Genomic DNA, 53288 nt, shown 5'->3' on the forward strand with positions numbered 1-53288 from the left:
CTGTCGCTCACTCTTTTCGCTGTACAGATATAGCTCAAAGGCTAGCAACTCCAAGCAGGAGCCTCTTTACACTCACCGTTCTTGTGCTTGTAGTTGCCGCCGATACTCGCCCGGTGTTCGCTTGGTCATCTCCCGAAACCAGCGGCTGAAGGAGGGCCCCTCCTTGAAATTGAGCCGCCGACTGATGGCGTCCACGGTCAGGTCGTTGTCTTGCAGTAGCGTTTTGGCCAGCTCGATGCGGATGTCGTCTACCAGCTCCCGATAGCTGCTGCCAGCCTTCTGCAATTGCCGGTGCAGGTGGCGGCTGCTGATGCCGAGCTCCTCTGCCAGGTGGTCGCGGGAAATGCTGCCCTCCATCAACAGTACCCGCAGGCGGGAGCGGATCTGACTGAGCAGCGACGGTGCGCTATCGCGCTCACTGAGCAGCAGGTGGGCATGCCGCTCCAGGGTCGCCTGCAGGCCGGGATTGGCACTGCGCAGGCGCAGGCTCATGACGGGCGCCGGCACCACCAGCGCCGACTCCGGCTGATTGAAGCGCACGGGGCAGGCAAAGATGGACTCGTACTCTTTCAGCAGTTGCGGGTCCTCGGGGGCGGCATGGCGGAAATGTACACGTAGCAGAAGGCCTTCCTTCTGCTCCCGGATCGAGTGGATATGGCGCAGCCACTGACCCAGCAGGAACTCGGTGGCGTGCCGTATGAAGACTGGATCACGGGCGCTGCAGTCCCAGCAGCAGAGGACTACACCGGGCTCCTGGCGTAGGGTGGTGGTGCCCATATCGCTCACTAGCCGCTCATAACGAGCCTTGGCGGTGAACACCTCCTGCAAGGTGGCGCAGGTCTGGGCGAGATAGCCCAGCACGCCAAAGGCGGCGTCGCGCTCCGACTGGGAGGCGTGCAAGCCCATCAGCGGATCGGGGAACAGCACCAGCGCCTGGCGCAGGATGGTCTCCAGCAGGCGGATCGGCACCCAGCCATTCGGGTCGGCCAGCAGGCTGTCCATGTCCAGGTTCAGGGCCCGTCCGATGGCTTGCGCGTTGATGCCCCGGGCACGCAGGGTTTCCAGTACATCCAGCAGGATGCTGGCCAGGAAATAGCCCTCGGATTCGGCCTCACCGGACATGCCGCCTGCGGGATTCGTGCTGTGGACGGAGTGCTTCATGCTTCGACTCTAGCGGCCTGTCGGCCGTCTTTTTGTGAGCCCATTTGTAGCGTGGCGATCTGGCGAGTGCAACGCCGGACATGAGCCGGCGCCTCCACGCGGGCCGCATGTCCCATACCGACAGCTCCGATGTCCGCTTTCCTCATTTCCCCCTGATGGGGGCTCCGTATGCTTTACAGGCCTGCGGGCCAACAACAAGAACTGCCAAGAGGACGCCCTGCGCGCTCCTGCTGATCGGCGACCCAAAGAACAAGCATAACGAGGTCCCTCATGAAGAAGCTTTCTGCTCCTTTGCTGCTGGCTGCTGCCGCGCTGGCCGCCGCCCCCGTACACGCTGCCTCCGACTACGCCAAGACCAAGTACCCCATCGTGCTCTCGCACGGACTCTTCGGCTTCGGCGAGATTGGCCCGGTCAACTACTGGCATGGCATTCCCGGCGATCTGCAGGCCAACGGCGCCAAGGTCTTCACCACCGCCCAGACACCGGCGCAGAGCCATGATGTACGCGGCGAACAACTGCTGGCTCAGGTCAAGGAGATCCAGGCCATCACTGGCGCCGCCAAGGTCAATCTGATCGGCCACAGCCAGGGCGGCATGACCATTCGCTACGTGGCCGGCGTAGCGCCGGAGCGCGTGGCCTCGGTGACCTCGGTGAGCACGCCGCACAAGGGCTCGCCAGTGGCGGACGCGGTGCAGGTCTTCTCCAATGTGGTCGGCCCGATCGGCACCGACATCCTTGCCTCCGTGGTGAATGCCGTCGCCTGGCTGATCGACCTGGGCGACGGCTCGACCAGCCAGCAGGATGCCCTGGCAGCCATGCAAAACCTGACTGCCGCCGGCGCTCTGGCCTACAACCAGCGCTTCCCGGGCGGTGTTCCCACAGCCTCCTGCGGTTCGGGCGCGGCCACGGCCAACGGCATCCGTTTCTACTCCTGGAGCGGTACGGGCCTCCTCACCAGCGGCCTGGACCCCTCCGACTGGTCGATGGCCACCACCTCTCTGCTGATCTCGGGGCCCAACGATGGCCTGGTGCCGCAGTGCTCCAGCCACCTGGGCACGGTGATTCGTGACAACTACAACATGAACCATCTGGACACGGTGAATCAGGTGCTCGGCCTGGTCAGCATCTTCGAGACCAACCCCAAGACCACTTATCGCCAGCATGCCAACCGCCTGAAGCTGGCCGGGCTCTAAGCACCCTCGCAGCAATGGTGGTACGCCAGGGCCGCGCGAGCCGGCCCTGGCTTATGCGCGCAGAGCAATAGTGGAGTCGATATGAATAAAACAGTGCTTATGCTGCTGGGCTGCTGCCTGCTGGTGGCAACGGCAACCGGGCTGCCGTGGTGGCTGCATGACGAAAGTAAAACCATGGAGGCAGTTGAAACCCCGGCCTTGCCATCCACATCAGAAGCGACGCTGGCGATGATGCCAGCCACCACCAACACCCAAGCCGACATGGCCACCGGGCTGGAAGGCCTGCCACGGTCGCTGGCCGGAACCGAGGTGAACTGTGCGCTGGAGACCGATGCCGAGGGCCGGTTACGGATCACCATCGGGCTTCGCCATTGCTTCGACTATTTCCTCGCGGCGGTGGGCGAAGAAAGCATCGATACCCTGACGGCGCGCATTCGCGCACAGCTGCGCCATCGCCTGCAGGAGCCGGCGCTAGGTGAGGCGAAGGGAGTGCTGGAGGGTTATCTCGCCTACCTGCGCGGGGTGGCAGATATTGAAAAGGCTCAGGTACCAACATCAGGACAGATGGACCTGGAACGGGTTCGCCAGCAGATGGAGCAGGTACGCTCGCTGCGCACGCAATATCTTTCGCCAGAGGTAATCGCCGTATTCTTTGGCGACGACGATGCCTACGACCTCTTCGCCTTGGCACGGCTAGAGCTGCTGCAGAACAAGACACTGTCGCCCCAGGCCCGCGCCCAGCAGTTGAAAGAGCTGGAGCAGCAGCTGCCGGAAGATATCCAGGCCTCGCTCGAAGTGACCCATCAGTATCTGGACCTGCGAACTCTGACGGATGACTGGAAGCAACGTGCCGGCTCGGCGGAAGAACTGCGCCAGATTCGTACAAGCCTGGTCGGAGAGGAAGCCACCGCACGGCTGGAAGCGTTGGACCAGGAAAACGCCGCCTGGGACAGACGGATGAACGCCTGGTATGCGCAGCGCGACGCAATCCTGAGCAACACCGGCCTGAGCCAGGAAGACCGCGAACGCCAGCTGGATGACCTGCGCGAGAGCCGCTTCAGCAACGAAGCCGAGCGCCTGCGTGCAGAAACACTGGAGCGCATCCACGACCAAGCGCAGCCGGTCTCCATGCGGCCTAGCGACTCCTAGCCAAAGGGCCTCTCAACATCACTGGCGGCAGTTGCTCGGCACTGCTGCGCCCGTGTTTGAGCCAGGGCCTTGCGCAGCCACCCGGCTGCGGGCCGATCCTTTGCGCCCACCCATCACGTCATAGCCGTGAATCTTGTACTGCCCGCTTCCGCACAGGCTAAGCTCCCTCCTCCCTACCTGATCGGGATACCGACCATGTTCTCCCACGTCTTCCTCGGCATCGGCGACTTCGAGCGGGCCCTGGCGTTCTATCGGCCACTGATGAGCGCGCTGGGCCATGAGCTGCGCTTCAGCGATGCATCGCGGCCTTGGGCCGGCTGGCAGCCGATGCAGGCCGAGCCGCGGCCGTTGTTTCTGATCGGCAGACCCTATGACGGGCAACCGCATGCAGGCGGCAACGGGCAGATGGTGGCCTTCGCGGCATCCAGCCGAGCCGTGGTCGACAGTACCTACGCCGTCGCTCTGGCCCATGGCGGCCAGGGCGAGGGCAAGCCAGGGTTGCGCCCCGAGTACCATGAGCACTACTACGGCGCCTATTTCCGCGACCCGGACGGCAACAAGCTGTGCGTGGTCTGCCACGACGCACAGGACTGAGCCATGGACATTCTCTGGTCCGACTCGCTCGACGGCCTCGACTGGGACGAGCTCTCTGCCCTGTACCTGGCCGCGCCGCTGGGCAACAAGAGCCCGGATTGGCTGCGCACCGCCTTCGGCAACAGCCTGTTGCGCTGCCTGGCGTATGTCGACGGCCGGCTGGTAGGTGCCGGCCGCGCGCTGGCCGATGGCGTCGATTGCTCCTACATTTGCGACGTTGCCGTGCTGCCCGAGCATCAGGGCAGCGGCCTCGGCCGCGAGATCGTGACACGGCTGGTGGCGGCCTCGCGCGGGCATCGCAAGATCATTCTCTATGCGGTGCCGGGCAAGGAGGGTTTCTATCGTCGCCTCGGCTTCCGCCGCATGAGCACAGCCATGGCGATTTTCGAGAACCCGGCGCAGGCGCTACGCCAGGACTACATCAGCGAAACCTAAGCCAGTTCAGCGAGGGATTCACATGTACAACGGAAGTTGCCTGTGCGGAGCGGTTCACTACGAGATTCGCGGCGAGCTCGGCGCGGGGTTCTTCTGTCACTGCTCGCGCTGCCGCAAGGCTAGCGGCTCGGCCTTCGCCTCCAACGTGCTGGTGGCCACCACGGATTTCGTCGTCACCACCGGCGCGGATGCGCTGAAAGACTTCTGCACCGCCGAGGGCAGCCACCGGGTGTTCTGCAGCCACTGCGGCTCGCCCATCTACAGCCGCCGCGAGCAGATGCCGGAGATCGTAAGAGTGCGCATGGGCAGCCTCGATACCCCGGTCGAACAGGGCCCCGGTGCGCATATCTTCGTCGCGTCCAAGGCGCCGTGGCTGGAGATCTGCGACCAGCTCCCGCAGTACCCGGAGCGTCCGCCGGTGGCCCCGGCCAAGCCCTGAGGATCGCCCCATGCTCTGCGACCACCTGCGCCCAGTGGAACTGGCCCTGCTGCACAGCGGCGCCGAGGAGACGTTTCGCGGCCAGGCCTGGTCGGAGAACTGCCGCGAGTGGGTGTACTTCGATGTGCGCCTGGACCTGAGCGCGCTGCAACGGCGCTTCGCCCTGCCCGCCTGCGTGCAGCCCCACGAGAACGCCGACCCGCGCTCGGGCCAGGAACGTGGCCTGGTCTGCACGCAATGCCACGACGCTGTAATGGGATTGTTTGCAGGCGGCAAGGTGTTCCGATGAAGGCCATGACCAGTGCGCGCGGTACTTCGAGCAGCTCCGCCCAGCCGGCCACCCCAGCGAGTGCCGAGCCATGACCGAACTGCTGATCAATCTGGACGTACCGGACCTGGAGCAGGCCTTGGCCTTCTATGAACAGGCCGCCGGCCTGCGCCTGCGCCGCTATCTGTTCGACGGCAGCGTGGCCGAACTGGAGGGCGCGCCGGTGCCGGTCTACCTGCTGCACAAGGCGCCCGGCAGCACTCCGGTCGCCAATAGCGCGCTGCGCCGCGACTACGCCCCACACTGGACGCCGCTGCACCTGGACCTGGTGGTCGCCGATCTGGATAGCGCGCTGGCCCGCGCCCTGGCCGCCGGCGCTCGCCTGGAACGCGGCCCGACGGACGAGAGCTGGGGTCGCCTGGCCGGCCTGCGCGATCCGTTCGGCCATGGCCTGTGCCTGCTGCAGTGGCGGGGCCGTGGCTACGATGAGGTGGCCGACTGAGGCGGGCGCTCGCTACCATGCACGGGTTTCCCGCCACGCGTGCCGCCATGTCTCACTCCGTCAGCCCCATAGGTTTCCTGCGCTCCTGCTTCAAGGAGAAGTTCGCCATTCCCCGTCAGCCGCAATTGGCCCCGGCCGCTCGCGGCGTGCTGGAGCTGGTGGCGCCGTTCGATCGCGCCGAAGCGGTCGAGGGGCTGGAGCAGGTCAGCCATGTATGGCTGCTGTTCCTCTTCCACCAGGCCCTGGAGGACAAGCCGCGGCTCAAGGTGCGCCCGCCGCGCCTGGGCGGCAATGCCTCTATGGGTGTGTTCGCCACCCGCGCCACGCACCGCCCCAACGGCATCGGCCAATCGGTGGTGAAGCTGGAGAAGGTCGAGCCGGGGCGGCTGTGGCTGTCCGGCATCGACCTGCTGGACGGCACGCCGGTGCTGGATATCAAACCCTATGTGCCCTATGCCGACGGCGTGCCCGGCGCGTTCAACCGCATCGCCGACGCGCCGCCGACACCGATCGACCTGGCCTGGAGTGACGAGGCCCTGCAACAGGCACGGCAGCATGCGCTACGCCTGGGCGAACCGCTGGTCGAGCTGATCGAGCAATGCCTGGCCCAGGACCCGCGCCCCGCCTACCAGGTGCCGGAGCCCGAGCGACGCTACGGCGTGCTGCTGTGGGATGTGCAGGTGCGCTGGCACTATCCCGCGCCGGGACGCATCTGCGTGCTGGAAGTGGCGTCGGGCTGATCGCACACCCTGCCCCGGATTGCATCAAGCTACGCCGGCCGAGTCCACGGCCCGCCAGAAACGACAAACCCGCCGATGGGCGGGTTTGTGTTGTAGCGATGGGCGCTCACTTCTCGACGAAGGCACGCTCGATCAGGTAGTCGCCCGGCTCGCGCATGCGCGGGGAGATCTTCAGGCCGAAGCTGTCGAGCACCGCGCTGGTCTCGTCGAGCATGCTCGGGCTGCCGCAGATCATCGCGCGGTCGTCCTGCGGGTTGATCGGCGGCAGGCCGATGTCTTCGAACAGCTTGCCGCTGCGCATCAGGTCGGTCAGGCGGCCCTGGTTCTCGAACGGCTCGCGGGTCACGGTCGGGTAGTAGATCAGCTTGTTCTTCAGGGCGTCGCCGAAGAACTCGTTCTTCGGCAGGTGCTCGGTGATGAACTCGCGGTAGGCGACTTCGTTCACGTAGCGCACGCCGTGGACCAGGATGACCTTCTCGAAGCGCTCGTAGGTTTCCGGGTCCTGGATCACGCTCATGAACGGCGCCAGGCCGGTGCCGGTGCTGAGCAGGTACAGGTGCTTGCCGGGGTTGAGGTCATCGAGCACCAGCGTGCCGGTGGGCTTCTTGCTGATGATGATCTCGTCGCCTTCCTTGAGATGCTGCAGCTGGGAGGTCAGCGGACCGTCCGGCACCTTGATGCTGAAGAACTCCAGGTGCTCTTCCCAGTTCGGGCTGGCGATGGAATATGCGCGCATCAGCGGGCGACCGTTGGGCTGCTGCAGGCCGATCATGACGAACTGGCCGTTCTCGAAGCGCAGGCCCGGGTCGCGGGTGCACTTGAAGCTGAACAGGGTGTCGTTCCAGTGGTGCACACTGACGACGCGTTCCGAGTTCATGTTGCTCATGCGGGGTGTCCTCAAAAGTCTCGGTTTTCAGATTGCCGGAAAACACCCTCGACCTCTTTGCGTCAGGTCAATGTCGGGTGATTACGCACACAATCGTCTGCCGGGGCCGGCAGCGTTGCGCGCCATTCTAGTGAGCGCCACAATATCTGTTAAGCGAATTATCAAGATATCGATTATTGGTTATATAGATATGCGATTTACTCTCAGGCAATTGGAAGTCTTCGTCGCCGTGGCCAAGCAGGAAAGCGTGTCGCGCGCGGCGGAATCCCTGGCTCTTTCCCAGTCCGCCGCCAGCACCTCGCTCAGCGAACTGGAGCGGCAGTCCGACTGCCAGCTGTTCGACCGGGCCGGCAAGCGCCTGTCGCTCAACGCCCTGGGGCGCCAGCTGCTGCCGCAGGCGGTGGCGCTGCTCGACCAGGCCAAGGAGATCGAGCGCCTGCTCAGCGGCAAGACCGGCTTCGGCCTGCTGGAGCTGGGAGCCACCCTCACCGTGGGCAACTACCTGGCCACCCTGCTGATCGGCAACTTCATGCAGCGCCATCCGGAATGCCGCCTCAAGCTGCACGTGCAGAACACCGCCAACGTGGTGCAGCGGGTGGCTCACTATGAGTTGGATCTGGGTCTGATCGAAGGCGATTGCCAGCACCCGGACATCGAGGTGCAGCCCTGGGTCGAGGACGAGCTGGTGGTGTTCTGCGCCCCGCGCCACCCGCTGGCCGAGCGCGGCGCGGCGACCCTGGAGGAGCTGAGCCGCGAGGCCTGGATTCTGCGAGAACAGGGCTCCGGCACCCGGCTGACCTTCGACCAGGCCATGCGCCATCACCCGGCGCAGCTGAATATTCGTCTGGAGCTGGAGCATACCGAGGCGATCAAGCGCGCCGTGGAGTCCGGTCTGGGCATCGGCTGCATCTCGCGCCTGGCCCTGCGCGACGCCTTTCGCCGCGGCAGCCTGGTGCCGGTGGAAACCCCGGAGCTGGACCTCACCCGCCAGTTCTACTTCATCTGGCATCGCCAGAAGTACCAGACCGCGGCGATGCGCGAGTTTCTCGAACTGTGCCGGGAGATGACCGCGGGCATTCGCCGCAGCGACGAGATAGTGCTGCAGCCGATCGCCTGAGCGGAGGCCCAGGCGATCAGTCAGATAGAGAGCGAGTCAGTCAGGCCGAGGCGGCCAGGGGATGAAAGCTGAAGTAGCTGCGCAGGGCATCGACCATCTCGACGTACTCGGCCGGCGGCGCGACCAGCGAGAAGCCCGAATCGTAGGTGCCGGGCGTGACGTCCTCGCGGCTCCACTGGCAGCAGGCGGCGAAGTCGATGTTGTGCACACGGCCATCGCGGCCGGGAATCTTCAGGCGCATGTCGAAGCGCGCGTTGACCAGCATGGGGTACTGGCTGATCAGCATCAGGCCATCCAGCGAGACATTGCCGATGTAGCCCATGGGTTTGTCGGTGATGCGGTTGAACACCTTCAAGTAGTACGGCAGCTGATGGCGTTCGATGTGGCGCTGAATGTGCATGGTGGCCAATCGCTATGGATGGAGTTCGAGTATGGCTGCTGCGCTGGTGCTCGACCAGACTCAGCCGCACCGCTCGGCGATACGAGACGACAGACGGCTGCGAGCAGCATCTATCTCATCTGCCTCGACATATGTCTTGTTGCCGTCCTTGTCGATAACAAAGTAGCGCTGGTCGCGCTGAATGCTTTCCAGGTTACTGCGGAGCTCCTGGCATTCCTTGCTGCGCTCGGCACGGGCCGCAGAGGCACGAGTCTCAGACTGGGCCTTCTCGTCGCGACGCGCATCGAAATACTGCTGGGTGCGCTGCTCGCGTTCACGCGTGGCATCGTCGCGCTCCACCACCTGGGGCTTCACCTCTACCTGCTCGGCGCCACTGCCGCCGGGCTTCTCGCTGAAATGCACACGCCCCTGGGCGTCCGTCCAACGATAGATTTCCGCGCTGGCGAGTGCCGGCACGAACAAGGCGATGAATACGAAATGACGCATGCGGGCTCCCTCCTTCGGCGCAGCTTAACGCCGCGCTTCGCTTCCTGCGGGCCAGCCGACTGGCGGCCGCATCAGAGGGATGCGGCGGATGCCTTGGCCGGCTCTCCCGCCTGATGATGCCCGAGCTGGCGCAATGTCTCCAGCCTGGCGCGAGCACGATAGGCGTATTCGCTGGCCGGGTAGCGGGTGACGATGAACTCATAGGTCTGCGCCGCGTCGACGAACAGGTTCTGCCGTTCCAGGCATTGGCCACGCAACAGGGAGATTTCCGGCTGCATGTAACTGCGCGAGCGACTGCTGCGCTCGGCACGCGACAGGTCGAGCAAGGCTTGGTCGCAATCGCCCTCGGTGTAATGCCGATAGGCTTCGTCCAGGTGACGGTCCAGGGACAGGCGATTGCAGCCGACCAGACTGGTCAGGGTGAGAATCAGGATCAGGGTTCGCATGGTCAATTCCTCCGCTGTGCAGTGTATCGGCGTTCGCGGCGATTTCTGCAGAGGCAAGGTAGTGCAGGCGAACAATGACTACAGTCAAAGGCCGTAGTAGCCTCGCCGCACGCAATGCAAACTGGAGTTACCGCATGACCCTGCGCCGCACCAAAATCGTCGCCACCCTCGGCCCCGCCAGCAATTCCCCGGAAGTTCTCGAACAGCTGATAGTCGCCGGCATCGACGTTGCCCGCCTGAACTTCTCCCACGGCAGCGCCGACGACCACAAGGCTCGCGCCGCCCTGGTCCGCGAACTGGCCGCCAAGCACGGCCGCCATGTGGCGCTGCTCGGCGACCTGCAGGGTCCGAAGATCCGCATCGCCAAGTTCACCAACAAACGCATCGAGCTCAAGGAAGGCGACCTGTTCCGCCTCTCCGCCAGCCACTCGCGCACCGAGGGCAACCAGGAAGTGGTCGGCATCGACTACCCGGCGCTGATCCAGGACTGCGACGTCGGCGACGACCTGCTGCTGGACGATGGCCGCGTGGTCATGCGCGTCGAACTCAAGGGCGCCGACGAGCTGCACTGCCGCGTGGTGATCGGTGGGCCGCTGTCCGACAACAAGGGCATCAATCGCCGCGGTGGCGGCCTGACCGCGCCGGCCCTGACCGAGAAAGACAAGGTCGACATCAAGCTGGCTGCCGAGATGGAGCTGGACTACGTCGCCGTGTCCTTCCCGCGTGACGCCGCCGACATGGACTATGCCCGCCGCCTGCTCACCGAGGCCGGCGGCAACGCCTGGCTGGTGGCCAAGATCGAGCGCGCCGAGGCGGTGGCCGACGACGCCGCGCTGGATGGCCTGATCCGCGCCAGTGACGCGGTGATGGTAGCCCGCGGCGACCTCGCCGTGGAGATCGGCGATGCCGAGCTGGTCGGCATCCAGAAGAAGATCATCGCCCACGCCCGTCGCTACAACAAAGCCGTGATCACCGCGACCCAGATGATGGAGTCGATGATCCACAGCCCGATGCCGACCCGCGCCGAGGTCTCCGACGTGGCCAACGCCGCGCTGGACTACACCGACGCTGTGATGCTGTCGGCCGAGAGCGCCGCCGGCGAGTATCCGGTGGAAGCCGTGGAGGCCATGGCCCGCGTGTGCCTGGGCGCAGAGAAGCACCCGACCAGCCAGAAATCCAGCCACCGCATCGGCCGCACCTTCGAGCGCTGCGACGAGAGCATCGCCCTGGCCACCATGTACACGGCCAACCACTTCCCGGGCGTCAAGGCCATCATCAGCCTGACCGAGAGCGGCTACAGCCCGCTGATCATGTCGCGCATCCGCTCGTCGATCCCGATCTTCGCCTTCACCCCGCACCGCGAGGCCCAGGCCCGGGTCGCCCTGTTCCGTGGCGTCTACACCGTGCCGTTCGACCCGACCTCCATGCCGGCCAACAAGGTCAGCCAGGCGGCGGTAGACGAACTGCTCAAGCGCGGCTTCGTCGAGCCCGGCGACTGGGTGATCCTGACCAAGGGCGACAGCTACCACGGCACCGGCGGCACCAACACCATGAAGATCCTCCATGTGGGTGATCCGCTGGTCTGAGTTTGCCGCCCATGAAAAAGGCCGCTCATTGAGCGGCCTTTTTCTTGCTCCCTCTCCCCCTGGGAGAGGGCTGGGGCGGCCCTCGTAGGGTGAGGGATTGGCAGCGAGTCGCCTACAGCCCCCTCACCCCCCGCCCCTCTCCCGAGAGGAGAGGGGTGATTCAGTCCTACGCGAACTTGGAGAAATCCGGTTTCCTGCGCTGCATAAAGGCTGACAACGCCTCGATGGCCTCCGGCGAACGCAGGCGCTGGCCGAACAGGGCGCCCTCTTCCTCGATCACCTTGCGCAGCTCCTCGCGTCCCGGTGCGTGCATAAGGCGCTTGCTGTCGGCCACCGCGGAAGGCGCCAGCTCGAGGAAACGCAGGGCCATCTCGCGGGCCTTGGCCACTGTATTCGGACCATCCTCAAGAGCACCGCTGGCGATGCCCCACTCGGCCGCCTGGGCACCGGTGAAGGCCTCACCCAGCAGCAGCACCTCGGCCGCCCTGGCCTGGCCGAGCAGGCGCGGCAGCAACAGGCTGGAGCCGAATTCCGGGCACAGGCCGAGATTGACGAAGGGGGTGCGCAGCTTGGCGTCGCGGCTGACATAGACCAGGTCGCAGTGCAGCAGCAGGGTGGTGCCGATGCCCACGGCCGGACCGGCCACGGCGGCCACCACCGGCTTGCCGAAGTCGAACAGCGCGCGCATGAACTGGAATACCGGGCTGTCCATGCCGGTGGGCGGCGCCTGCAGGAAATCGGCCACGTCGTTGCCGCTGGTGAAGCACTCGGCCCCGCCAGTGATCAGCACAGCACGCACCGCGCGATCCTCGTTGGCCGCATCCAGCACCTCGGCCATCTGGCTGTACATGGCGCGGGTCAGCGCGTTCATCTTGTCCGGGCGGTTCAGGCGCAGGGTCAGCAGACCGCCGTCGCGCTCGACCAGTACGTGTTCGCTCATGGCAACTCCAGGGCAGTGCCCCGGTTATGCATGGGGCAGAAAAAGATCGGCCAGCACCTGGTTGCGCGGCACGCCTATCAGATAGAGGCGGCGGGCGAAGGCTTCCACGCTGGCGGGAGAGCCGCAGAGTAAGGCGACGGTCTGTCGCGAAACAAGCCGCAGTTCCGCCAAAACCACTGCCAGCTCGGACGCGGTCACCAGCTGCAATTGCAGCTGTGGATGGCTCGCAGCCAGCGCCTGCAGCGGCTCGGCCAGGTAGTGGCCGGCCTCGTCATGGGCCAGGTGAATGACCCGCAGCGGGCCCTGGTGATGCTGGCGCAATGCCTCGCGCAATACACCCCAGAGTGGCGCCAGGCCGGTGCCGGCGGCCAGCAGCCAGAGCGGCCGTTCGCTCCAGGCCGGATCGTAATGCAGGGCGCCGCCGCGCAGCTCGCCCAGACGCAGCACGTCGCCCGCCTGCAACTGGCGGGCAACATCACTGAAGGCGCCGCCCTGTCGGCAGTCCAGATGGAACTCCAGCCAGGGCTCCTCGCCCGGCACGCTGGCCAGCGAATAGGGTCGCGCCAGGCCGTCAGCCGTCCACAACACCAGATGCTGACCGGCGGCGTAGCGCAGCGGCTTTTCCGGCAACAGACGCAGACGCGCTACCGATGGGCTCAGCCAGTCGAGTGAATGCACGCGTGCCGGAAGACCATCGCGGGACGGATCGAACAGCTGCACCTCCAGGTCGTCCACCACCCGGCACTGGCAGGCCAGCCGCCAGCCCTGTTCGCGGCGCGCCTCACTCAGAGCCTCGGGCTGCTGGTCCATGACCTCGCCGCGCACGCAACGCACCAGGCAGGCGTGGCAGCTGCCAGAGCGGCAGCTGTAGGGCACGCGCAGGCCGGCGCCGTTGAGGGCATCGAGCAGATTGCTTCCGGCGGCCACCGACCAGGCCTGGCCGGCAGCTTTCAGTTCAGGCACCGGCGCCCTCCCAGGCCGCGTCGCAGCGGTTGCGTCCGCCACGCTTGGCCCGGTACAGCGCCTGGTCGGCCCGCTGCAGTGCCTCGTCGAGATCATCGCCCTCGTTGAGCAGGGTCATGCCGGCGGACAGACTGAGGTTGCTCACCTGCACGCCGACCGGCTCGGCATTGGCGAACGCCTCGCGCAGGCGCTCGCAGCAGCTGGTGAACTGGTCGGCATCGGTATTGGGCAGCAGCAGCACGAACTCCTCGCCGCCGTAGCGGGCCAGCACGTCACCGTCGCGCAGGCAGGCGCGGGCCACGGCGGCGAAAGTCTGCAGCACGCGGTCGCCGGCGGCGTGGCCGTGCACGTCGTTGATGCGTTTGAAGTGGTCCAGGTCGATCAGCGCCAGGCCGTGCTGGCGGCCGTGGCCGAGGCTGTCCAGCTCGCGCAGGGCCAGGCGCAGGAAGTGGCGGCGGTTGAACAGCCCGGTCAGCTCGTCGGTGGCCACCAGGTCTTCGAGCTGGCGCATCATGCCGCGCAGGGTGTCCTGGTGCGCCTGCAGCGCATAGCGGCGTTGGCGCATGCGCTGGCGCAGGGCCTGCACGTAGCTGGCGAACAGGCTCTGCCAGGTCAGCCCGATAAACAGCGCACAGCATTGCAGCAGGGCCTGGCCCGGATCGTCCAGGCGCAGCTGGTAGCCTTCCAGCAGGTTGAGCCCGGCAAAGGAGAAGAAGGCAACGGCGGCGCAACGCACGAACACCCGTGGGCGCAGCTGGAACACGCCGAACATCAGGATGATCAGGTAGAACATCAGCAGGCTGCCGCGAGCGCTGTCGAGCTGGACCAGCAACACCGTGTGCAGGGCAAGGCCTACGAGGATCTGCGCCTCGGTCAGGCTGGGGTCGGCGAAGTGCAGGTTGCGGCCGCTGCGGAACAGGGCGTAGAAGGCCAGCTGGCTGAGCGCCACCAGGCCGGTGCAGAGCAGGGCGAAAGAGACAGTGCCGTTATAGATGCCCACCCACAGGGCTACCCACATCAGCAGAAGCACCAGGGCATAGCTCGCTACCGCCATGCCGAAGCGCTTCAGCAAGAGGCTTTGCAGACCGCGCTTTGTCACCCCTGGACTACTCGTACTCATGGGTTCCGTCCCGTACTGGCACCTTGCCCAACTCTACCCCCGTAATAGTGAAATTGATAGCGCGCCCGCGACCATCGGCCAGCCCGCGCGGCTGTGCCGGTCCCTGCCACCGCGCTATACTGCGCCGCCGTTTTTTTGTGGCCCGCCATCCCTGGCAGCCACCCTGCGGACCGTCGCGGAATGACGTCAAAAGTCGTTCCAGACCACTTTTTGCCGTTGCGCCGGGTCGTGGTCCGGCGTTTCCTTATAGATGTTCCCTGATAGAGGAGCGCCCCAATGACCGTGATCAAGCAGGACGACCTGATTCAGAGCGTCGCCGACGCCCTGCAGTTCATCTCCTATTACCACCCCGTCGACTTCATCCAGGCCATGCATGAGGCCTACCTGAAGGAAGAGTCGCCGGCCGCGCGCGACTCCATGGCGCAGATCCTGATCAACTCGCGCATGTGCGCTACCGGCCACCGCCCGATCTGCCAGGACACCGGCATCGTCACCGTATTCATCAAGGTTGGCATGGACGTGCGCTGGGACGACGCCACCATGAGCGTCGACGACATGATCAACGAGGGCGTGCGTCGCGCCTACAACCTGCCGGAGAACGTCCTGCGCGCCTCCATCCTGGCCGACCCGGCCGGCGCGCGTAAGAACACCAAGGACAACACCCCGGCGGTGATCCACTACTCCATCGTCCCCGGCGACAAGGTGGAAGTGGACGTAGCGGCCAAGGGCGGCGGCTCCGAGAACAAGTCGAAGATGGCCATGCTCAACCCGTCCGACTCGATCGTCGACTGGGTGCTGAAGACCGTGCCGACCATGGGCGCCGGCTGGTGCCCGCCAGGCATGCTCGGTATCGGCATCGGCGGTACCGCCGAGAAGGCCGCAGTAATGGCCAAGGAAGTGCTCATGGAGCACATCGACATCCACGAGCTGAAGGCTCGCGGTGCGCAGAACAAGATCGAGGAAATGCGCCTCGAGCTGTTCGACAAGGTCAACCAGCTGGGCATCGGCGCCCAGGGCCTGGGTGGCCTGACCACCGTGCTCGACGTGAAGATCATGGACTACCCGACCCACGCCGCCTCCCTGCCGGTGTGCATGATCCCCAACTGCGCCGCCACCCGTCACGCCCACTTCGTACTCGACGGCTCGGGCCCGGCCGAGCTGGAAGCGCCGGACCTGTCCGCCTACCCGGAAATCGTCTGGGAAGCCGGCCCGAGCGCGCGCCGCGTCAACCTCGACACCATCACCCCGGAAGAAGTGCAGAGCTGGAAGCCGGGCGAGACCGTGCTGCTCAACGGCAAGATGCTCACCGGCCGCGACGCCGCGCACAAGCGCATGGTCGACATGCTGAACAAGGGCGAAGAGCTGCCGGTGGACCTCAAGGGCCGCTTCATTTATTACGTCGGCCCGGTCGATCCGGTCGGTGACGAAGTGGTGGGCCCGGCCGGTCCGACCACCGCCACCCGCATGGACAAGTTCACCCGCCAGATCCTCGAAAGCACCGGCCTGCTGGGCATGATCGGCAAGTCCGAGCGCGGCCCGATCGCCATCGACGCAATCAAGGACAACAAGGCCGTGTACCTGATGGCCGTCGGCGGCGCCGCCTACCTGGTCGCGCAGGCGATCAAGAAGTCCAAGGTGCTGGCCTTCGCCGAGCTGGGCATGGAAGCGATCTACGAGTTCGAAGTGAAGGACATGCCGGTTACCGTGGCGGTCGACACCAACGGCGAGTCGGTGCACATCACCGGCCCGGCGATCTGGAACAAGAAGATCGCCGAAAGCCTGGCGGTGGAAGTGAAGTAAGCGCACTCGCGCTGCAAAGAAGCCCGGCCCTAGTGCCGGGCTTTTTCTTTTGCCCGCCCCATTGGCCGAATCCCCTTCTGCGCGCCTCTAGTCATTCGCCATAAATGGCAATAACATTGACCTAATTCTATGTCCCGCCATCACCCCGGTGGGCCATACCGCGCACCGCCCTATCCGGGCCGCGCCTGTCGCAGTGGAGATACACGATGTCTACCGATCCGGTCACCATGCTGGTGGCACGCCGCGTTCCGCGAGAGTGTTTCCAGGATTTCCGCGCCTGGCTGCACGAAGGCCAGCAACTCGCCGCCGACTTCCCCGGCTACCTCGGCTCCGGCGTCCTCGCCCCACCGCCCGAGGACGACGAGTTCCAGATCATCTTCCGCTTCGCCGATGCCGCCACCCTCGCCGCCTGGGAGCATTCCGCCTCGCGCCGCGCCTGGCTGCAGCGCGGCAGCGGCCTGTTCGCTCAACCCCACGAGCGCCGCGTCAGCGGCCTCGACGCCTGGTTCGGCAATGCCCTGCGCCGCCCGCCGCGCTGGAAACAGAGCGTGGCCATCTGGCTGGCGTTCTTCCCGGTGTCGCTGGCCTTCAACCTGCTGTTCGGCGGCTTCATGGCCGAGTGGCCGCTGGTGCTGCGCGTGCTGCTCAGCACCCTGGTGCTGACGCCACTGATGAGCTACTGGTTCATCCCCCTCTCCACCCACCTGCTGGAGCCCTGGCTGCAGGGCCGCCGCACACGTCAAACAGACGAAGTACTGCAGACGCCCTGAACCGGCGCTTTCCCTCACGCCGCGCATGGTTGTAGCGCAGCGGGGGCTGGGGTTTACTTGCTCGATCCAGCCCGATCGACGAGCCCCACAATGACTGCCCCCGCCCCCATCCTGATCACTGGCGCCGGCCAGCGCCTCGGCCTGCACTGCGCGCTGCGCCTGCTCGACGACGGCCAGCCGGTGATCTTCAGCTACCGCAGCGAGCGCGAAGGTGTGCAGCGCCTGCGTGAGCGCGGCGCCATCGCCCTGCAGGCGGACTTCTCCGGCGAAGCCGGCATCCTGGCCTTTATCGAGCAGTTGAAAGCGCACACCGACAGCCTGCGCGCCATCGTCCACAACGCCTCCGACTGGGAGACGGAAACCCCAGGCCACGAGGCCGAAGTGTTCCAGCGCATGGTCAGCGTGCACATGCTGGCGCCCTATCTGATCAACCTGCACTGCGAGCAGTTGCTGCGCCACGACGGCCCGGCAGACATCGTCCACCTGAGCGACGACGTCTCGCGCAAGGGCAGCGCCAAGCGCCCGGCCTACTGCGCCAGCAAGGCCGGGCTGGACAGCCTGACCCAGTCCTTCGCCGCGCGCTTCGCCCCCACGATCAAGGTCAACGGCATCGCCCCGGCGCTGATCCAGTTCAATGAAGGCGACAGTGCCGAGTACCGCGCCAAGCGCCTGGCCGAAACGCCCCTGGGCTTCGAGCCGGGTGCCGAGGTGATCTACCAGAGCCTGCGCTACCTGCTGGACAACCCCTACGTCACCGGCACCACGCTGACCGTCAACGGTGGTCGCCATCTGGTCTGAGGACCGCGCCATGAACCTGCCGCAGCACTACCGCGAGATCCTCCTCGGCCTGGGCGAAGACCCACAGCGCGAAGGCCTGCGCGATACCCCCGAGCGCGCCGCCAAGGCCATGCAGTACCTGTGTCACGGCTACGCCCAGTCGCTGGAGGAGATCGTCAACGGCGCGCTGTTCGCCTCCGCCAGCGACGAGCTGGTGATCGTCCGCGACATCGAGCTGTACTCGCTGTGCGAGCATCACCTGCTGCCCTTCATCGGCAAGGCTCATGTCGCCTACATCCCCACCGGCAAGGTGCTGGGCCTGTCCAAGGTGGCACGCATCGTCGACATGTACGCGCGCCGCTTGCAGATCCAGGAGAGCCTGACGAGGCAGATCGCCGAGGCCATCCAGAGCGTCACCAACGCCGCCGGCGTGGCCGTGGTGATCGAGGCTCAGCATATGTGCATGATGATGCGCGGGGTGGAAAAGCAGAACTCGCAGATGCTCACCTCGGTTATGCTGGGCGCCTTCCGCGAGTCCAGCAACACTCGCCAGGAATTCCTGCAACTGATCGGACGGAGCAAGTAAATGCCGCGACTGGAACCTGGGATGGCGCGCATCCGGGTCAAGGACCTGCGCCTGCGCACCTTCATCGGCATCAAGGAGGAGGAGATCAACAACAAGCAGGACGTGTTGATCAACCTGACCATCCTCTACCCGGCCGACGAGGCCGTGCGCGACAACGACATCGACCACGCGCTGAACTACCGCACCATCACCAAGGCGGTGATCCGCCACGTCGAGGAAAACCGCTTCGCCCTGCTCGAGCGCCTGACCCAGGAAATCCTCGACCTGGTGATGGCCAACACGGCCGTGCGCTACGCCGAGGTGGAAGTGGACAAGCTGCACGCCCTGCGCTTCGCCGAGTCGGTGTCTATCACCCTCGCCGCCCATCGTTGAGACCCTGTCATGACCGAACAACAACGCCTCGAACTGGAGGCCGCCGCCTTTCGCCGCCTGGTCCAGCACCTGCGTGAACGCAGCGATGTGCAGAACATCGACCTGATGAACCTCGCCGGCTTCTGCCGCAACTGCCTGTCCAAGTGGTACAAGGCCGCCGCCGATGAGCAAGGCGTGGCCGTCGACATGGAACAGGCCCGTGAAATCGTCTACGGCATGCCATATGCCGAGTGGAAAGCCCAGTACCAGAAGGAGGCCACTGCCGAGCAGCAGGCTGCCTTCGACAAAGGAAACCAGCATTGATGAGCCTGCAAGACTTCCGCGCCCGCCTGCACGGCGAGCAGTTCCAGTTCGCCGAGACCCTGGCCTTCATCGCCGAACACTACGATTACCAGCCCACCGCCTTCCGTAATGGCGCCGTGGAAAGCGCCGCCGGGCAGAACGAGGGCTCCTGCAAGACCCTCGGCCTGGCCCTGCTCGAAGGCCTCAGCCTGGAAGAGACCCTGCGCGCGTTCGGCGAGCACTATCGCTCCGTGCTGGCCACCCCCGAAGGCAACGACCACGCCAATATCCGCGCCCTGCAGGACACCGGCCTGGGCGGCGTGCAGTTCGCCCACCAACCGCTCAAGCGCAAGGGCTAGTTGCGCAACAAGCTGCGCATCTGTCGGCTTTGGCTGACAGACAGCGCGCGGCGGGCTGCCGTATTCTCGGCCCTATCTAGCGCGGCAGGATGCCGGCGCACCTTGAGCGGAGGAGTGCAAGGATGCAACAAAGCCTGGTCTGGAAGCCCTGGACCAACCCGGGCGTCGAACACCTCAACCTGGATATCGCCAGCGACGGGGTGAATGCCAGTAGCCATCTGATGCAGAGCATCCGTGGCAACAGCATCGTGGCCACCTATACCCTCAAATACGACGAACGCTGGCGCTTCCGCCGCCTGTGGCTGAAGGTGGACAACCACGGCCAGCGCAGCCTCGACCTGCATCGCGACATCCGCGGCAACTGGTTTCTCGATGGCCGCCTGCGCGAAGACCTCGCCGAGTGCCAGCAGGTGATGCTGTCCGCCTCGCCCTTCACCCACACGCCGTTGCTGCAACAAGGCGCCCTCGCCGTCGGCGACAGCGAGCGCGTGTCGGTGGCCCATGTCGACCTGCTCGGCCTGCGGGTCGAGGCGCGCCAGCAGCGCTACCAGTGCCTGCACCGCCAGGCCAGCCATGCCGTGTACCTGTGCGAAGCCGAGGGCCATGCGCCGTGCGAGCTGACCCTGGACGACGGCGACCTGCTGGTCCAGGCCATCGGCCAGTTCGTGCGCGTCAGCCAGAACATCCTGCGCCAGGCCGACTGCGCCTAGCGTCTCGCCGATATGAAAAAGCCCCGCCTAGGCGGGGCTTTTTACATCTGCAGCCCTCAGCGGCTGTTGAGCTGCTGCTGCAGGTTCTGCACCTGGGCCTGCAGGCCGTTGATGTTGCGGGTGACCTGGGCGCGGAAGGCGTCGAACTCGGCGGTGTTGTTGCTCGGCGCCGGGCGGTTTTCCAGCTCGCTGCGCAGCACCAGCAGATCCTGCTCCAGGCTACGCACGGCCTGGCTTTGATCGCCCCTCTTCTTCAGCGCCTCGATATCGGCGGCCTGACTCTTGAGCTGCTCCTGCAGCTTGCCTACACCGGCCAGGCCACTCTTCTGCTCGCTGACCAGCTTGTCCAGCTTGCTATCGAACTGAGCGGTAGAACCCTGCTGGGTCTTCAGATCGGCGGCCAGCTGGTCGATGCGCTTGCCCTGCCCGCTCTGCTGGCCAGCCACGTTCTGCTGCTGCTTGCTCAGCTCGGCCAGCTTGGCCTCCAGCTGCTTGACCCGCAGCTTGAGGGCCTCGCTGCCGCTGGTGACGTTGGACTCGGTGGCCACCACCTTGCCGGAGATATCCTGGATACGTCCGGCCGCTTCCTCGGTAATTCTGTCAAAGCTCTCCTGGGTCGCCACCAGTTGCGCCTGCATCTGCGCGAGCTGCTGATAGCTCCACCAGCTCAAGCCACCCAGGGCGATGACCAGCGCACCGATCAACGCCCACAGCGGCCCGGTGCCGAAACCACGGCGCCGCTCCACTTGCGGGTAGCTGGGCGCTTTGCTCCGCGGCGCATGGCTCTGGGCAGGGGCCTGGTAGCCGACCTGATAGTCGTCACGGTCGCGCGGGTCGGTGGTCAGGCTGGGCACGTGGTCCAGTTCGTCGTGGGCGTCGTTGCGCATAGAAACCTTCAGAAATACGGAAAGGCAGAACGGATGGCGGCCAGTATACCGGTTCGCTGGCTCAGCTTCAGCGGGCGCCAGACCAGTGCAGCCTGCACCAGCGCCGGGCAGCCGGCCGCCTATGGACCCGTGAAGGCCCGCACAGTTCGCCGCTCCGGCGTTCTGGTATGCGCCTTGCTATGGCCTGAATGTGAGTCGCGCCGAGCAACCGATTCGAGGTAGCCGCCATGGAACTGAACAAAGCCGTTCTCGATTGCATGCAGTCGCTGCGCCGCCGCCTGCGCGAGGAATTGGCCGTGGACATCCGCCTGAGCCAGACGGACGCGGTCGAGGCCATGCTCCTCGCCTGCCTGCGCTCCAGCGATCAGGACACCCGCAGGCTGGGCATCCGCCTGGCCGAGCTCAGCGACAACGCCGCGGCAGCCCCCGCACCGGCCCAGCCGGCGCGCCAGTATCGCGGCCACGAGCTGCCGGAGCAGCCGAACACGTCCCAGGGCAACGAGGCCGAGCAGCGCGGCCACTCGGTGCGCATGTATCGCGGTCAACGCGTCTACGCCTGAACAGTGCGCGGAAAGTGACTGGACGAGCCGAGCCGGACGGGCAATAGTCTGCTCACGCGTCTCGTCACGGAGAACCGCATGACCGCTCGCCCCGCCTGGCTGACCTGTGTGGAATCCGACCCGCCCGCCCTGCTGCAGGCGGCCCTGTACATCGCCGCCGAGCATGAGCCGACGCTGCAGCCGGAGCTGGTGCTGCGCGAATTCGCCAACCTGCGCCAGCAGGTAGCCGCCGGCCTGCCCAACCTGGCCGGCCCGGACCTGGCCCAGCCACTGTTGCGGCGCCTCGGCGAGCTGGACTTCCACGAAGACGACGACCTGCCACTGCGCCCGCGCGCCGCCCTGCTGCACCAGGTACTGCAACGCAGGCGCGGCCAGCCGCTGTCGCTGGCGCTGATCGCCCTGGAATTGGCCCAGCGTCTGGATATTCCGCTGCAGGCGGTGAACTTCCCCGGCCACCTGCTGCTGCGCGTACCCGGCGCCGAACACCTGCTCGACCCCTGCAACGGCCGCCGCCTGTATACCCGCGACTGCCGCGAACTGCTGGCGCGGGTCGCCGGTCCCGGTACCGAGCTGGGCGCCAGCCACTTCCAGGTCTGCGACGGGCGCGCGCTGCTGCTGCGCCTGTCGCGCAATCTCTGCCACCTACACGGTGCCGCCGGCGACCACATGGCCGCACTGAAGGACGCCGAGCGCATCATCCTGCTGGCGCCGCCGAACAGCAGCGACCATCTGCTGCGCGCCGCCATCTACCACGAACTGGAATGTCCCCAGGCCGAGCGCTTCGATCTGGAGCGCGCCCTGCTGCTGTGCGACGACGAGCACGACCGGCTGCGCCTGGGCCAGCGTCTCGACGAACTGGGGCGCGTGGGGCGCACGCCAGCCCTGCATTGACTGCAGCCCCTGCTCTCTGCTTAATTTGTCCCGCCCCAAAAACACAATAACAACATTCGGGACACCCACCATGCGCAAGCTATTCGTGCTTTGCCTGCTGTGCCTTTCCTCGCTTGTCCACGCCGCTCCCGGCGTTTTCCCCGACTCCACCTTCAACAACCTCGACTACGGCCTGTACTGGTTCGGCCATGGCGATACCTGGCAAAAGGCCGTGCCCGGGCAGAGCAACGCCTACTTCGGCGCCAGCAAACCCACGGTGATCTACATCCACGGCTGGCAGAACGGCGCCACCGCCCGCAAGGACCGCGAAACCTTCAACCGTGAAGGCGCCGGTGGCCCGAGCCTGGACCTCGCCTCGGCCTGGCTCAGCGCCGGCTACAACGTCGGCGTGCTGTACTGGAACCAGTTCGCCGACGAGGGCGAAGTCACCGATGCCGAGGCCAAGATCTGGAGCACCAGCGGCCCGCGGGCCATGCGTTGGCGCAACGCCAGCGGCGCCTACAGCACCGGCCCGGCGCAATCCGCCAGCGACCTGTTGTTCAAGAGTTACAAGGACAACATGAGCGGCTACACCGGCAGCAACATCCGCATCCTCGGCCACTCCCTGGGCAACCAGATGGCCATCGTGCTGACCAAGAAGATCAGCGATGCGGTCACCGCCGGCACCCTCAACAGCAAGCTGCTGCCCAAGCGCGTGGCCCTGCTCGACCCCTTCTATTCCAACAACGCCAAGAGCTGGCTCGGCAACCAGTGGACCGGCGCGGTGTGCCGCAGCTACGTCAGCACTCTGAAGGGCAAGGGCGTGATCTTCGAGGCCTACCGCACCTCGGCCGTGACCAGCACCATCTTCGTCGGCGACGAGAACAAGGGGCTGATGAACATGACCGCCTTCAGCGAGCTGAAGCCCTGGTACTTCAACGCCACGCAGATCACCGAGAAGCACAACGCGGCGGTGTGGCACTACCTGTGGTCATTCAGCTTCAACCCGCCCGTAGTGACCGGCACCAGCAACCAGGCCGCCTCGGCCAAGACTGCCGACAGCCGCATTGCCACCTTGATGAACGGCACGCAGAAACTGGTTCACGACCAGGGTGCCTACACCAAGGAACCTTCGGACGATAACTTCAAGCTGCAAGCGCGTTAAGCACGGGAGCAGGCCATCCCGGGGCAACCAGGCCTGCTACTCGGCGAAATCCCCGTGCCGTCCCGCTCCTGCCGTGAAACGCAGGGCGCCGGCACGGGTCTCCCCGCTCTGCACCACCGCCATGCCACCGCGAAACTCCGCCTGCAGGGCCTCGTCCAGCGACAGCTGCCATTGGCCATAGGCGCTGGCACGGTCGGCCAGCATGCAGCGCTGCGGGAAGCCGGCGATCTCCAGCGCCAGCGCCTCGGCCACCGCTCGCGCCTGCCCCGGCTGCGTCACCCGATTGACCAAGCCCATCTGCAATGCTTCCTCGGCATGCACCGGGCGACCGGTGAGGATCAGGTCCAGAGCCCGCCCCTGGCCAATGATGCGCGGCAGGCGCACGGTGCCGCCGTCGATCAGCGGCACACCGAAGCGCCGACAGAACACGCCGAGCACCGCATCGGCCGCCATCACCCGCAGGTCCGCCAGTAGTGCCAACTCCAGACCGCCGGCCACGGCATGGCCCTCGATGGCGGCGATCAGCGGCTTACTCAGCTGCATGCGGCTCGGCCCCATGGGAGCGTCGCCCTGCTCTTCCAGCCGATTGCTGCGCTCACCACCCTCGGCCACTGCGCCCAGGTCAGCGCCGGCGCAGAAGGTGCCACCATTGCCGGTGAGTACCGCCACCCGCGCCGAATCATCCGCCTCGAACGCCCGCAAAGCCGCCACCAGGGCATCGGCCGTGGGGCGATCCACGGCATTGCGCACCTGCGGTCGATCCAGGGTGAGGATGGTGACCGGGCCGTTTTGTTCGACGATCAGGCTCATGGCGGGCTCCAGAAGGCGGAAACGAAAAAGGCCGGCATCGCTGCCGGCCTTCAACTTAAACCTGCTCGGGGTCGATTGCAGCCTGCTGGCCGAATCCCCCGTGTGGCTGGCGGATCAGCCCGCGTGCTTCTGCAGGTTGGCCATCATCTCGCGCAGGGCGGTGACGTTGTCATCCGGGTGGGCCGCGCCTTCGAAGTCGCCGATCTGCTTCCAGCTGTCGGCCACGTCTTCCGGGCTGAAGCCGGTCTTCGGATCGAAGCCGGCGCCCAGGCTGCGCTCCCAGCGCACCTTGCCGACCCAACCGCCGCCAACTTCGTAGAGACCGCCGGTGTCCTTGCACTGGTCGCTGCCCAGATACACCACCAGCGGGCTGACCAGTTCGGGCTTGAGCTGCTCGAACACCTGCGGCGGAATCAGGCCCTCGGTCATGCGCGTGCCGCCGGTGGGGGCGATTGCGTTGACCAGCACGTTGTTCTTGCGGCCCTCGATGGCCAGGGTACGGGTCAGACCGTACAGGCCCAGCTTGGCCATGCCGTAGTTGGACTGGCCGAAGTTGCCATAGATGCCGGAGGTGGAGGCGGTGAAGATCACGCGGCCATATTGCTGCTCGCGCAGGTGTTCCCAGGCGGCGCGGGTGACCTTGTAGGCGCCCTCGACATGAACCTTGTAGACCAGGTCCCAGTCGGCGTCTTCCATCTTGTGGAACGACTTGTCGCGCAGGATGCCGGCGTTGTTCACCACCACGTCGATGCGGCCGAAGCTGTCCAGCGCGCACTGCACGATCTTGCCGCCATCGGTGACCGAATCATGGTTGGCCACGGCCTCGCCACCGGCGGCACGAATCTCGGCCACCACCTTGTCCGCCGCCGAGGCGTTGGCGCCCTCGCCGTGGGTGCTGCCACCGAGATCGTTGACCACCACCTTGGCGCCATGCTTGGCGAACAGCAGCGCATGGGCGCGGCCCAGGCCGCCGCCGGCACCGGTGACTATGACCACTTGATCTTGGAAACGGATGGCGTCGCTCATGAGGGCTCCTCGGCAGTCTGCGAAACCCCGAGTTTCAGGCAGATACCGCCCGCCTCACAAGGCGCGCGGCCTGCCTGAATGACGGCCGATAATGCGACCTTATGCGCGGTTACTGACCACCGCCGGCGGCGCCACCACCTGCAGCGCCGCCGCCAGCACTGCCACCACCCGCGGCACCGCCGCCAGTAGCACCACCACCGGTACTGCCGCCCGAAGTGCCGCCGCCGGTAGTTCCACCGCCCGTGGTGCCGCCAGTGCTGCTGCCGGTACCGGTGCCAGTACCAGTGCCAGTCCCGGTACCACCGCCAGTCGTGCCGGGCGCAGTGCTGCCCGAGCCAGTACCAGTACCAGTACCAGTACCGGTACCAGTGCCGATGCTATTACCGATTCCGCTGCCGCTATTGGTGCCGGTACCCACGCCACTGTCGTTGCCCAGGCCGGTGCCATTGCCAGTGCCGGTACCGTTGGTGCCAGGAGCATCGTTGCCCAGGCCACTGTCGTTGCCGACGCCATTGTCGGTACCGGTCGGCGAGCCGGGGGTGAAGGTGCCGGTATCGCTGCCGCTATTGGGTGAGGTAGCGCCCGGCACCTCCGCCGGGGTGGGCGAAGTCGAGCCGGGTACGGTCGGACCGGTGGAGTCGGTTTCGGCCAGTGCCGGCAGGGACAGGCCGGTCAGCATGGCGCCGAACAGCAGCGCGGAAAGCGGATTCTTGTTCATGGGTATCACCTCGAAGATGGAGTGCATACCCTGAAAACGACTGCGCCGCCTGCGCCGATGTTCGACTCGTTGGATCAACGGTCGTCAGGCGAGACGGCACATGCAGGCCTCTGAAACGTCGGAATCAGGCCGGCCGGATCAGACTCAGGTGGTTATACAGGTGCATCACATGAGCCTGGGCGTACTCAGCATGGTCGAGGGCGCCATAGGCGAAATGCGGCTTGAGCTCGCCCTGGTGGGCGGCGAAACGCTCGAAGGCCAGTTGCAGACGCTGCAGCGCCAGCTCCTGGCTGGCCGGCTCGGCCAGCGGCGCGGCGCCGGGAATGGCTTCGGTCAACGAATGACGCATAGCACCACGGGCGCTGAACACGGCGAAGGCGGCCGGACCGACGCTATGGCGGAACCAGGCCGGCTTCAGCTCGGGGTAGCCGTCCAGCGAATACTCGATGCTCTGCGCGCAGTGGTTGAACACCTCGGTCGGGGTCCAGCCCTGCATGCTGGTCAGTGCCTGGCCCTTGAGACCTTGCAGCACCTGACGCGCGCCATCCAGGCTCAGCGCGGCCGGTGCGGCGCCCGTGGGCAATGCCCAGAACCCCGCCCCCAGAATCGCTACGCCGCCTACCGCGGCTCCCTTCAAGACAGTACGTCGCTGCATGTTTTGGCCTCCAGCCGATCACGGAACCGCAGATAGTGTTCGAGCACCTCTGCGGGCGCCTCGGTCTGCGGATAGTGGCCTATGGCTTCCAGTAAAACCGTGTCCGGGTTGGCGATCAGCTCGCGATAGCGCGCCACCATGTGTGCGCCGGAGATAGGATCCAGCGCGCCGTCGATCACCCGCAGCGGCACCGCCGTTTCCTGCATCGCCGCCACCCAGCGCTCGCGGTTGACGCGGCGGTCGAGGATGTAGCGGATCAGCCGGTGCATCACCGCGGGACCGTCGTTGTGCGCGATCAGCGCCCAGAAGGCATCCACTTCGCTCTCGCTGGGCGGCGTGTGCGGGCCGAACACCTTGGTCAGGTTGGCCTTCAGCTTGCTGCGCGAGAACAGCTTGCCGAGCAGCGGCCCGAGCGGGCTGAGCAGCAGCTTCTGGGTCAGCACCGGGCGATGGGTCTCGGGGAACAACCCGCCGTTGAGGAACACACAACTGGCCAGCTGCAGGCGGCCTTCCTGATGTCGGGCGATCAGCTCCTGGGCCACGCTGTCGCCATAGTCATGGGCCAGCACATGCACCGGCCCGCTTATCCCCAGGTGCGCCAGCAGCGCCTGCTGCAGGTCGGCCTGCTCCAGCAGGCTGTAGACATGCCCGCGTGGCTTGGCCGAGTAGCCGAAGCCGAGCATGTCGCAGGCGATGACCCGGTACTTGGCCGCCAGCGGCTGCCACAGGTAGTGCCAGTCCCAGCTCGCGGTGGGGAAGCCGTGGATCAGCAGCAACGGCTCGCCCTCGCCTGCCGTCCAGTAGCGGATGGCCTGGCCGTTGAAGCTGAAGCCGCGACCGCGCGAGCGCCAGTCGTCCAGGCCGATGCCCGGCAAGGTACTCACTCGGCGTAGCCCGGCATCTGCGCATCGAGCTTGCGCAGCAGCGCCGGCCAGGGCAGCGCGCCGCCCATGCCCGTGGGGCTCTTCATCACGCCGGCGATCATCGCCCGGGCGCCATCGAGAATCTGCTGCGGGATATGGATCAGCTCCGTGCCGCCGCTCTGCGCCATGACCTGGATCTCGCAGGCGCGCTGCAGGGTGAACATGCCGAGGAAGGCGTCGGCGATGCTGCCGAAGGCGGTGAGCAGGCCATGGTTGGGCAGGATCATGAAGTTCTTGTCGCCCAGGTCATGCTGCAGGCGGCTCTTCTCGTCGTGGTTGAGCGCCACTCCTTCGTAGCCGTGGTAGGCCAGGCTGGCGAGAACGAACAGGGATTGTTGCGACAGCGGCAGCAGGCCCTGCTTCTGTGCGGAAACGGCAATGCCGGCGGCGGTATGGATGTGCAGCACGCAGGCCACGTCGTGGCGCACCTCGTGCACGGCGCTGTGGATGGTGTAGCCGGCCGGGTTGATGTCGTAGGGGCTGTCCATCAGCTTCTTGCCGGCCAGGTCGATCTTCACCAGGCTCGACGCGGTGATTTCGTGGAACATCAGGCCGTAGGGGTTGATCAGGAACTCTTCGCTGCCCGGGATCTTCGCCGAGATGTGGGTGAAGATCAGGTCGTCCCAGCCATACAGGGCGATCAGGCGGTAGCAGGCGGCCAGGTCGACGCGGGTCTGCCATTCGGCAGCGGAAACCTGACTCTTCACATCGGGGAGATTGAGCGGAGCGTTCACGGCGGGTACCTCGGCATTTGTCGTTGTGCCGAGGAGTCTAGCGAGCGATGGGCCGCCCACCAGTCGCCTTGCAGGCCAGCCTAGTGGCCGAGCGGGTCACAGCAGCTCGGGATAGTCGCCCGCCAGACGCGGCCAGAGCGCCAATGCCGCCGGGTCATCGGCCAGCAGACGAAAGCCGTCGAAGCGAAACTCCGGCGCCACCGTACAGCCCACCAGGGTGAAGTCGCCCAGGCTGCGCGCGGCCTGCCAGGCCTGGGCCGGCACCGCTCGCTGCGGCAGCTGGTCGATTGCCACCGGGCCGAGCCGCTCGCTGCGCACCTGGTCCGGCGTCTGCGCTACCAGCAGCTCCAGTGGCGCGCCCTCGTGGTAGTGCCACAGCTCGTCCGCATCGACCCGATGCCAGCGACTGACCACGCCACCCGGCAGCAGAAAAAAGATGGCGCTGGAGGCGGCGCGACCGTCGGCATCACGCAGATCGGAAGTGAACAGGCGCCGGTAATAGCCGCCTTCGGGATGCGCGGCCAACTGCAGCTGGCGGATCAGTTCGGCGGCGCGCGGGTGCATCAGCCTTTCAGCACCTGGGCCAGTTCGGCCAGCCAGGGCATGGCGTCCTCTTCCGGCGTCACCGACTCGCTGGAATCCAGGCGCAGCATCGGCAGCGCCTCGCGCATGCCCAGCTCCAGCAGCAGCTCGCGCATCTGCTCGCCACCGCCGCAGAACACGTCGTAGCTGGAGTCGCCCAGGGCGATCACCGCACCGGCCAGGCCGCTCCAGGCCGGAAAGCGGTCGCGGATGGCGTAATAGAGGTTTTGGATGTTGCCGGGCAGCTCGCCCATGCCGGTGGTGGACGTGACCACCAGAATCGCCTCGGGCGCGAAGGCCAGCACCTCATCGAGCGCCACACCGGGCTTGTGCCAGGCCTCGAAACCGGCACCTTCCAGCACCTGGACGGCGCGACGGGCGACTTCCTCGGCGGCCCCGTAGACCGAACCGGACAAAATGGCGACTTTCATGCAGCACTCCGCAGATTCCAGAAAAAACGCCGCGCATTATGCCGCATGTCGCCTGCCGGGGAACTCGCTCCTCATGCAGCCGTCCCACCCATGTGTTAGTCCGCCTCCAGAAGGCGCATTTCTTGCTTGCAGTATCGGCGAGCAGCCCTTGGAGGGGCCCCCATGTCCGAGCAACCTACTCTGTCCAGCGAAGAGCTGAGCTTCATCAGAGAAGTTTTCAACAGCCAGCTGATTGGCAAGCCTTTGCCCATTCCTGCCTTCAAGGTCGACGGCGGCCCGCAGGCCAACGCGCTGCTCGCCCGCCTGGGCAGCCACGCCAGCCTCAGCCTGGAAGCGCAGATGGGTGATTGCCGGATGACCTTCCCGCTGCAGATGGTGGAAGACGAACTGCATGGCCTGCAGCTGGAAATGGGCGCGCCAAGCATCTTCGAGGACGGCACGATCCGTCGTCCGTGGCGCCTGGAACTTGACGAACCCCTGGCCCTGCGTGACGCCAACGGTGAGGAAAGCGGCCTGCTGGTCTATGAATTGGCGCCCACCAGCCTGGTGCTGGGCTCGCCAATGCGGGAGCCGCCGGAGAAGTTCAGCCTGTGGCTGCCACTACCGGACCGCGACAGCCTGCCGATCAAGGGCCAGCGTATCCGCCGCATCGGTCGCCACCGCGCGGCCTATGGCCTGCAGGTGCATCACGGCGAACATGCCGAACGCATCCGCCAGTACATCTTCGAGCAGTATCGCCAGCGACATCCACAATTGCAGATCGCCGGCTGAGCGTCATAGATCACTGCCACTCTTTAGATGCAGGCGCATAGACCAAACCAATCGTCGTGATGCCTTCATTCAATTTAGCGATTACCGATACTGCGGTTAGTATGCGCAGCATCAAGTTACCAACCCCCAACAGGAGTTCTCTCAATGTCCCTGATCAACACCCAGGTTCAACCCTTCAAGGCCACCGCTTTCCACAACGGCGAGTTCGTCGAAGTCACCGAGCAGAGCCTGAAAGGCAAGTGGTCCGTCCTGATCTTCATGCCGGCCGCCTTCACCTTCAACTGCCCGACCGAGATCGAAGACGCCGCCAACAACTACGCCGAGTTCCAGAAGGCCGGTGCCGAGGTATACATCGTCACCACCGACACCCACTTCTCGCACAAGGTCTGGCACGAAACCTCCCCGGCCGTTGGCAAAGCCAAGTTCCCGCTGATCGGTGATCCGACCCACCAGCTGACCAACGCTTTCGGCGTGCACATCGCCGAAGAAGGCCTGGCCCTGCGCGGCACCTTCGTGATCAACCCGGAAGGCGTGATCAAGACCCTGGAAATCCACTCCAACGAAATCGCTCGCGACGTCTCCGAGACCCTGCGCAAGCTGAAAGCCGCCCAGTACACCGCCGCTAACCCGGGCCAGGTTTGCCCGGCCAAGTGGAAAGAAGGCGAAAAAACTCTGGCTCCTTCGCTGGACCTGGTTGGCAAGATCTAAGTATCTGCCCGGGGCCTTACCGGCCCCACCCGCCTTGCGCTTTGCGGGCTGAGACCCAGCCCTCCAAGTGCCCGAACGCCCGGGCGCGATCCGTCCGGGCGTTTGTTTGTCCGAAATTCGTAAAAGGAACCCCGTCATGTTGGATGCCACTCTTAAAACCCAGTTGCAGGCCTACCTCGAGAAGGTCACCCAGCCGTTCGAGATCGTCGCTTCCCTCGATGACGGCGAGAAGTCCCAGGAACTGCTGGGCCTGCTCAAGGACATCGTCGGTCTGACCGACAAGATCACCCTCAAGACCGATGGCAGCGATGCGCGCCGTCCGTCCTTCGCCCTGGTTCGTCCGGGCGCCGATATCGGCGTGGCCTTCGCCGGCATCCCCATGGGCCACGAGTTCACCTCGCTGGTGCTGGCCCTGCTGCAGGTCGGCGGCCATCCGTCGAAACTGGATGCCGAGACCATCGCGCAGATCCAGGCCATCGAAGGCAAGTTCGAGTTCGAGACCTACTTCTCGCTGTCCTGCCAGAACTGCCCGGACGTGGTCCAGGCGCTGAACCTGATGGCCGTGCTCAACCCCAATATCCGCAACGTCTCCATCGACGGTGCGCTGTTCCAGGAAGAAGTCGAGCGCCGCCAGGTCATGGCCGTGCCGAGCATCTACCTGAATGGCGAAGTGTTCGCCTCCGGCCGCATGGAAGTGAAGGAAATCCTCGCCAAGATCGACACCAAGGCCGGTAGCCGCGATGCCGAGAAAATGAGCGCCAAGGAAGCCTTCGACGTACTGGTCATCGGTGGCGGCCCGGCTGGCGCCGCAGCGGCCATCTACGCCGCCCGTAAAGGCATCCGCACCGCCATCGCCGCCGAGCGCTTCGGTGGCCAGGTGCTGGACACCATGGCCATCGAGAACTTCATCTCGGTCAAGGAAACCGAAGGGCCGAAACTGGTCCGCGCCTTGGAAGAACACGTCAAGGAATACGAAGTCGACATCATGAACCTGCAGCGCGCCAGCGCCCTGGTGCCGGCCAGCAGCGAAGGCGGCCTGCATGAAGTGCAGTTCGACAACGGCGCCAGCCTCAAGGCCAAGACCGTGATCCTCTCCACCGGCGCACGCTGGCGCGAGATGGGCGTGCCCGGCGAGCAGGAATACAAGGCCAAGGGCGTGTGCTTCTGCCCACACTGCGACGGCCCGCTGTTCAAGGGCAAGCGCGTGGCGGTGATCGGCGGCGGCAACTCCGGCGTGGAAGCAGCCATCGACCTGGCCGGCCTGGTTGCCCACGTGACCCTGCTGGAGTTCGCCGACACCCTGCGTGCCGACGCCGTGCTGCAGAAGAAGCTGTACAGCCTGCCCAACGTCACCGTGATCAAGAGCGCGCAGACCACCGAGGTCAAGGGCGACGGGCAGAAGGTCGCCGGTCTGGTCTACAAGGACCGCACCAGCGACGCGGTGCACACCGTCGAGCTGGAAGGCATCTTCGTGCAGATCGGCCTGCTGCCCAACAGCGACTGGCTGAAAGGCACCGTGGAGCTGAGCCGCTTCGGCGAGATCGTGGTCGATGCCAAAGGCGCCACCAACATCCCCGGCGTATTTGCCGCCGGCGACGTGACCACCGTGCCGTACAAGCAGATCGTCATCGCCATGGGCGAAGGCTCCAAGGCCTCGCTGAGCGCCTTCGACCACCTGATCCGTACCAGCTGATCGCCGCCACACGACAAAGGGCCCCGCGGGGCCCTTTTTCATGGGCGCCGCTCAGGGCACACTGCGCCCTCCTTCGCCTACGACTCGACCATGAATCCCGAAGACCTCCTCCTGCTGGTCACCCGCACCATGCCCTTCGGCAAATACCAGGGCCGGCTGATCGCCGACCTGCCGGGCAACTACCTCAACTGGTTCGCCCGCGAGGGGTTCCCCAAGGGCGAGATCGGCCGCTTGCTGGCGCTGATGCAGGAGATCGACCACAACGGCCTCAAGCCGCTGCTGGAGCCGCTGCGCCAGGGCAAACGCTGATGCCCCAGCATTTGCGCCAGCTATAAGCGCCGCGTCCGCCGGCCGCCTCGTTTAGGGTACGGGCTCGTCCCATCACCTTCGAGGAATCGCCATGCACCCCTATTTCAGCCTGCAGGGCCGCACCGCCCTGGTCACTGGTGGCAGCCGCGGCATCGGCCGGATGATCGCCCAGGGCCTGCTCGAAGCCGGCGCGCGGGTGTTCATCTGCGCGCGTGATGGCGCCGCCTGTATCCAGGCCGCCGAGGAACTTTCGCTACATGGCGAATGCATCGGCCTGGCCGCCGATCTCTCCGGCGAGGAAGGTGCCCGCGCCCTGGCCGAAGCACTGAGCGGCCGCATCGAGCAGCTCGATATCCTGGTCAACAATGCCGGCACCACCTGGGGAGCACCGCTTGAAAACTACCCGGTGAAGGGTTGGGAGAAGGTCATGCAGCTCAACGTCACCGCCGTGTTCAGCTGCATCCAGCAACTGCTGCCGCTGCTGCGCAAGGCCGGCAACGCGCAGAGCCCGGCACGGGTGATCAATATCGGTTCGGTGGCTGGCATCAGTTCGTTCGGCGAGCAGGCCTACGCCTATGGCCCGAGCAAGGCGGCGCTGCACCAGCTGTCGCGCATCCTGGCCAAGGAGCTGGTGAGCGAGCACATCAACGTCAACGTGATCGCCCCCGGCCGCTTCCCGAGCAAGATGACCCGCCACATCGCCGGCGACGAAGCGGCCATGGCCGAGGACGTGGCGCATATCCCCATGCAGCGCTGGGGCCGCGAGGAAGAAATGGCCGCCCTGGCCATCAGCCTGTGCAGCGCGGCCGGTGCCTACATGACCGGCACCATCATCCCGATCGACGGCGGCTTCAGCCTCTAGATCGATTGGCGAGTCGCGGCCCTAGAGGTAACCGTCCCCTGAGGCAATTTGCCACGAGGCTGCCGAGGCCGAATCTTCTTAGAGTGAAGACGGAAGATTCTTGGTCTTGGAGCCCTGCATATGGATAGCGAAGGCTGCGTTCTCTCCCGGGATTACCGGCGGATTCACCAGGAAGCGACGGTACTGGCCGGCGCACTCACCGACCTCGGCCAGCGCGCCTCGGTCTACCACCACTTGTACGAGGACTCCGGCGGGCGCAGCGTCTTCCCGCTGATCGCCGCCCACGGCGCGCTATGGGGCGCCGGTTACTTCGCCCTGGGTATGAAGGTGGGTGCCCTGCTCTCCGCCCAGTTCCTCTTCACCCCGGCCCTGCGCCGCCACAAGCTGCGCCAGCTGCACGCCTTCGCCGATGCATTCCGCGAGATCAACCGGCAGGTCTGCGTAGAGGCCTACACCGCCTACCACTTCAGCAAACTGCATGGCCGCGCACCCGGCGCCGAGCACTACCTGCAACCGCGCCTGCTGGCGGCCCTGAATCGCTGCCATCGGGCCCAGGCGCTGCACGAGCCGCTGCCGCAACCGGCGCGCCGCGAGCTGTTCGAGGCATTCTTCCTGTGGGAGCAGGAGTTCATCGTCGGTCCGGCCGTGGAGCGGGCGCTGGCGGCGCTGGACTGGCCGCTGATCCGCCGCGTGGCGCTGCGCCCGCGTATCCGCTTCGCCTATTTCGCCAGCAGCCGCGACATGCGCTTCGCCGACTTCGCCAGCACGGCCGAGCGCATCGAGAAGGGCCTGCGCGCCTATGAGCTGGCCGAGCAGGCCGGGCTACAGCAGGTGGAGGCCGCGCTGAAACGCTATGGCATCCTGCCGGGTGCCTTCTTCAAGGGCTCCGCCCTGCACTTCCAGGCCATGCGCGAGCGTCTGCACGCGGCGGCGGACCTGTCATCCAGCTGACCTGCAGCCAGGGCAGCCGCTATCGGCTGCCCCCGCTCGCCTTGGCAGGACGGGCAAGGATGCATGGTGCCGACCGCTCTCTGCGGCCTGTCCCATAGCAAGAACCATGAACCTTACCGGCGCACGCTCTCACTAACGCATAAGAGCCGGCGATCTGCCGTCTCTGCAGTGGGTTTTCCGTCCAAGTAAGGATAAAAACATGATCACCACACCCGATCTTGCTGCAACTGCCCTGGATGAATCCGCCAACACCTCTGGTGTTTCCTGGGCCGCGATCTTCGCGGGCGCCACCGCTGCGGCGGCGTTGTCGCTCATTCTGATTCTGCTCGGTTTCGGCCTCGGCTTCAGTGCGGTCTCGCCCTGGAGCAACGAAGGCATCAGCGCCGAGGGGTTGGGCATCTCCACGATCATCTGGCTGGCGCTGACCCAACTGATCGCGGCGGGCATGGGCGGTTATCTCGCCGGCCGCCTGCGCGTGAAATGGACCACCCTGCACGGTGACGAGGTGTTCTTCCGCGACACCGCGCACGGCTTCCTGGCCTGGGCCGTGGCAACCCTGCTCACCGCCACCGTACTGGTTGGCTCGGTGAGCGGCATGGTCGGCGCCGGTGTGCAGGCCAGCGCGCAGGTCGCCTCCGGCGCGGCGCCAACGGCCCTGGCAGGCGCCGAAGAGGAATACGGCTACTACATCGACGGCCTGTTCCGTGACAACCGCCCGGCACCGAGCGCGGAAGATGCCGCCCATGGCGTGGTGGCGCGCATCCTGGTGCGCAACCTGGACAACGACGGCGAGCTCGCCCCGGCCGACCGCGCCTACCTTATCCAGCTGGTGTCGCAACGCACTAACCTCTCGCCCACCGAGGCCCAGGCCCGTGTCGACGAGGTCTATGCCCAGGCCCGCGAGAGCGTGGTGCAGGCCAAACAGGCGGCCGCGCACGCCACCCTGTGGATGTTCGTCGCGCTACTGATCGGCGCCTTCGTCGGCAGCTTCGCCGCCACCGTCGGTGGTCGCAGCCGCGACGCCGTGGTGCTGGTGGTCGACGACTACCGCACCACTCGCAGCACCACCGCCCCGCTTAGCTGAACAAGGAGAACGGACATGCGCTCACTTCTGCTGTGGTTCCTCGGTGTGCCGATTCCGGTGATCATCCTGATCGCCCTGGTGACCTGATCGTCAGCCAGAAAAAAGGCCGCTCCCCTTGATCGGGAAGCGGCCTTTTTCATGGGTAGCGCCGCGCGGCGCCGTCACTCACTCTTCCTGGGCAGCTTTCAGCGCCTCGTAGGCCGGGGCGGCGTAGATGCCAACCTCGACCGCCAGCTCCAGCACCCGCGGCAGGTCGCTGGTGTACACGAGCACGCACTGCAGCTCATCGTCCAACGGCTCGCTGAGGTCCACCAGCACGTAGCCGCCCTTCTCCTTGTACAGCGCGGAGAGCTGCACCTGGATGCGGTTGAGCGCCTTGAGCGGCTCGACCTTCTGCAGCTGCTTGGGCTTGATGTTGAAGCTGACCTGCGGACCGAACGAATCGATGATTTGCTGCAGCAGCTCCTCGTAGCTGTCGGCCTGGAACAGCACGGTTTCCGGCAGACTGCCGATCACCACCCACTCGCCCAGCGGAATGGGGAAATCGTCGTCGTAGTTGACGTCCGGATTGGCGGCGAGAAAGGCCTGCGGGTCGGCGTAGGCCTGGGCGGCCTCGTCGGCGATGCGGGCGATCTCCTCGTCGGTCATGCAGCCGGAGCTGATCAGGGTGATGAGTTCGAGGAGCTGGGCTTGCATGGGGCGGTCCTGCAGACGGTTCGGGGCGCACAGGATAGCGCGTCACGGCGCGTGCTTCACCGCCAACTGGGTGAACTGCATTCGCCGTTCACTCGTGGTGCACGTTGAGCTGGGCGAACTGCGCCTCGCCTTTCAGTCGTGGTGCACGTTCAACTGCGTGAAGCACACTTCGCCTTTCAGTCGTGGTGCACGTTCAGCTGCGTGAACCACACTTCGCCTTTCAGTCGTGGTGCACGTTCAGCTGCGTGAACTGCACCTCGCCCACATCGTCGTCGCCGTCCTCGTCGTCGTCCTGCACATAGGCGCCGGCCTTGAAGTAGAACGGCACCTCGCGCCAGGCCGGGTCCTCTTTGTAGAAGTCGTGCTGAATGCGCTCGCCGTTGACCTCCACCGTCAGCACACCGTCCTGTACCTCGATCACGTAAGAGAACAGGTCGTTGCCCACCGGCGTGGCGAAGACATGGCTGATGTCCTTGTTGCTGCCCTTGGGGTGGCGCTTGATCAGCGACTTGAGCTTGCCCTTCTCCCACTGCAGCTTGATCAGCGGACGGGCATCGAAGCCGTGGATCTGCCCGACGACGATCTTCTGCGTGCTCGGCGCGCGCAGCACCCTGGCACTGGCCTTGAGCTGGTGGAAGCCGGCGCCGGTCCAGTTGCGATTGTCGTCGGCCGGGTCGAGCAACTCGCGCAGCTCGGCGCGCGGGTAGTCGGAGTTCTTGGTGGTGCCCGCACCAGCCGGCGCCATGAAGACCATCGCACCGTTGTCGGCCAGGTGGAAGTAGCGCGAGGCGTAGCCGTCCTTCAGCTCATCGCTGCGCACTTCGCTGGCCTCGTCGTCGGGCAAGGTCAGCTTCCAGTGCGTCAGGTCGTAGTTGCCGGCCGGCGACTGGTAGTCGCCCGACTCGTCGTGGCTGCAGCCCGCAACCAGCAACAGGCCGGCCAGGCAGAGTAGTGATCGATGCATTGGCTCGCTCCCAATGGCTATTCAGAGGCCCATACGGACTCTGTGCAGACAGCGCGACCAGTATCCAGGTTTCACATGACGGGCAATCTTCGCCATGGTGCCTGGATCGCTACCTTCATCCGATCCTAGGGCGGCGCTCGGTTATCATTCATCTCATCCGACTAAGCTGCCTTTAGCCGAGGGCTGCTAACGGCCAGTAGCAGATAAGCGGCTGAAAGATTTGCCTGCCAACGCCGATACAGCCAGGGAACCTTAAATGGAGGGCGCAGGATGCGAATCAATTTTTCTGGGCCTGGCCAGTCTCTGCACAGGCTGACTGAAGCTGCTCGAACGGACTCTAACGGGGTTTATCTCAGACTCAGCCCGCTCGCGCGCTCACAGTCCAGTGCTGAGGTCATCGTTAGTGATGAGGCAAAGCAGAAGCTGCTGAGCAACTCCGCGCAAATCTACAGCGAATATTTCAAGCCTCGAGAAGGCTTCAACTCCGACACGCTTGCCCTTAGCGTGTCACTTCCCCAGGCCTTGTCGAGTTCGCAGGGCAAGGAGATGCCTGCTGTTGCTGAGGCGGCACGCCAGCAGATGGACGAGGTGTATGCCGCCATGAAGAAAAGTGGTGAGCCATTCAACTTCAACAGCTATGGCGGGCAGGATGTATTTGCATTGTTTGGCTCATTCGACCGTCGCTCCTTGCTGGCTGTGGCCGAGAATGAAAGCCAGCTCTTTACCGAGCAAGAGCAAAACATGGCCTCCAGCGTCATGAATCAACAACGTAGTCTCGCGTCCGGCCAGTATTCTGGCCCGCTGGATGGCTACTATGGGTTCGACCACGTTAAAGACATCGTCGAGTCGAGGCGACTGTTGGCCAACTTCCTCGACAACGTGAGTGCTGAAGAGAAGGCCACCTCCACTTGGGCAAGTATTCGCCAAGAGGCCGGCTTGTTCGCGCCGCAGTCAAAGGCGGATAACAACGCGACAAAGCTCGTTAAGCTGCTGACCATGTTGTCTTAAGATCTGGCTGGAAGAGTCGATGCAGGCATTTGGTAGCGGTAGCTACCGACCAGGAGCGTATGTACTCGAAGGGCTGCTCCTAGCCAGAAGAGAACATCCACGCCGCTCCCATCCCGCCAATCAAGCCATATCGCTCTGACTGAACTCCTCCGCGAGGAAATCGATCAGCGTGCGCACCGATGGCAGTAGCCCGCGGCGTGACGGGAAGATAGCGTGGACGATGCCGCAGCGGGGCGTCCAGCCCGGCAGCATCTCTACCAGCCGGCCGTCCGCCAGTTCCTCGCGTACCGATACCCGTGGCAGGTGGGCGATACCGACGCCGGCGAGCGCGGCGTTGCGCAGGGCGAGCAGGTCGTCGGTGACCATGCGCGGCCGGTGCGGGATCACCAGCCTGGCCTCGTCCTGCAGCAGCTCCCACTCGTAGTCGCGCTGCGTGCCGCCCCAGTGCAGGCTCGGCAACCGGCCCAGGTCCTCGGGCTGGAAGCCCGCCGGCAGGCTGGCCAGGTGATCCGGGTGGCCAACCAGGCATTGGGTACTGGCGCCCAGCACCTTCATCACCATGTCGGTGTTTTCCAGCGGCGGGAAGCGTACCCGCAGGGCGATATCGAAGCCCTCGTGGAGCAGGTCGACCCGGCGGTTGGTGCTCTCGATGTACAACTCCACCAGCGGGTACCTGAGCATGTAGCGGCTGAGCATCGGCCCGACCCAGGAGTTCAGCAGGGTGGTGGGGCAAGCCAGGCGTACCAGGCCACGCGGCTCGGCGCGGTTGCGCTCGACTACCTCGGCCGCACCCTCCGCCTCCACGCGCATCGCCAGGCAGCGCCGGTAGTACTCCTGGCCGATCTCGGTGAGCGACAGGTGCCGGCTGGTGCGGTTCAGCAGGCGTACGCCGAGGCGCTCCTCGAGCTGGGCGATGCGCCGGCTGAGCTTGGACTTGGGCATGTCCAGCGCGCGCCCGGCCGCGGCAAAGCCGCCGTGCTCAACCACCTGGGTGAAGTAGTAGAGGCTGTTGAGGTCTTCCATGATCGTTCTCCAAATAGAACGCTAGAGGCAATTTTCACAGTCTAGCGCACCATTGGGTCCGAATTTAATCTTTCCTCCATGCAGTCAGCACTGCACGGCACCACCCAAACATATCCGCCGGTTCATTCGGCACCCCACTGAAACGCGAGGAACGCAACCATGACTACTTCTTTCAAATACAACCGTCTGGACAAAGATAACGCCGCCGTTCTGCTGGTCGACCATCAGGCCGGCCTGCTGTCCCTGGTGCGCGACATCGAGCCGGACAAGTTCAAGAACAACGTCCTGGCCCTGGCCGACCTCGCCAAGTTCTTCAACCTGCCGACCATCCTCACCACCAGCTTCGAAACCGGCCCCAACGGCCCGCTGGTTCCCGAACTGAAAGAGCTGTTCCCGGACGCGCCGTACATCGCCCGCCCCGGCCAGATCAACGCCTGGGACAACGAGGACTTCGTTAAGGCGATCAAGGCCACCGGCAAGAAGCAGCTGATCATCGCCGGCGTGGTCACCGAGGTGTGCGTGGCGTTCCCGGCCCTGTCGGCCCTGGAAGAGGGCTTCGAAGTGTTCGTGGTCACCGACGCCTCCGGCACCTTCAACCCGATCACCCGCGATTCCGCCTGGAGCCGCATGACCCAGGCCGGCGCGCAGCTGATGAACTGGTTCGCCGTGGCCTGCGAGCTGCACCGCGACTGGCGCAACGACGTGGAAGGCCTGGCCAAGATCTGTTCCGACCACATCCCGGACTACCGCAACTTGATCACCAGCTACAACGCGCTGACCGCGGCCAAGTGAGCCATCCATAAACAAAAACCGGAGCCTGTATCAGGCTCCGGTTTTTGCTTGGGGATCCGACCTGCAACGGCACGGTCATCCGTTGCACTGGCGCATGGCCTTTTCAAACTGCGTTCAAGAGCGCTGCAGCCAGCTGAGGAATTTGCCCTTCTTGATCGTCATGGGCTTCTGCTCCAGCAGCGAGGCACTGGCCTGCTGACGGAAGCTCTGCAGCTTGGCCAGCGCGCTGCCGACCTCGCTGCGTTGCTCCAGGCAGGCCTCCAGCGCTTCCTTGTCGAGGCGGTAGAGCACCCCCGAACTGAGCGCGGTGAAGCGTGCCTCGGACGGCGTGCCGAAGGTGACGCCCTGTTCACCCATGACCTCGCCAGGGCCCATGCGCCCGGCTTCGATCACCTCGCTGCCATTGGGTACGGCTGCCGATATGACACCGGTGCCGATCAGCAGCAGCTGCTCGCTGACTTCGCCGGCCTCCAGCACCACCTGCCCCTTGCTGAAGGTCTGGGCCACCAGCAGTTCGGCCAGTCGATCCTTGTCCTCGGCATCCAGCGCACGGAAGATTTTCACGTCGTCGAGCAGCGCGCGCTGGCGGCTGCGCGGCACATCGGCATGCTCGGTGCCACGCAGAATGCCAGCCGCCTGCAGGTGCCGGTGGGCGAGGTCGAACAGCTGATTGCGCACCTCGCTCGCGCTGCTGCCGGCGGCCACGAATGCACTCATTTCGTACTCCACCATGCTCAGGTCGGAGCTCTTGACCGACACCTTCGGCCTAGGTGTCTGCAGCAGCGCGCTGACACCCTGCAGTGTGCGATTGAGGGCGTCGAGCACCAGGACTGGCCGCACCTGCACCGGCACGCTGATGCTCAGTTTGACGTTATCGATATCGGTGGAGCGATTGAGGTTGAACACCTTGGTCTTGGCCGCCACCGAGTTGGGAATCACCACCGTGCTGCCCTGGCTGGTGCGCAGGTGGGTGGCGCGCCAGTCGATCTCGATCACCTTGCCTTCGATGCCGTCGATCGATACCCAGTCGTCCAGGCGATAGGGCTTGGTGGTGTTCAGGACGATGCCGGAGAACACGTCGCCCAGGGTGTTCTGCAGGGCCAGGCCGATGACGATGGCGACGACCCCGGAGGTGGCCAGCAGCCCCTTGACCGGCAGCTGCATGATGTAGGCCGCCGCCGCGACTATGGCGGCGAGGAAGATCAGCGCGCCCAGCACGTCCTGCAGCAGGCGCCCGGTGTGGCCGCTGCGCGGCATCAGCAGCACCCCGAGCACCACGGTCAGGGTGCGTGCGAAGAGCAGCCACCAGGCGATACCCAAGGCGGAACCGAGCATGCTCAGTGCCGGCTCGCTCCACGGCGGTGGCTGCAGCGGGCTCATCCCGGCACTGACGATGGCCAGGCTGTAGGCAATGAAGATCCCCAGGCGCAGCATCACTCGCAAGACCTTGGCCTCGGCCGGCAACAGGCGCCAGCAGGCAAGGTCGGCGAGCAGCAGGACGACGCCGATGGTGAGTGGGTGTTGGGCGATCAGTGCAAGCATGGAGGGTTCCACAGCAGGGAAAGGAACTAGGCACCCAGTATGACTGGATTGCCGACAAAGAGATGAACGCCTGTTCTTCTTCGTCTTGGCCTGTAGCGGGCGCCCGCTATTGGCCGGAGACCGCCACGCTCAAGCTTTTTCCCTCCCGCAACACCAACCACCGGGCCCGTCCCAGGGCAGTGTTTCAGAACGCGCATTCTCAAACATGCACGCGCCCCGGCACAGCAAAGCCAAGCAGCACCTCAGCGCAGCTTTTCCATCATCTGGTAGTACCACATACCGGCGGCCAGCATCGGGTTGCCGAACACGTCGCCCATCGGCACCTTGATGTGTTTGCAGGCGGCGAAGGTGTCGTAGTGGCCGAGGGTGCCGGTCAGGGCGTTGGCCATGATCTCGCCCATGATGTGGGTGGTGGCGATGCCGTGGCCGGAATAGCCCTGGCAGTACCAGACGTTCTGCGACAGCTTGCCCAGCTGCGGGATGCGGTTCATCACGATGCCCATGGCGCAGCTCCACTGGAACTCGATCTCCACGCCCTTGAGCTGCGGGAAGGTACTCTCGATGCAGGGGCGCAGCTCGCCGGCGATATCGCGCGAATCGCGGCCCGAGTAGTTCGCGCCACCGCCGAACAGCAGGCGGCCGTCGGCGGTCATGCGGTAGTAGTCGAGTACGAAGCGGCAGTCGTACACGGCCAGGGTCTGCGGGTTGAGTTCCTTGGCCAGGTCGCCCAGCGGCGCGGTGGTGACGATGCCGCCCATGGCCGGGAAGATCATGCCCTTGAGCTGCTTGCGCGCCAGCTTGTGGTAGACGTCGCCGGCCAGCAGCACCTGCTTGGCGTCGATGCGGCCCTGGGTGGTGATCACCGCCGGGTTGGCGCCCTGGACGATGTCCAGCACCTCGGAATGCTCGAAGATCAGCGCGCCCAGGCTCGCGGCGGCCTTGGCCTCGCCGATGCACAGGTTGAGCGGGTGCAGGTGCATGTTGCGGGTGTTCTTGATCGCGCCCAAGTAGATGTCGCTGGCCAGGTGTTCGCGCACGCCGGCGGCGTCGAGCAGGCTGACGTCGTCACCCATGCCGCGCTCGATGGCCTCGGCGTAGGAGGCGCGCAGCTCGTCCATGTGCGCAGGCTTCATCGCCGCATGCAGGTGGCCGTGGCGCAGGTCGCACTGGATGCCGTACTTGGCCACGCGGTTCTTGATGATCTCGTGGCCACGCCAGCGCAGGTGCCAGATGAAGTCGTCGACTTCCTCGCCGAGGCTGTCGCGCATCTGCTTGCGCATGGCCGCATCGCCCGACAGGCTGCCGGTGACCTGGCCGCCGTTGCGCCCGGTGGCGCCCCAGCCGATCTTGTGGGTCTCGACGATGGCCACCTTGAGGCCGCGCTCGGCCAGTTCCACGGCGGTGGCCACACCGGTGAAGCCGCCGCCGATGATGGCGACATCGACGCTGACCTGGCCCTGCAGGGTCGGGTAGTTGGTCTCCTCGTTCAGCGTGGCGCTGTAGTAGGACTTGGCCCGCTCGGCGGCGGCGATCACGGGTTGGGTGGCGGCGTTCATCGGTGCTTTCCTCTGTGGCCGGCCCGTCGTGCGGGTCGGCTGTTCTTGTTCTGTATCAGTGTTGGTCAGGTGCCGGCTCGTCTGCTCATTAGCTGGCGGTACACGCGCAGAAATCGGGCGGGACGCATCACTGCCAGATGCCTCAGGGCATTCAAAAACGCGTGGTGTTCAGCAGATGAAGTTTGCGGACCAGGGCATCCGCGCACATGGCACGGCGGCATTCCTTAAGGGGCGAGCGGGCAATCCGGTGGGCGGGCGTGGCGGCAGTGCCAGAGGGCCCAGAAGGCGAGGATTTCCGGGAGCAGCGCGGCGGTGTCGCCGGCCCTGGACGGGCAGGGACTGGACACAAGGCTGGAACGGCGGCTGGGTGAACTCATGAAGGCGAGACTCGCACGGCGGCTAATCAGGGTTAAATCGGATTCTTTGCACGCTCAGTTCAAACCCTACTAAACAATCATGGCTGGTAGTGGAATGGCCGGCCCAAGCCCTCCTCGACCTGCCCGGAGAGATACCAGACGCCTGCCAGCACACCGCGGTCCGGGCTGCTCAGCAGCGCCCTGGACTCCTGGTCGAGCGCCACCGCCAGGCTGTGGCGTAGTTGCGCCTCGCTTTCCGGGCGGTCGGCGTCACGCCCGATCAGGGTGAAGATGGTCGCGCCCAGGGACAGCGCCGTGCCGGCTACCCGCCCCACCATGGCGGCCACCACGCTGGCCGCGCCACTGGTGGTCATCTCGTCGACCAGGCGCTCGCTGGTGCGCTGAGCCACCAGGGAGATGCCGGGGTCGGCCGACCAGTCGCCGCCAGGCACGGCGCCCACCCGCTCGAGCAGCCCGGCATAGGCCGGCAGACGCTCCAGCGGGTCGGCGTGGATCAGTTGGTAAAGGCTGGCGCCCGGCTCGCCGGAGATCACCGGCAGCGCGGCCAGGCGCTGGTCGAACTGTTCCTGCGGTACGCCGTGACGCCCAGGGATGGTCTGCAGGCGCATGTCCAGCTGGCGCACATAGATGCGGGTGGAGGCATGCAGGATGCGCTCGGGCGAAACCTCCTCGGCCACCGGTTCGAGCACCAGCTCCTGGTACTCCTCCTGCAGGTAGGCGGCCAGGCGCCGCACCGTGGGATCGTCCTCGTCGGCGCCGAGCTTGTACCAGGACACCTTGAAGCTCAGCCACTGCTGGGTCCAGTAGCCGTAGAACCAGGGAATGAACGCCTCGTCGGTCTGCCGCTGCACCAGCGCCAGCCAGCGCTGCATGGCCTCCAGCGCGTGCTGGCGGGCGTGATCCTCGGCACTGCGCGAGGCGGCGGCGATATCCTGGTCGACCTGGCGCCAGGTGCTCGCGGAGATGTGCACCGGCGGGTCGCTGGCACAGCCGACCAGCAACCCGGCCAGCAGCGGGACGCACAGGCGCCGGCGCGCGGCGACCAGCCATGCGGTGCTCATGTGATATCGCCTGCCCGCCGCTGCGGCGAGCCGCCCTTCCTTTCCGGACAGGCGCAGGTAAAGCCCCGCTACCCGTCCGGCCCCCGCTCCAACGGAACGTCCAGCACGCCCGACCCTGGTGGTTTCAGTATAGGAGCCGGCGCCTCACGCTGGCCGCAGAAACGACAACCGCCCGAGAGGGCGGTTGTGTTGATCGCGGCAATGGAGGCGCAGGTTATTCGCGTTGCAGGTCTTCCTGCTTGGCCAGGAATTCCTCTTCGAGCAGGGCATCGGTGAGCGGCACGTCACCGGCTTCAACGAAGCGACCGGTGGAGAGAGACTTGCCTTCCAGGCGCCCGGTCAGGTGTTCCAAGGCGTGGCGCATCTTCTCGGCGGCGCCGTCGATGGCCAGGCCCATGGCATCGGCCTTATGCGTCACGGAGATGGGCTGATGGCCCTTGGGACGGGCCTCGATTTGGCAGCGCTTGTCGTCGCCGCCGGACTTGTGTGCGTTCTCGTCGCTGATATGGACGACCACCCGGGTCAGCAGCTCGTCGAAATGTTCGAGCCTGTCCATCACCTCCGCGCTTACCCATTCCTGAAGCCGAGCACTACCTTCAATCTGATTGGTGCGAACTTGAACTTGCATGGGGCTTCCTCGTTTTCCTGGGTGTTCCGAGGTACTGCGGCTGCGGGGTCAGGCGGGTGAAGCATCTCCTCTGGTGTGCCTGCGAAGCGCCGTACGCCGACCATCGGCGCACCACTCCCCTTGCTGGGCCACACAACTTCGAATGGACCGCAGCGTCTGCCACGGTCCGGATGAATCTCTGACTCCAGTCTTACTACAGGCGCCCCCGGCGAGCAAATCCAGGATGTCGCACCCCCACCGCACGAGTGTTGCAGCAGATTGCGTTAATCGGCCTGCCGCGCCCGCAGGCCGGCCATCATGCGCTCGGCGTTCTCGCTACACAGCATGCCTTCCGGCTTGTTCTCGATCTCGGCGATGGTGGCCAGCAGCTGCGCCTTGTTCTGCGCCAGACGCGCCTGCATCGCCTCGATCTCCTCGACCTTGCGCCTGAGCGCGGCCAGCAGTTCATCGTGGGGCCAGCTCTGCGCCACCGGGTCGGGCAGCAGGCGACGGATCTCCTCCAGGCTGAAGCCGGACTGCTGGGCACGAGTGATCACCGCCAGGACCTGCTCGGTCTGCGCCGGATACTCGCGATAGCCATTGGCCTGGCGCTGGGCGGCGATCAGCCCGCTGGCCTCGTAGAAGCGGATGCGCGAGGCCGCCAGGCCGGTGCGCTTGGCCAGTTGACCGATCTTCATGGAAATGCTCCGGGGGTATTGACCTTGAAGTTAACTTTAATCTTAGGCTTCGCCCATCGTCCACCGGGAGAACCCTTCATGAGCCCCTTCCAGCCCCTGCAACTGCCCAACGGCACCCGCATTCCCAACCGCATTGCCAAGGCCGCCATGGAAGAGAACATGGCCAGCATCGACCAGGGCCCCTCCGCCGAGCTGCTGCGCCTGTACCGGGCCTGGGCCGAGGGTGGCGCCGGGTTGCTGCTGACCGGCAACGTGATGATCGACCGCCTCGCCATGACCGGCCCCGGCGGCGTGGTGCTTGAGGACGACAGCCTGCTGCAGCGCTTCCGCGAATGGGCCCAGGTCGGTCGCGCCAAGGGTGCGCAGTTCTGGATGCAGCTCAACCACCCCGGGCGGCAGATGCAGGCCAACCTCGGCCAGCCGACCGTGGCGCCGTCCGCGGTTCCCCTGGAGCTGGGCAGCTTCTCCAAGATGTTCCCGCTGCCCAAGGCGCTGGACGACGCGGAAATCGGCGCGCTGATCCAGCGCTTCGCCCACAGCGCCGAGCTGGCCGAACGCGCCGGCTTCAGCGGTGTACAGGTTCACGCCGCCCACGGCTACCTGCTTAGCCAGTTCCTCTCGCCGCTGTCCAACCAGCGCACGGACAGCTGGGGCGGGCCGCTGGAGAACCGCGCCCGCCTGCTGCTGGAAGTGGTCAAGGCGGTGCGCGCCCGCGTCTCCCCTAGCTTCTGCGTGGCGGTCAAACTCAACTCGGCGGACTTCCAGCGCGGTGGCTTCGACGCCGCCGACGCCAAGCGCGTGGTCGAGATGCTCAACGAGCTGGACGTCGACCTGGTCGAGCTGTCCGGCGGCAGTTACGAGGCGCCGGCCATGCAGGGCGACGCCCGCGACGGCCGCACCCTCGCGCGCGAGGCCTACTTCCTCGAATTCGCCGGCGAGATCGCTGCGGTGGCGCGCATGCCGGTGATGGTCACCGGCGGCATCCGCCGCCTGCCGGTGGTGGAGAAAGTGCTGGAAAGCGGTGTGGCCATGGCTGGCATCGCCACAGCCCTGGCCATCGACCCGGCGCTACCCGAGCACTGGCGCCAGGGCCGCGAGCGCCGCGCCGAGCTGGCGCCGATCGCCTGGAAGCGCAAGGCCCTGGCCTCGCTGGCCTATATGGCGGCGGTGAAGTTCCAGCTGCGCCGCCTCAGCCAGGGCCACCAGCCCAACCCGGATGTGTCGCCACTGCGCGCCTTGATCGGCGAGCAGCTGCGGATCTCCCGCCGCGCCCGTCAGTACAAGCGCTGGATCGCCAGCCGCCACGGCTAGCGCAAACCGTCCAGGGCCTGGCGGCTGCGTTCGAACCAGCCCAGCAGGTAGTCCGCCAGGGCCTGGGTGCGGCGCGGCAGGCTGCCCTGCCAGGGATGCACGAGGAACACCGGCGTACTGCGGGTCTGGTGATCGCGCAGCAGCCAGACCAGACGGCCGTCGGCCAGCTCGTCCTGCACCATGTAGGACGGCAGGCGCGCCACGCCGGCGCCGCTCAGCGCAGCCTTCTTCAACAGGCTGTAGTGGTTGCTGGCCAGGTTGCCGGACACCCGCACCCGCTCCAGCTGATGCTGGCGGTGGTACAGCCATTCCTCGAAACCGCTGTAGTGAGTGTTGAGCAGGCACTGGTGCGCACCCAGCTCGGCCGGCGTCTGCGGTTTGCCGTAGCGCGCCAGGTAGGCCGGCGCGGCGCAAGTGATCTCCTGCAGGGCGAACAGCGGCTTGGCCACCAGGCGCTCGTCCGGACTTACGCCGGAGCGGATGGCCAGGTCGAAGCCGTCGGCCACCAGGTCGCGGTAGACATTGGCCAGGTCCAGCTCGACCCGCACCTGCGGATAGCGGCTGGCGAAATCCAGCAGCAGCGCATCGAAGAAGGTCTCGCCGAGGGACACCGGCACGGTCAGGCGCACCGTGCCGCTGACCTCCTCCTGCAGGCTGCGCACCACCTGGCGCGCGCGCTGGGCCTGGGCCTGCAGCGCCTGCGCCTCGGGCAGCAGGGCGGCGCCAGCCGCGGTCAGGTGCAGCTTGCGTGTGGTGCGGTGCAGCAGTTGGCTGCCGAGGCTGCGCTCCAGGCCGCTGATGCGTTTGGACAGCTGACCCTTGCTGCAGCCCAGGCGCTCGGCGGCGGCGGTAAAGCTGCCGGCTTCCACCAGCAGGGCGAAGGCGGCCAGGTCTTCCAGTTCGCTCATGGCGCGTCGCTCATTGTTTCCTTATGAGAACCAAAGGTTTCACATTGCCCGGATTATTGGCAACAGCGCAGCGCCTAAGCTGGCCCCGTCACTCACCAGTACGGAGCCACTCCATGAAAATCATCCTGATCGGCGCCAGCGGCACCATCGGCCGCGCCATCGACAACGAGCTGAAAGACCGTCACCAGATCGTCCGCGTCGGCCGCAACAGCGGCGAGCTGCAGGTAGACATCACCGACCAAGCCTCGATTCGCCGCCTGTTCGAGCAGACCGGCCCGTTCGACGCGCTGATCAGCGCCGCCGGCAACGGCCACTTCGGCCCGCTGGAAGAACTCACCGCCAAGGAATTCGCCGTGGGCCTGGACGACAAGCTGATGGGCCAGGTCAACCTGGTGTTGATCGGCCGCGAGTTCGCCAACGACGGCGCCTCCTTCACCCTCACCTCCGGCGTGCTCAGCGAAGACCCTATCCGTTTCGGCAGCGCCCTGAGCATGGTCAACGCGGCGGTCGACGGTTTCGTCCGTGGCGCCGCCATCGAGCTGCCGCGCGGCCTGCGCATCAACAGCGTGAGCCCGACCGTGCTGGAAGAGTCGCTGCCCAGCTACGGCCCCTACTTCCGCGGTTTCAAGGCAGTACCCGCAGCCACCGTGGCCATGGCCTACGCCAAGAGCGCGGAAGGCCGGCAGACCGGGCAGGTCTATCGCGTACTGTGATCCCGGCGGTTGCCTGAGCGTGCCAGCGGTGGCACCGTGGTGGGGTGTTTCAGACAAGGACGCCCCTCATGACCCGATCACTGCAACTCTCCGCCCTGCTCGCCTGCACACTGCTGGCCGCCTGTTCCTCCAGCCCGGACAAACCGGCCGCCGCGAGCAAGGGCGATGGCCGCTGCAACGCCGAGGCGGTGCAACACCTGGTGGACAAGCGCATCACCACCGAGATGGCCGAGGAAGCCCGCGCAGAAGCCGGCGCCGAGCACCTGCGGGTGACCCAGCCGAACCAGCCGGTGACCATGGACTACAACCCGCAGCGCCTGAACATCGACATCGACGAAGACGACACCATCATCCGCCTGAACTGCGGCTGATGCGTGCGCTGCTCTGCGCCCTGCTTGCCACCTGCGTGGTCGGCCAGGCCACGGCGCTGGGCCGGGAAGTCGGCTACGGCGAGACCCGCGAGCAGTTCGCCAGCCTGCGCCAGGTGCTCGACTGCGGCAGCTGGAAGATTGGCGAAAACCACGGCGACCTGCGCCTGCTGCGCTACTCGCAATACGGCCAGGACCTGATCTTCGTCGACCGCATCGCTCCGGATGAGGCGGGTACAACCTGGCGGGTGGAACAGGGCTACGGCTTCGCTGAGGTCAACAACGACCACGCCGAACTGAGCTTCGCCCGCCTCAGCTGCTCCAGCGATGGCGCCACCCGGGTCACGGTGGAAGGTCTGGCCGAGAATGGCCACGAGCAGAGTGACTGGCAGATCCGCATCGACCTGAACCTCGACAGCGGCACCTACCGCTACGACGCCAGCCCCGCCGAATAACCCTCGACGCGCATCTCCATACGCCGGATCAGGCCGCTGTCCACCAGGCGGCCGAGCAGCTGCATGTGCGGCAGTTGCAGGTGTGCCTGCAGCGCCTGCTCGGAATCCCACTGCCCGCGCAGCTGCCACTGCTCGGGGCACTGCTGGTCGTGCAGCAGCTCGCAGCCATGGCAGGCGGCATCGCGCCTGGCCCGCAGCAACAACTCGCACAGACGCAGGCCGAGCTCCTCGCCGTGGCCTTCCCGGGCCTGGAAGCGGACCAGGCTGGTGATTGCTTGATTCATCTTGTGTCTCCTGCAGGCGCCGCCCCTTGCGAGGCGGCGCAGCGGATCAGTAGGCGCTGGAGGTGGGACGGATCACCAGCTCGCTGACATCCACCGCGGCCGGCTGGTCGATGGCATAGGCGATCGCTTCGGCGATGGCGCTGGCCGGAATCGCGTCGCGGCGGAACTCGCGGATCATCTCCAGGGTGGCGCCATCGGAGATGGTCTCGGCCAGGTCCGACTCGGTGACGCCCGGCGATACCACGGTGACGCGGATATCGGCGCCCACTTCCTGGCGCAGCGCCTCGGACAGCGACACCACCGCCGCCTTGGTCGCGCAGTACACGGCGCCGGTGGCGATCGGCTTGTAGGCGCCGATGGAGGCGACGTTGATGATCTGCCCGGCGCGGCGCTGCTGCATGCCCGGCAGCACGGCGGCGATGCCGTGCAGAACGCCGCGGATATTGACGTCGATCATGCGGTTCCACTCGCCAATCTTCAGCGCCGCCATGGGTGACAGCGGCATCACCCCGGCGTTGTTGATCAGTACGTCGACCCGACCGAAACGCTCCAGGGCCAGGTCGACCAGGGCCTGCACCTCTTCCTCGCGGGCCACATCGGTGGCGCGGTACTCGGCCGTGCCGCCCTGGTTGCGGATATCCGCGGCCAGCGCTTCCAGGCGCTCGCTGCGGCGGGCACCGAGTACCACGCGGGCGCCCTGGCTGGCCAGCAGGCGGGCGGTGGCTTCGCCGATGCCGCTGCTGGCTCCGGTGATGACGATGACTTTCTCTGCGATCTGCGACATGAGCTGTTCCTCGGCAAGCGGCGCGCAAGTGGCGCCGGGACGAGGCAGAGATTGCGCTTGGACCATCGGCGGTCGTTAGCCGGAAACTGTCGACGACTTGCCTGATCCTGCAAACCATCCACGATCAGGCACTAGGCTTAGCAGACTATGACGAGTCGGTTTGCCCAAAACTGCCGTGCTCTTGCCTGATCCTGCCGATACCCGCCGAACCGCCACAGAGTGCGCGTATGCTTGCGGCAACGGAGGAGACCCGCGCCATGCCCAACGTCGAGAATGCCGAACAGAACCTGGAAGGCCAGCGCTGCGAGCTGGCCGGGCTGATTGCCCAATACTGTGCCGATGGCGGCATAGTCGAGACGGCGATCCCCGGCCTGGCGCTGTACCGCGCCACCGCGCCGTCGCCCATCGTCCACACCCTGTACCGCCCGGCCCTGTGCATCATGGCCCAGGGGCAGAAGGTGGTGCGCCTGGAGGGCGAGGTCTATTGCTACGACCCGCTGCATTACCTGGTGGCCTCGGTGACCCTGCCGGTCACTGGCGAAGTCACGGTGGCCGCGGTGGAGCAGCCATACCTGAGCCTGCGCCTGGATATCGACCCGGCCGAGCTGGCCAGCCTGATCGCCAGCGCCGGGCCCATCGGTGTGCCCAACCAGGGCAGCGGCCGCGGCCTGCATGTCGACCGCCTCGACGCCCCGCTGCTGGACGCCGTGCTGCGCCTGGTGCGCCTGCTCGACAACCCGCGCGACATCGCCATGCTCGCCCCGCTGGTGCAGCGCGAGATCCTCTACCGCCTGCTGCACAGCCCCCAGGGCCAGTTGCTGCGCGATATCGCCACGGCGGACAGCCAGGCCCACCGGGTCAACCGCGCCATCGAGTGGCTCAACCAGCACTACGGCGAGCCGCTGCGTATCGAGGAGCTGGCCAAGGTGGCCAACCTCAGCACCTCCACCCTGCACCACCGCTTCAAGGCGCTGACCGCCATGAGCCCGCTGCAGTACCAGAAGCAGCTGCGCCTGCAGGAAGCACGACGGCTGATGCTGTGCGAAAACCTGGATGTATCGAGTGCCGGCTACCGGGTCGGCTACGAGAGCCCGTCGCAATTCAGCCGCGAATACAGCCGACTGTTCGGCGAGCCGCCGGTGCGCGACCTGGCTCGGTTGCGCAACGCGGTCTGAGCCTCTGGAGAGTATTGCTGGGACCCGTTAGGCTGGCGGCCCGATGACCATGACAAGGACGCCACATGTCTCGAATGCTGTTCGGTGGCCTGCTGGCCCTGTTCGGTGCCCCCTGCCTTAGCGCAACGGAAAGCACGACCCCGAACATTCCCCCCCTGAGCCAGGTCTGGTTCAAGCCAACCCTGCAAGAAGATCACGCCCCCATCTGCGCTGAACTGCTGCATGCCGCCAAACAGGTCTTTGTTGGAACGGATGCAAGCCTGAGCGCACTGGAGCTTCGCGGCCTGCAGGAGGTGGAGCCGAGAAAACACAGTCAGCGACGCGAAGACGGCTCCAGCATCCACTTTGGTATTTACACCCATCCGGGGTGCGGTGGGGGCTGCGAGCAGTATCAGATAGTGGCCGGCGCCACGCCTCTGGACTATCACCCCAGCGTGGCAGACGAGCAACTCAACCAGAGTCCCGAACGCAGCAGCAGTGCCCCTCGGTTGTTCGTCGACGACAGTCGGCAACTTTTGACCATCAGCGACGATGCCGCCCCTGACAGCCTCGCGAAAAATCTCTTCCTGCACAGGCTCGATGCCGGTCTCCGTTGGACACCGGTCTGTCAGGTGAAGATGGCGCCCACGCGAGATACAGCAGCTGCGCCTGCCGAGCTCGCACCCGCCCTGCGCGCCCTTGACAGGCTCGCCGGCAGCATGGGCAGCCTGTCCCAGGGCTACGGGGATTGCGGCTCATTGCGGGCGGGCGAGTGGAGAGCGTCTCGATTGCCTGAAGATCTGTGGCTGGCGCTCTATCGCCCCTGGATGCTCTACACGCAAAACGATGGCTACAGAAACTCGCAACAGGGCTTCCAGACCGCCGAGCGCGCCCTGGAACAATGGGCGCTCACCGGAATAGTCGAATTCAGAACCGCGCATGAATACCGCAACGCATTGGAGAAGGCCTATCAGGCACTCGCCAAATTCTATTCTTCGGCTTTCGAGTGGCCAGCCGAACAGTCCATAAGCATCGCTCGCTCGACTCTGAACAGCGCGGTGGGCCATGCGCTGGCCTTCCCGTCCTCTGGCTATGCCCCCTTTCCTGAAAGCGAGCGCCCCTTGCGCCGAGCGATTCTTGAGGCACGCCCCATAGAGGAAATCCGC

64 protein-coding genes (1 of these 64 running past the window's edge) are annotated in these 53288 nt (G+C 65.7%); 36 read left to right on the top strand and 28 right to left on the bottom strand.

Translation table 11 applies throughout. The features are described from left to right. Positions 1-72: 72 nt before the first annotated feature. On the bottom strand, positions 73-1161 hold the full coding sequence (locus N7607_RS21675) for an AraC family transcriptional regulator (protein ID WP_279868740.1): 1089 nt from the start codon (positions 1159-1161) through the stop codon (positions 73-75). 270 nt (positions 1162-1431) lie between these two features. On the opposite strand from N7607_RS21675, the gene N7607_RS21680 reads away from it, so the two are divergent. From N7607_RS21680 to tsaA, 8 genes are all read left to right on the top strand, one after another. Next, entirely contained in the window at positions 1432-2355 is a 924-nt protein-coding gene (locus tag N7607_RS21680) for a triacylglycerol lipase (protein WP_279868739.1), read from the top strand. A gap of 81 nt (positions 2356-2436) precedes the next feature. Next, positions 2437-3504: a lipase secretion chaperone gene (locus tag N7607_RS21685; protein WP_279868738.1), complete on the top strand. Its 1068-nt coding sequence runs from the start codon at positions 2437-2439 to the stop codon at positions 3502-3504. A gap of 195 nt (positions 3505-3699) precedes the next feature. Then, positions 3700-4098, top strand: a complete 399-nt coding sequence (locus tag N7607_RS21690; RefSeq protein ID WP_279868737.1) for a VOC family protein — start codon at positions 3700-3702, stop codon at positions 4096-4098. 3 nt (positions 4099-4101) lie between these two features. After that, a complete protein-coding gene (locus N7607_RS21695) occupies positions 4102-4533 on the top strand; it encodes a GNAT family N-acetyltransferase (RefSeq protein WP_279868736.1) in 432 nt (143 codons plus the stop codon). A 22-nt stretch (positions 4534-4555) separates the two neighbouring features. Next, positions 4556-4972 (top strand): GFA family protein, encoded by a 417-nt coding sequence (locus N7607_RS21700; protein ID WP_279868735.1) that lies wholly within the window; start codon positions 4556-4558, stop codon positions 4970-4972. A gap of 10 nt (positions 4973-4982) precedes the next feature. Beyond that, complete coding sequence (locus tag N7607_RS21705; RefSeq protein ID WP_279868734.1) at positions 4983-5261, top strand: hypothetical protein; 279 nt, start codon at positions 4983-4985, stop codon at positions 5259-5261. A 70-nt stretch (positions 5262-5331) separates the two neighbouring features. Then, positions 5332-5742, top strand: coding sequence for a VOC family protein (locus tag N7607_RS21710; RefSeq protein WP_279868733.1), 411 nt, complete (start codon positions 5332-5334; stop codon positions 5740-5742). Positions 5743-5789: 47 nt separating this feature from the next. Then, positions 5790-6482 (top strand): tRNA (N6-threonylcarbamoyladenosine(37)-N6)-methyltransferase TrmO, encoded by a 693-nt coding sequence (gene tsaA, locus N7607_RS21715; RefSeq protein WP_279868732.1) that lies wholly within the window; start codon positions 5790-5792, stop codon positions 6480-6482. A 106-nt stretch (positions 6483-6588) separates the two neighbouring features. On the opposite strand, the gene fpr is transcribed toward tsaA, so the two are convergent. Then, positions 6589-7368, bottom strand: coding sequence for a ferredoxin-NADP reductase (gene fpr, locus N7607_RS21720; protein WP_279868731.1), 780 nt, complete (start codon positions 7366-7368; stop codon positions 6589-6591). A gap of 190 nt (positions 7369-7558) precedes the next feature. On the opposite strand from fpr, the gene N7607_RS21725 reads away from it, so the two are divergent. Continuing rightward, a complete protein-coding gene (locus tag N7607_RS21725) occupies positions 7559-8485 on the top strand; it encodes a LysR family transcriptional regulator (RefSeq protein WP_279868730.1) in 927 nt (308 codons plus the stop codon). A 40-nt stretch (positions 8486-8525) separates the two neighbouring features. Here N7607_RS21725 and N7607_RS21730 read toward each other — a convergent pair whose 3' ends face one another. The 3 genes from N7607_RS21730 to N7607_RS21740 form a co-directional block, all read right to left on the bottom strand. Further along, entirely contained in the window at positions 8526-8885 is a 360-nt protein-coding gene (locus N7607_RS21730) for a PilZ domain-containing protein (RefSeq protein ID WP_279868729.1), read from the bottom strand. A 60-nt stretch (positions 8886-8945) separates the two neighbouring features. Beyond that, entirely contained in the window at positions 8946-9371 is a 426-nt protein-coding gene (locus N7607_RS21735; RefSeq protein WP_279868728.1) for a DUF4124 domain-containing protein, read from the bottom strand. A 71-nt stretch (positions 9372-9442) separates the two neighbouring features. Then, positions 9443-9817: a tetratricopeptide repeat protein gene (locus N7607_RS21740; protein WP_279868727.1), complete on the bottom strand. Its 375-nt coding sequence runs from the start codon at positions 9815-9817 to the stop codon at positions 9443-9445. A gap of 134 nt (positions 9818-9951) precedes the next feature. Between N7607_RS21740 and pyk the strand changes: the two genes are divergently transcribed. Next, the gene (pyk, locus tag N7607_RS21745; RefSeq protein WP_279868726.1) at positions 9952-11403 is read left to right on the top strand and encodes a pyruvate kinase; all 1452 of its coding nucleotides are present in this window, start codon (positions 9952-9954) and stop codon (positions 11401-11403) included. Positions 11404-11569: 166 nt separating this feature from the next. Here pyk and N7607_RS21750 read toward each other — a convergent pair whose 3' ends face one another. From N7607_RS21750 to N7607_RS21760, 3 genes are read right to left on the bottom strand one after another with little or no spacing between them, the layout of a single operon-like run. Then, a complete protein-coding gene (locus N7607_RS21750; protein WP_279868725.1) occupies positions 11570-12343 on the bottom strand; it encodes an enoyl-CoA hydratase in 774 nt (257 codons plus the stop codon). A 24-nt stretch (positions 12344-12367) separates the two neighbouring features. Further along, on the bottom strand, positions 12368-13306 hold the full coding sequence (locus N7607_RS21755) for an iron-sulfur-binding ferredoxin reductase (RefSeq protein WP_279868724.1): 939 nt from the start codon (positions 13304-13306) through the stop codon (positions 12368-12370). Next, a complete protein-coding gene (locus N7607_RS21760) occupies positions 13299-14426 on the bottom strand; it encodes a GGDEF domain-containing protein (protein WP_279868722.1) in 1128 nt (375 codons plus the stop codon). The genes N7607_RS21755 and N7607_RS21760 overlap by 8 nt, the downstream gene beginning before the upstream one ends. 276 nt (positions 14427-14702) lie before the next feature. Here N7607_RS21760 and N7607_RS21765 point away from each other — a divergent pair, with 276 nt between their 5' ends. The 8 genes from N7607_RS21765 (at position 14703) to N7607_RS21800 (ending at position 20082) form a co-directional block, all read left to right on the top strand. Beyond that, positions 14703-16226: a fumarate hydratase gene (locus N7607_RS21765; RefSeq protein ID WP_279868720.1), complete on the top strand. Its 1524-nt coding sequence runs from the start codon at positions 14703-14705 to the stop codon at positions 16224-16226. Positions 16227-16432: 206 nt separating this feature from the next. Beyond that, on the top strand, positions 16433-16996 hold the full coding sequence (locus N7607_RS21770; protein WP_279868719.1) for an antibiotic biosynthesis monooxygenase: 564 nt from the start codon (positions 16433-16435) through the stop codon (positions 16994-16996). A gap of 90 nt (positions 16997-17086) precedes the next feature. After that, the gene (gene folM, locus N7607_RS21775; protein WP_279868718.1) at positions 17087-17794 is read left to right on the top strand and encodes a dihydromonapterin reductase; all 708 of its coding nucleotides are present in this window, start codon (positions 17087-17089) and stop codon (positions 17792-17794) included. Between the two features lie 10 nt (positions 17795-17804). After that, positions 17805-18359, top strand: a complete 555-nt coding sequence (gene folE / locus N7607_RS21780; protein WP_279868717.1) for a GTP cyclohydrolase I FolE — start codon at positions 17805-17807, stop codon at positions 18357-18359. Further along, entirely contained in the window at positions 18360-18731 is a 372-nt protein-coding gene (folX, locus tag N7607_RS21785) for a dihydroneopterin triphosphate 2'-epimerase (RefSeq protein ID WP_279868716.1), read from the top strand. It abuts the gene before it with no gap. A 9-nt stretch (positions 18732-18740) separates the two neighbouring features. Beyond that, complete coding sequence (locus N7607_RS21790; protein ID WP_279868715.1) at positions 18741-19034, top strand: DUF1244 domain-containing protein; 294 nt, start codon at positions 18741-18743, stop codon at positions 19032-19034. Continuing rightward, positions 19034-19372 carry a HopJ type III effector protein gene (locus N7607_RS21795; protein ID WP_279868713.1) on the top strand — a complete coding sequence of 113 codons (339 nt, stop codon included), beginning with the start codon at positions 19034-19036 and terminating at the stop codon, positions 19370-19372. Before N7607_RS21790 ends, N7607_RS21795 begins: the two co-directional genes overlap by 1 nt. Positions 19373-19494: 122 nt before the next feature. After that, complete coding sequence (locus N7607_RS21800; RefSeq protein ID WP_279868712.1) at positions 19495-20082, top strand: putative glycolipid-binding domain-containing protein; 588 nt, start codon at positions 19495-19497, stop codon at positions 20080-20082. A 56-nt stretch (positions 20083-20138) separates the two neighbouring features. Here the strand turns inward: N7607_RS21800 and N7607_RS21805 are convergent, their stop codons facing one another. Next, entirely contained in the window at positions 20139-20969 is an 831-nt protein-coding gene (locus N7607_RS21805; protein WP_279868711.1) for an ATPase, read from the bottom strand. A gap of 227 nt (positions 20970-21196) precedes the next feature. Here N7607_RS21805 and N7607_RS21810 point away from each other — a divergent pair, with 227 nt between their 5' ends. The 3 genes from N7607_RS21810 (at position 21197) to N7607_RS21820 (ending at position 23564) form a co-directional block, all read left to right on the top strand. Beyond that, the gene (locus N7607_RS21810) at positions 21197-21529 is read left to right on the top strand and encodes a hypothetical protein (protein WP_279868709.1); all 333 of its coding nucleotides are present in this window, start codon (positions 21197-21199) and stop codon (positions 21527-21529) included. Between the two features lie 78 nt (positions 21530-21607). Then, positions 21608-22420: a transglutaminase family protein gene (locus N7607_RS21815; protein ID WP_279868707.1), complete on the top strand. Its 813-nt coding sequence runs from the start codon at positions 21608-21610 to the stop codon at positions 22418-22420. A 70-nt stretch (positions 22421-22490) separates the two neighbouring features. After that, positions 22491-23564, top strand: coding sequence for a hypothetical protein (locus tag N7607_RS21820; protein ID WP_279868706.1), 1074 nt, complete (start codon positions 22491-22493; stop codon positions 23562-23564). Positions 23565-23600: 36 nt separating this feature from the next. Here N7607_RS21820 and N7607_RS21825 read toward each other — a convergent pair whose 3' ends face one another. The 8 genes from N7607_RS21825 to N7607_RS21860 form a co-directional block, all read right to left on the bottom strand. Then, positions 23601-24374, bottom strand: a complete 774-nt coding sequence (locus tag N7607_RS21825; RefSeq protein ID WP_279868705.1) for a crotonase/enoyl-CoA hydratase family protein — start codon at positions 24372-24374, stop codon at positions 23601-23603. A 114-nt stretch (positions 24375-24488) separates the two neighbouring features. Beyond that, on the bottom strand, positions 24489-25400 hold the full coding sequence (locus N7607_RS21830; RefSeq protein ID WP_279868704.1) for an SDR family oxidoreductase: 912 nt from the start codon (positions 25398-25400) through the stop codon (positions 24489-24491). 109 nt (positions 25401-25509) lie between these two features. Continuing rightward, the gene (locus tag N7607_RS21835; protein WP_279868703.1) at positions 25510-26118 is read right to left on the bottom strand and encodes a hypothetical protein; all 609 of its coding nucleotides are present in this window, start codon (positions 26116-26118) and stop codon (positions 25510-25512) included. A gap of 124 nt (positions 26119-26242) precedes the next feature. Then, positions 26243-26773, bottom strand: a complete 531-nt coding sequence (locus N7607_RS21840) for a DUF1569 domain-containing protein (protein WP_279868701.1) — start codon at positions 26771-26773, stop codon at positions 26243-26245. Continuing rightward, positions 26752-27657, bottom strand: coding sequence for an alpha/beta hydrolase (locus N7607_RS21845; RefSeq protein ID WP_279868700.1), 906 nt, complete (start codon positions 27655-27657; stop codon positions 26752-26754). The genes N7607_RS21840 and N7607_RS21845 overlap by 22 nt, the downstream gene beginning before the upstream one ends. Then, positions 27654-28430: a class II aldolase/adducin family protein gene (locus N7607_RS21850; protein WP_137971311.1), complete on the bottom strand. Its 777-nt coding sequence runs from the start codon at positions 28428-28430 to the stop codon at positions 27654-27656. Before N7607_RS21850 ends, N7607_RS21845 begins: the two co-directional genes overlap by 4 nt. A gap of 96 nt (positions 28431-28526) precedes the next feature. Next, entirely contained in the window at positions 28527-28994 is a 468-nt protein-coding gene (locus N7607_RS21855; protein ID WP_279868699.1) for a cupin domain-containing protein, read from the bottom strand. Beyond that, complete coding sequence (locus tag N7607_RS21860; RefSeq protein ID WP_279868698.1) at positions 28994-29443, bottom strand: flavodoxin; 450 nt, start codon at positions 29441-29443, stop codon at positions 28994-28996. The genes N7607_RS21855 and N7607_RS21860 overlap by 1 nt, the downstream gene beginning before the upstream one ends. A gap of 162 nt (positions 29444-29605) precedes the next feature. On the opposite strand from N7607_RS21860, the gene N7607_RS21865 reads away from it, so the two are divergent. The 7 genes from N7607_RS21865 to N7607_RS21895 all read left to right on the top strand — a co-directional run bounded on the left by N7607_RS21865 (position 29606) and on the right by N7607_RS21895 (position 35821). Next, positions 29606-30214 (top strand): PilZ domain-containing protein, encoded by a 609-nt coding sequence (locus N7607_RS21865; protein WP_279868697.1) that lies wholly within the window; start codon positions 29606-29608, stop codon positions 30212-30214. 144 nt (positions 30215-30358) lie between these two features. Next, positions 30359-30922 (top strand): alkyl hydroperoxide reductase subunit C, encoded by a 564-nt coding sequence (gene ahpC, locus N7607_RS21870; protein ID WP_279868695.1) that lies wholly within the window; start codon positions 30359-30361, stop codon positions 30920-30922. A gap of 136 nt (positions 30923-31058) precedes the next feature. Beyond that, positions 31059-32615, top strand: a complete 1557-nt coding sequence (gene ahpF / locus N7607_RS21875; RefSeq protein ID WP_279868694.1) for an alkyl hydroperoxide reductase subunit F — start codon at positions 31059-31061, stop codon at positions 32613-32615. Positions 32616-32705: 90 nt separating this feature from the next. Further along, positions 32706-32924, top strand: coding sequence for a DUF3820 family protein (locus N7607_RS21880; protein WP_137971305.1), 219 nt, complete (start codon positions 32706-32708; stop codon positions 32922-32924). Between the two features lie 91 nt (positions 32925-33015). Continuing rightward, a complete protein-coding gene (locus tag N7607_RS21885; protein ID WP_279868692.1) occupies positions 33016-33786 on the top strand; it encodes an SDR family oxidoreductase in 771 nt (256 codons plus the stop codon). Between the two features lie 120 nt (positions 33787-33906). Beyond that, entirely contained in the window at positions 33907-34737 is an 831-nt protein-coding gene (locus N7607_RS21890) for a hypothetical protein (protein ID WP_279868690.1), read from the top strand. A 199-nt stretch (positions 34738-34936) separates the two neighbouring features. Further along, on the top strand, positions 34937-35821 hold the full coding sequence (locus N7607_RS21895) for a hypothetical protein (RefSeq protein WP_279868688.1): 885 nt from the start codon (positions 34937-34939) through the stop codon (positions 35819-35821). Between the two features lie 165 nt (positions 35822-35986). Here the strand turns inward: N7607_RS21895 and N7607_RS21900 are convergent, their stop codons facing one another. Then, positions 35987-36517 (bottom strand): hypothetical protein, encoded by a 531-nt coding sequence (locus N7607_RS21900; RefSeq protein WP_279868686.1) that lies wholly within the window; start codon positions 36515-36517, stop codon positions 35987-35989. Positions 36518-36737: 220 nt separating this feature from the next. After that, complete coding sequence (locus N7607_RS21905; RefSeq protein WP_279868684.1) at positions 36738-37481, bottom strand: polysaccharide lyase family 7 protein; 744 nt, start codon at positions 37479-37481, stop codon at positions 36738-36740. Positions 37482-37751: 270 nt separating this feature from the next. Between N7607_RS21905 and N7607_RS21910 the strand changes: the two genes are divergently transcribed. Continuing rightward, the gene (locus N7607_RS21910) at positions 37752-38489 is read left to right on the top strand and encodes a hypothetical protein (RefSeq protein ID WP_279868682.1); all 738 of its coding nucleotides are present in this window, start codon (positions 37752-37754) and stop codon (positions 38487-38489) included. 120 nt (positions 38490-38609) lie between these two features. On the opposite strand, the gene N7607_RS21915 is transcribed toward N7607_RS21910, so the two are convergent. Further along, the gene (locus tag N7607_RS21915) at positions 38610-39512 is read right to left on the bottom strand and encodes a LysR substrate-binding domain-containing protein (protein ID WP_279868680.1); all 903 of its coding nucleotides are present in this window, start codon (positions 39510-39512) and stop codon (positions 38610-38612) included. A 159-nt stretch (positions 39513-39671) separates the two neighbouring features. Between N7607_RS21915 and ycaC the strand changes: the two genes are divergently transcribed. Beyond that, positions 39672-40304: an isochorismate family cysteine hydrolase YcaC gene (gene ycaC / locus N7607_RS21920; RefSeq protein ID WP_279868679.1), complete on the top strand. Its 633-nt coding sequence runs from the start codon at positions 39672-39674 to the stop codon at positions 40302-40304. Positions 40305-40418: 114 nt separating this feature from the next. On the opposite strand, the gene N7607_RS21925 is transcribed toward ycaC, so the two are convergent. From N7607_RS21925 to N7607_RS21945, 5 genes are all read right to left on the bottom strand, one after another. Further along, positions 40419-41846 carry a mechanosensitive ion channel family protein gene (locus tag N7607_RS21925; protein ID WP_279868678.1) on the bottom strand — a complete coding sequence of 476 codons (1428 nt, stop codon included), beginning with the start codon at positions 41844-41846 and terminating at the stop codon, positions 40419-40421. A 242-nt stretch (positions 41847-42088) separates the two neighbouring features. Beyond that, a complete protein-coding gene (locus tag N7607_RS21930) occupies positions 42089-43402 on the bottom strand; it encodes an FAD-binding oxidoreductase (protein WP_279868677.1) in 1314 nt (437 codons plus the stop codon). Between the two features lie 454 nt (positions 43403-43856). Beyond that, on the bottom strand, positions 43857-44840 hold the full coding sequence (locus N7607_RS21935; RefSeq protein ID WP_279868675.1) for a hypothetical protein: 984 nt from the start codon (positions 44838-44840) through the stop codon (positions 43857-43859). Positions 44841-45054: 214 nt separating this feature from the next. Beyond that, complete coding sequence (locus N7607_RS21940) at positions 45055-45468, bottom strand: HPF/RaiA family ribosome-associated protein (protein WP_279868673.1); 414 nt, start codon at positions 45466-45468, stop codon at positions 45055-45057. 263 nt (positions 45469-45731) lie between these two features. Further along, positions 45732-46145, bottom strand: a complete 414-nt coding sequence (locus N7607_RS21945; RefSeq protein ID WP_279868672.1) for a MerR family transcriptional regulator — start codon at positions 46143-46145, stop codon at positions 45732-45734. A 78-nt stretch (positions 46146-46223) separates the two neighbouring features. Between N7607_RS21945 and N7607_RS21950 the strand changes: the two genes are divergently transcribed. Beyond that, positions 46224-47456 (top strand): NADH:flavin oxidoreductase/NADH oxidase family protein, encoded by a 1233-nt coding sequence (locus tag N7607_RS21950; RefSeq protein WP_279868670.1) that lies wholly within the window; start codon positions 46224-46226, stop codon positions 47454-47456. On the opposite strand, the gene N7607_RS21955 is transcribed toward N7607_RS21950, so the two are convergent. Then, positions 47453-48364 carry a LysR family transcriptional regulator gene (locus tag N7607_RS21955; protein ID WP_279868669.1) on the bottom strand — a complete coding sequence of 304 codons (912 nt, stop codon included), beginning with the start codon at positions 48362-48364 and terminating at the stop codon, positions 47453-47455. The genes N7607_RS21950 and N7607_RS21955 overlap by 4 nt on opposite strands. Before the next feature lie 113 nt (positions 48365-48477). On the opposite strand from N7607_RS21955, the gene N7607_RS21960 reads away from it, so the two are divergent. The 3 genes from N7607_RS21960 to N7607_RS21970 all read left to right on the top strand — a co-directional run bounded on the left by N7607_RS21960 (position 48478) and on the right by N7607_RS21970 (position 49900). Continuing rightward, positions 48478-49077, top strand: a complete 600-nt coding sequence (locus N7607_RS21960; protein ID WP_279868668.1) for a short chain dehydrogenase — start codon at positions 48478-48480, stop codon at positions 49075-49077. A 68-nt stretch (positions 49078-49145) separates the two neighbouring features. Continuing rightward, positions 49146-49448 (top strand): I78 family peptidase inhibitor, encoded by a 303-nt coding sequence (locus N7607_RS21965; protein WP_279868667.1) that lies wholly within the window; start codon positions 49146-49148, stop codon positions 49446-49448. Further along, the gene (locus N7607_RS21970; RefSeq protein WP_279868666.1) at positions 49448-49900 is read left to right on the top strand and encodes a hypothetical protein; all 453 of its coding nucleotides are present in this window, start codon (positions 49448-49450) and stop codon (positions 49898-49900) included. The genes N7607_RS21965 and N7607_RS21970 overlap by 1 nt, the downstream gene beginning before the upstream one ends. Here the strand turns inward: N7607_RS21970 and N7607_RS21975 are convergent. Beyond that, a complete protein-coding gene (locus N7607_RS21975; RefSeq protein ID WP_279868665.1) occupies positions 49876-50184 on the bottom strand; it encodes an antibiotic biosynthesis monooxygenase in 309 nt (102 codons plus the stop codon). The genes N7607_RS21970 and N7607_RS21975 overlap by 25 nt on opposite strands. Before the next feature lie 46 nt (positions 50185-50230). Next, a complete protein-coding gene (locus tag N7607_RS21980) occupies positions 50231-50968 on the bottom strand; it encodes an SDR family oxidoreductase (protein ID WP_279868664.1) in 738 nt (245 codons plus the stop codon). Between the two features lie 257 nt (positions 50969-51225). On the opposite strand from N7607_RS21980, the gene N7607_RS21985 reads away from it, so the two are divergent. After that, positions 51226-52143: an AraC family transcriptional regulator gene (locus N7607_RS21985; protein WP_279868743.1), complete on the top strand. Its 918-nt coding sequence runs from the start codon at positions 51226-51228 to the stop codon at positions 52141-52143. A 65-nt stretch (positions 52144-52208) separates the two neighbouring features. Then, positions 52209-53288: the 5' end (the start) of an ankyrin repeat domain-containing protein gene (locus N7607_RS21990; RefSeq protein ID WP_279868663.1), read on the top strand. 1182 nt of this gene lie beyond the right edge of the window; only the first 1080 of its 2262 coding nucleotides appear in the window; its start codon is at positions 52209-52211; its stop codon lies beyond the right edge, outside the window.

Source organism: Pseudomonas sp. GD04019 (assembly GCF_029837695.1).
Classification (GTDB): domain Bacteria; phylum Pseudomonadota; class Gammaproteobacteria; order Pseudomonadales; family Pseudomonadaceae; genus Aquipseudomonas.

Excerpts from the sequence above, each read along its gene's own strand:
- fpr (WP_279868731.1), bottom strand. The coding sequence starts at position 7,368 with ATGAGCAACATGAACTCGGAACGCGTCGTCAGTGTGCACCACTGGAAC.
- N7607_RS21900 (WP_279868686.1), bottom strand. The coding sequence starts at position 36,517 with ATGCAAGCCCAGCTCCTCGAACTCATCACCCTGATCAGCTCCGGCTGC.
- folX (WP_279868716.1), top strand. The coding sequence starts at position 18,360 with ATGCCGCGACTGGAACCTGGGATGGCGCGCATCCGGGTCAAGGACCTG.
- N7607_RS21765 (WP_279868720.1), top strand. The coding sequence starts at position 14,703 with ATGACCGTGATCAAGCAGGACGACCTGATTCAGAGCGTCGCCGACGCC.
- N7607_RS21705 (WP_279868734.1), top strand. The coding sequence starts at position 4,983 with ATGCTCTGCGACCACCTGCGCCCAGTGGAACTGGCCCTGCTGCACAGC.
- N7607_RS21825 (WP_279868705.1), bottom strand. The coding sequence starts at position 24,374 with ATGAGCCTGATCGTCGAACAAAACGGCCCGGTCACCATCCTCACCCTG.
- N7607_RS21935 (WP_279868675.1), bottom strand. The coding sequence starts at position 44,840 with ATGAGCACCGCATGGCTGGTCGCCGCGCGCCGGCGCCTGTGCGTCCCG.
- N7607_RS21770 (WP_279868719.1), top strand. The coding sequence starts at position 16,433 with ATGTCTACCGATCCGGTCACCATGCTGGTGGCACGCCGCGTTCCGCGA.
- folE (WP_279868717.1), top strand. The coding sequence starts at position 17,805 with ATGAACCTGCCGCAGCACTACCGCGAGATCCTCCTCGGCCTGGGCGAA.
- N7607_RS21690 (WP_279868737.1), top strand. The coding sequence starts at position 3,700 with ATGTTCTCCCACGTCTTCCTCGGCATCGGCGACTTCGAGCGGGCCCTG.
- N7607_RS21985 (WP_279868743.1), top strand. The coding sequence starts at position 51,226 with ATGCCCAACGTCGAGAATGCCGAACAGAACCTGGAAGGCCAGCGCTGC.
- N7607_RS21740 (WP_279868727.1), bottom strand. The coding sequence starts at position 9,817 with ATGCGAACCCTGATCCTGATTCTCACCCTGACCAGTCTGGTCGGCTGC.
- N7607_RS21795 (WP_279868713.1), top strand. The coding sequence starts at position 19,034 with ATGAGCCTGCAAGACTTCCGCGCCCGCCTGCACGGCGAGCAGTTCCAG.
- N7607_RS21810 (WP_279868709.1), top strand. The coding sequence starts at position 21,197 with ATGGAACTGAACAAAGCCGTTCTCGATTGCATGCAGTCGCTGCGCCGC.
- N7607_RS21860 (WP_279868698.1), bottom strand. The coding sequence starts at position 29,443 with ATGAAAGTCGCCATTTTGTCCGGTTCGGTCTACGGGGCCGCCGAGGAA.
- N7607_RS21750 (WP_279868725.1), bottom strand. The coding sequence starts at position 12,343 with ATGAGCGAACACGTACTGGTCGAGCGCGACGGCGGTCTGCTGACCCTG.
- ahpF (WP_279868694.1), top strand. The coding sequence starts at position 31,059 with ATGTTGGATGCCACTCTTAAAACCCAGTTGCAGGCCTACCTCGAGAAG.
- N7607_RS21805 (WP_279868711.1), bottom strand. The coding sequence starts at position 20,969 with ATGCGCAACGACGCCCACGACGAACTGGACCACGTGCCCAGCCTGACC.
- N7607_RS21680 (WP_279868739.1), top strand. The coding sequence starts at position 1,432 with ATGAAGAAGCTTTCTGCTCCTTTGCTGCTGGCTGCTGCCGCGCTGGCC.
- ahpC (WP_279868695.1), top strand. The coding sequence starts at position 30,359 with ATGTCCCTGATCAACACCCAGGTTCAACCCTTCAAGGCCACCGCTTTC.
- N7607_RS21950 (WP_279868670.1), top strand. The coding sequence starts at position 46,224 with ATGAGCCCCTTCCAGCCCCTGCAACTGCCCAACGGCACCCGCATTCCC.
- N7607_RS21865 (WP_279868697.1), top strand. The coding sequence starts at position 29,606 with ATGTCCGAGCAACCTACTCTGTCCAGCGAAGAGCTGAGCTTCATCAGA.
- N7607_RS21905 (WP_279868684.1), bottom strand. The coding sequence starts at position 37,481 with ATGCATCGATCACTACTCTGCCTGGCCGGCCTGTTGCTGGTTGCGGGC.
- N7607_RS21695 (WP_279868736.1), top strand. The coding sequence starts at position 4,102 with ATGGACATTCTCTGGTCCGACTCGCTCGACGGCCTCGACTGGGACGAG.
- N7607_RS21880 (WP_137971305.1), top strand. The coding sequence starts at position 32,706 with ATGAATCCCGAAGACCTCCTCCTGCTGGTCACCCGCACCATGCCCTTC.
- N7607_RS21965 (WP_279868667.1), top strand. The coding sequence starts at position 49,146 with ATGACCCGATCACTGCAACTCTCCGCCCTGCTCGCCTGCACACTGCTG.
- ycaC (WP_279868679.1), top strand. The coding sequence starts at position 39,672 with ATGACTACTTCTTTCAAATACAACCGTCTGGACAAAGATAACGCCGCC.
- N7607_RS21835 (WP_279868703.1), bottom strand. The coding sequence starts at position 26,118 with ATGAACAAGAATCCGCTTTCCGCGCTGCTGTTCGGCGCCATGCTGACC.
- N7607_RS21975 (WP_279868665.1), bottom strand. The coding sequence starts at position 50,184 with ATGAATCAAGCAATCACCAGCCTGGTCCGCTTCCAGGCCCGGGAAGGC.
- N7607_RS21730 (WP_279868729.1), bottom strand. The coding sequence starts at position 8,885 with ATGCACATTCAGCGCCACATCGAACGCCATCAGCTGCCGTACTACTTG.
- N7607_RS21955 (WP_279868669.1), bottom strand. The coding sequence starts at position 48,364 with ATGAGCGAACTGGAAGACCTGGCCGCCTTCGCCCTGCTGGTGGAAGCC.
- N7607_RS21980 (WP_279868664.1), bottom strand. The coding sequence starts at position 50,968 with ATGTCGCAGATCGCAGAGAAAGTCATCGTCATCACCGGAGCCAGCAGC.
- N7607_RS21895 (WP_279868688.1), top strand. The coding sequence starts at position 34,937 with ATGATCACCACACCCGATCTTGCTGCAACTGCCCTGGATGAATCCGCC.
- N7607_RS21910 (WP_279868682.1), top strand. The coding sequence starts at position 37,752 with ATGCGAATCAATTTTTCTGGGCCTGGCCAGTCTCTGCACAGGCTGACT.
- N7607_RS21735 (WP_279868728.1), bottom strand. The coding sequence starts at position 9,371 with ATGCGTCATTTCGTATTCATCGCCTTGTTCGTGCCGGCACTCGCCAGC.
- N7607_RS21945 (WP_279868672.1), bottom strand. The coding sequence starts at position 46,145 with ATGAAGATCGGTCAACTGGCCAAGCGCACCGGCCTGGCGGCCTCGCGC.
- tsaA (WP_279868732.1), top strand. The coding sequence starts at position 5,790 with ATGTCTCACTCCGTCAGCCCCATAGGTTTCCTGCGCTCCTGCTTCAAG.
- N7607_RS21890 (WP_279868690.1), top strand. The coding sequence starts at position 33,907 with ATGGATAGCGAAGGCTGCGTTCTCTCCCGGGATTACCGGCGGATTCAC.
- N7607_RS21840 (WP_279868701.1), bottom strand. The coding sequence starts at position 26,773 with ATGCAGCGACGTACTGTCTTGAAGGGAGCCGCGGTAGGCGGCGTAGCG.
- folM (WP_279868718.1), top strand. The coding sequence starts at position 17,087 with ATGACTGCCCCCGCCCCCATCCTGATCACTGGCGCCGGCCAGCGCCTC.
- N7607_RS21830 (WP_279868704.1), bottom strand. The coding sequence starts at position 25,400 with ATGAGCGACGCCATCCGTTTCCAAGATCAAGTGGTCATAGTCACCGGT.
- N7607_RS21815 (WP_279868707.1), top strand. The coding sequence starts at position 21,608 with ATGACCGCTCGCCCCGCCTGGCTGACCTGTGTGGAATCCGACCCGCCC.
- N7607_RS21685 (WP_279868738.1), top strand. The coding sequence starts at position 2,437 with ATGAATAAAACAGTGCTTATGCTGCTGGGCTGCTGCCTGCTGGTGGCA.
- N7607_RS21710 (WP_279868733.1), top strand. The coding sequence starts at position 5,332 with ATGACCGAACTGCTGATCAATCTGGACGTACCGGACCTGGAGCAGGCC.
- N7607_RS21790 (WP_279868715.1), top strand. The coding sequence starts at position 18,741 with ATGACCGAACAACAACGCCTCGAACTGGAGGCCGCCGCCTTTCGCCGC.
- N7607_RS21800 (WP_279868712.1), top strand. The coding sequence starts at position 19,495 with ATGCAACAAAGCCTGGTCTGGAAGCCCTGGACCAACCCGGGCGTCGAA.
- N7607_RS21960 (WP_279868668.1), top strand. The coding sequence starts at position 48,478 with ATGAAAATCATCCTGATCGGCGCCAGCGGCACCATCGGCCGCGCCATC.
- N7607_RS21725 (WP_279868730.1), top strand. The coding sequence starts at position 7,559 with ATGCGATTTACTCTCAGGCAATTGGAAGTCTTCGTCGCCGTGGCCAAG.
- N7607_RS21760 (WP_279868722.1), bottom strand. The coding sequence starts at position 14,426 with ATGAGTACGAGTAGTCCAGGGGTGACAAAGCGCGGTCTGCAAAGCCTC.
- N7607_RS21970 (WP_279868666.1), top strand. The coding sequence starts at position 49,448 with ATGCGTGCGCTGCTCTGCGCCCTGCTTGCCACCTGCGTGGTCGGCCAG.
- N7607_RS21925 (WP_279868678.1), bottom strand. The coding sequence starts at position 41,846 with ATGCTTGCACTGATCGCCCAACACCCACTCACCATCGGCGTCGTCCTG.
- N7607_RS21700 (WP_279868735.1), top strand. The coding sequence starts at position 4,556 with ATGTACAACGGAAGTTGCCTGTGCGGAGCGGTTCACTACGAGATTCGC.
- N7607_RS21885 (WP_279868692.1), top strand. The coding sequence starts at position 33,016 with ATGCACCCCTATTTCAGCCTGCAGGGCCGCACCGCCCTGGTCACTGGT.
- N7607_RS21940 (WP_279868673.1), bottom strand. The coding sequence starts at position 45,468 with ATGCAAGTTCAAGTTCGCACCAATCAGATTGAAGGTAGTGCTCGGCTT.
- N7607_RS21675 (WP_279868740.1), bottom strand. The coding sequence starts at position 1,161 with ATGAAGCACTCCGTCCACAGCACGAATCCCGCAGGCGGCATGTCCGGT.
- N7607_RS21820 (WP_279868706.1), top strand. The coding sequence starts at position 22,491 with ATGCGCAAGCTATTCGTGCTTTGCCTGCTGTGCCTTTCCTCGCTTGTC.
- N7607_RS21930 (WP_279868677.1), bottom strand. The coding sequence starts at position 43,402 with ATGAACGCCGCCACCCAACCCGTGATCGCCGCCGCCGAGCGGGCCAAG.
- N7607_RS21855 (WP_279868699.1), bottom strand. The coding sequence starts at position 28,994 with ATGCACCCGCGCGCCGCCGAACTGATCCGCCAGCTGCAGTTGGCCGCG.
- N7607_RS21915 (WP_279868680.1), bottom strand. The coding sequence starts at position 39,512 with ATGGAAGACCTCAACAGCCTCTACTACTTCACCCAGGTGGTTGAGCAC.
- pyk (WP_279868726.1), top strand. The coding sequence starts at position 9,952 with ATGACCCTGCGCCGCACCAAAATCGTCGCCACCCTCGGCCCCGCCAGC.